Annotated in this window: 40 protein-coding genes (1 of these 40 cut by a window edge); 13 read left to right on the top strand and 27 right to left on the bottom strand. The window is 53.6% G+C overall.

Annotated features, from left to right (window positions below; all coding sequences use genetic code 11):
* Nucleotides 1–229: 229 nt before the first annotated feature.
* Complete coding sequence (gene gmhB, locus AB6731_RS14615; protein ID WP_371006502.1) at nt 230–796, bottom strand: D-glycero-beta-D-manno-heptose 1,7-bisphosphate 7-phosphatase; 567 nt, start codon at nt 794–796, stop codon at nt 230–232.
* A 188-nt stretch (nt 797–984) separates the two neighbouring features.
* Between gmhB and metN the strand changes: the two genes are divergently transcribed.
* From metN to proS, 6 genes are all read left to right on the top strand, one after another.
* Nucleotides 985–2,016, top strand: a complete 1,032-nt coding sequence (gene metN, locus AB6731_RS14610) for a methionine ABC transporter ATP-binding protein MetN (RefSeq protein ID WP_014168731.1) — start codon at nt 985–987, stop codon at nt 2,014–2,016.
* The gene (locus AB6731_RS14605) at nt 2,009–2,662 is read left to right on the top strand and encodes a methionine ABC transporter permease MetI (RefSeq protein WP_014168730.1); all 654 of its coding nucleotides are present in this window, start codon (nt 2,009–2,011) and stop codon (nt 2,660–2,662) included. The genes metN and AB6731_RS14605 overlap by 8 nt, the downstream gene beginning before the upstream one ends.
* Nucleotides 2,663–2,702: 40 nt before the next feature.
* Nucleotides 2,703–3,518, top strand: coding sequence for a methionine ABC transporter substrate-binding lipoprotein MetQ (gene metQ, locus AB6731_RS14600; RefSeq protein ID WP_014168729.1), 816 nt, complete (start codon nt 2,703–2,705; stop codon nt 3,516–3,518).
* 106 nt (nt 3,519–3,624) lie between these two features.
* On the top strand, nt 3,625–4,029 hold the full coding sequence (gene rcsF, locus AB6731_RS14595) for an Rcs stress response system protein RcsF (RefSeq protein ID WP_014168727.1): 405 nt from the start codon (nt 3,625–3,627) through the stop codon (nt 4,027–4,029).
* Nucleotides 4,026–4,730 (top strand): tRNA (N6-threonylcarbamoyladenosine(37)-N6)-methyltransferase TrmO, encoded by a 705-nt coding sequence (gene tsaA / locus AB6731_RS14590; protein ID WP_047743467.1) that lies wholly within the window; start codon nt 4,026–4,028, stop codon nt 4,728–4,730. Before rcsF ends, tsaA begins: the two co-directional genes overlap by 4 nt.
* Before the next feature lie 112 nt (nt 4,731–4,842).
* The gene (proS, locus tag AB6731_RS14585) at nt 4,843–6,561 is read left to right on the top strand and encodes a proline--tRNA ligase (RefSeq protein ID WP_371006500.1); all 1,719 of its coding nucleotides are present in this window, start codon (nt 4,843–4,845) and stop codon (nt 6,559–6,561) included.
* Nucleotides 6,562–6,614: 53 nt separating this feature from the next.
* Here proS and nlpE read toward each other — a convergent pair whose 3' ends face one another.
* Genes nlpE through AB6731_RS14570 form a run of 3 tightly spaced genes read right to left on the bottom strand, consistent with a single transcriptional unit; the run spans nt 6,615 to nt 8,311 of the window.
* Nucleotides 6,615–7,313 carry an envelope stress response activation lipoprotein NlpE gene (gene nlpE, locus AB6731_RS14580; RefSeq protein ID WP_014168724.1) on the bottom strand — a complete coding sequence of 233 codons (699 nt, stop codon included), beginning with the start codon at nt 7,311–7,313 and terminating at the stop codon, nt 6,615–6,617.
* A 33-nt stretch (nt 7,314–7,346) separates the two neighbouring features.
* Entirely contained in the window at nt 7,347–7,769 is a 423-nt protein-coding gene (gene arfB, locus AB6731_RS14575; RefSeq protein WP_020882624.1) for an alternative ribosome rescue aminoacyl-tRNA hydrolase ArfB, read from the bottom strand.
* A complete protein-coding gene (locus tag AB6731_RS14570) occupies nt 7,766–8,311 on the bottom strand; it encodes a YaeQ family protein (RefSeq protein ID WP_047955068.1) in 546 nt (181 codons plus the stop codon). Before AB6731_RS14570 ends, arfB begins: the two co-directional genes overlap by 4 nt.
* Before the next feature lie 196 nt (nt 8,312–8,507).
* Between AB6731_RS14570 and AB6731_RS14565 the strand changes: the two genes are divergently transcribed.
* Together AB6731_RS14565 and rof are read left to right on the top strand one after the other, a co-directional pair.
* Nucleotides 8,508–8,708, top strand: coding sequence for a YaeP family protein (locus tag AB6731_RS14565; RefSeq protein ID WP_014168721.1), 201 nt, complete (start codon nt 8,508–8,510; stop codon nt 8,706–8,708).
* Nucleotides 8,695–8,955, top strand: coding sequence for a Rho-binding antiterminator (gene rof, locus AB6731_RS14560; RefSeq protein WP_014168720.1), 261 nt, complete (start codon nt 8,695–8,697; stop codon nt 8,953–8,955). Before AB6731_RS14565 ends, rof begins: the two co-directional genes overlap by 14 nt.
* Nucleotides 8,956–8,983: 28 nt before the next feature.
* Here the strand turns inward: rof and tilS are convergent, their stop codons facing one another.
* From tilS to rpsB, 20 genes are all read right to left on the bottom strand, one after another.
* Complete coding sequence (tilS, locus tag AB6731_RS14555; protein ID WP_047955067.1) at nt 8,984–10,270, bottom strand: tRNA lysidine(34) synthetase TilS; 1,287 nt, start codon at nt 10,268–10,270, stop codon at nt 8,984–8,986.
* A gap of 57 nt (nt 10,271–10,327) precedes the next feature.
* Nucleotides 10,328–10,717, bottom strand: coding sequence for a VOC family protein (locus AB6731_RS14550; RefSeq protein ID WP_047955066.1), 390 nt, complete (start codon nt 10,715–10,717; stop codon nt 10,328–10,330).
* Nucleotides 10,718–10,782: 65 nt separating this feature from the next.
* Entirely contained in the window at nt 10,783–12,915 is a 2,133-nt protein-coding gene (locus AB6731_RS14545; RefSeq protein ID WP_014168717.1) for a lysine decarboxylase LdcC, read from the bottom strand.
* Nucleotides 12,916–13,015: 100 nt separating this feature from the next.
* Nucleotides 13,016–13,975: an acetyl-CoA carboxylase carboxyl transferase subunit alpha gene (gene accA / locus AB6731_RS14540; RefSeq protein ID WP_014168716.1), complete on the bottom strand. Its 960-nt coding sequence runs from the start codon at nt 13,973–13,975 to the stop codon at nt 13,016–13,018.
* A gap of 12 nt (nt 13,976–13,987) precedes the next feature.
* Nucleotides 13,988–17,470 (bottom strand): DNA polymerase III subunit alpha, encoded by a 3,483-nt coding sequence (dnaE, locus tag AB6731_RS14535; RefSeq protein WP_014168715.1) that lies wholly within the window; start codon nt 17,468–17,470, stop codon nt 13,988–13,990.
* 38 nt (nt 17,471–17,508) lie between these two features.
* A complete protein-coding gene (gene rnhB / locus AB6731_RS14530) occupies nt 17,509–18,105 on the bottom strand; it encodes a ribonuclease HII (protein ID WP_014168714.1) in 597 nt (198 codons plus the stop codon).
* Nucleotides 18,102–19,250 (bottom strand): lipid-A-disaccharide synthase, encoded by a 1,149-nt coding sequence (gene lpxB, locus AB6731_RS14525; RefSeq protein ID WP_032681631.1) that lies wholly within the window; start codon nt 19,248–19,250, stop codon nt 18,102–18,104. Before lpxB ends, rnhB begins: the two co-directional genes overlap by 4 nt.
* Nucleotides 19,250–20,038, bottom strand: coding sequence for an acyl-ACP--UDP-N-acetylglucosamine O-acyltransferase (lpxA, locus tag AB6731_RS14520; RefSeq protein ID WP_020882620.1), 789 nt, complete (start codon nt 20,036–20,038; stop codon nt 19,250–19,252). The genes lpxB and lpxA overlap by 1 nt, the downstream gene beginning before the upstream one ends.
* A 3-nt stretch (nt 20,039–20,041) precedes the next feature.
* Nucleotides 20,042–20,497 (bottom strand): 3-hydroxyacyl-ACP dehydratase FabZ, encoded by a 456-nt coding sequence (gene fabZ, locus AB6731_RS14515; protein WP_010426706.1) that lies wholly within the window; start codon nt 20,495–20,497, stop codon nt 20,042–20,044.
* Between the two features lie 103 nt (nt 20,498–20,600).
* Nucleotides 20,601–21,626, bottom strand: a complete 1,026-nt coding sequence (gene lpxD / locus AB6731_RS14510) for a UDP-3-O-(3-hydroxymyristoyl)glucosamine N-acyltransferase (protein WP_371006499.1) — start codon at nt 21,624–21,626, stop codon at nt 20,601–20,603.
* A gap of 3 nt (nt 21,627–21,629) precedes the next feature.
* Nucleotides 21,630–22,124, bottom strand: coding sequence for a molecular chaperone Skp (gene skp / locus AB6731_RS14505; RefSeq protein WP_020882619.1), 495 nt, complete (start codon nt 22,122–22,124; stop codon nt 21,630–21,632).
* Between the two features lie 122 nt (nt 22,125–22,246).
* Nucleotides 22,247–24,664 carry an outer membrane protein assembly factor BamA gene (bamA, locus tag AB6731_RS14500; protein ID WP_014168707.1) on the bottom strand — a complete coding sequence of 806 codons (2,418 nt, stop codon included), beginning with the start codon at nt 24,662–24,664 and terminating at the stop codon, nt 22,247–22,249.
* 31 nt (nt 24,665–24,695) lie between these two features.
* Nucleotides 24,696–26,048: a sigma E protease regulator RseP gene (gene rseP, locus AB6731_RS14495; RefSeq protein ID WP_020882618.1), complete on the bottom strand. Its 1,353-nt coding sequence runs from the start codon at nt 26,046–26,048 to the stop codon at nt 24,696–24,698.
* An 11-nt stretch (nt 26,049–26,059) separates the two neighbouring features.
* Nucleotides 26,060–26,917 (bottom strand): phosphatidate cytidylyltransferase, encoded by an 858-nt coding sequence (cdsA, locus tag AB6731_RS14490; protein WP_371006498.1) that lies wholly within the window; start codon nt 26,915–26,917, stop codon nt 26,060–26,062.
* Nucleotides 26,918–26,929: 12 nt separating this feature from the next.
* Entirely contained in the window at nt 26,930–27,688 is a 759-nt protein-coding gene (gene ispU, locus AB6731_RS14485; protein WP_014168704.1) for a (2E,6E)-farnesyl-diphosphate-specific ditrans,polycis-undecaprenyl-diphosphate synthase, read from the bottom strand.
* Nucleotides 27,689–27,874: 186 nt separating this feature from the next.
* Nucleotides 27,875–29,074, bottom strand: a complete 1,200-nt coding sequence (ispC, locus tag AB6731_RS14480) for a 1-deoxy-D-xylulose-5-phosphate reductoisomerase (protein ID WP_020882617.1) — start codon at nt 29,072–29,074, stop codon at nt 27,875–27,877.
* Between the two features lie 95 nt (nt 29,075–29,169).
* Nucleotides 29,170–29,727, bottom strand: a complete 558-nt coding sequence (gene frr / locus AB6731_RS14475) for a ribosome recycling factor (protein ID WP_014168702.1) — start codon at nt 29,725–29,727, stop codon at nt 29,170–29,172.
* A 166-nt stretch (nt 29,728–29,893) separates the two neighbouring features.
* Nucleotides 29,894–30,619: a UMP kinase gene (gene pyrH, locus AB6731_RS14470; protein ID WP_003856194.1), complete on the bottom strand. Its 726-nt coding sequence runs from the start codon at nt 30,617–30,619 to the stop codon at nt 29,894–29,896.
* A gap of 150 nt (nt 30,620–30,769) precedes the next feature.
* Nucleotides 30,770–31,621, bottom strand: a complete 852-nt coding sequence (tsf, locus tag AB6731_RS14465) for a translation elongation factor Ts (protein WP_008501911.1) — start codon at nt 31,619–31,621, stop codon at nt 30,770–30,772.
* A 117-nt stretch (nt 31,622–31,738) separates the two neighbouring features.
* Nucleotides 31,739–32,464: a 30S ribosomal protein S2 gene (gene rpsB, locus AB6731_RS14460; protein ID WP_003856207.1), complete on the bottom strand. Its 726-nt coding sequence runs from the start codon at nt 32,462–32,464 to the stop codon at nt 31,739–31,741.
* Nucleotides 32,465–32,785: 321 nt separating this feature from the next.
* Between rpsB and map the strand changes: the two genes are divergently transcribed.
* From map to AB6731_RS14440, 4 genes are all read left to right on the top strand, one after another.
* The gene (gene map, locus AB6731_RS14455) at nt 32,786–33,580 is read left to right on the top strand and encodes a type I methionyl aminopeptidase (protein WP_014168699.1); all 795 of its coding nucleotides are present in this window, start codon (nt 32,786–32,788) and stop codon (nt 33,578–33,580) included.
* A gap of 63 nt (nt 33,581–33,643) precedes the next feature.
* A complete protein-coding gene (glnD, locus tag AB6731_RS14450) occupies nt 33,644–36,319 on the top strand; it encodes a bifunctional uridylyltransferase/uridylyl-removing protein GlnD (protein ID WP_020882615.1) in 2,676 nt (891 codons plus the stop codon).
* A 32-nt stretch (nt 36,320–36,351) separates the two neighbouring features.
* A complete protein-coding gene (dapD, locus tag AB6731_RS14445; protein WP_371006497.1) occupies nt 36,352–37,176 on the top strand; it encodes a 2,3,4,5-tetrahydropyridine-2,6-dicarboxylate N-succinyltransferase in 825 nt (274 codons plus the stop codon).
* Between the two features lie 111 nt (nt 37,177–37,287).
* Nucleotides 37,288–37,674 carry a DUF3461 family protein gene (locus AB6731_RS14440; protein WP_014168696.1) on the top strand — a complete coding sequence of 129 codons (387 nt, stop codon included), beginning with the start codon at nt 37,288–37,290 and terminating at the stop codon, nt 37,672–37,674.
* A gap of 90 nt (nt 37,675–37,764) precedes the next feature.
* On the opposite strand, the gene cdaR is transcribed toward AB6731_RS14440, so the two are convergent.
* From cdaR to dgt, 3 genes are all read right to left on the bottom strand, one after another.
* Nucleotides 37,765–38,922 (bottom strand): DNA-binding transcriptional regulator CdaR, encoded by a 1,158-nt coding sequence (cdaR, locus tag AB6731_RS14435; RefSeq protein WP_020882613.1) that lies wholly within the window; start codon nt 38,920–38,922, stop codon nt 37,765–37,767.
* A 154-nt stretch (nt 38,923–39,076) separates the two neighbouring features.
* Nucleotides 39,077–40,513, bottom strand: coding sequence for a serine endoprotease DegP (degP, locus tag AB6731_RS14430; RefSeq protein WP_032679638.1), 1,437 nt, complete (start codon nt 40,511–40,513; stop codon nt 39,077–39,079).
* 131 nt (nt 40,514–40,644) lie between these two features.
* Nucleotides 40,645–42,159 carry a dGTPase gene (dgt, locus tag AB6731_RS14425; protein WP_032679637.1) on the bottom strand — a complete coding sequence of 505 codons (1,515 nt, stop codon included), beginning with the start codon at nt 42,157–42,159 and terminating at the stop codon, nt 40,645–40,647.
* Between the two features lie 82 nt (nt 42,160–42,241).
* Between dgt and mtnN the strand changes: the two genes are divergently transcribed.
* On the top strand, nt 42,242–42,558 hold the 5' portion of the coding sequence (gene mtnN, locus AB6731_RS14420; RefSeq protein ID WP_040018658.1) for a 5'-methylthioadenosine/S-adenosylhomocysteine nucleosidase. The gene runs 382 nt beyond the window's last position; the window shows 317 of its 699 coding nt (coding positions 1–317); it begins with the start codon at nt 42,242–42,244; its stop codon lies off the right edge, out of view.

Here is a 42,558-nt window from a genome sequence, read left to right as displayed (position 1 = left end):
GCAGTTGCGACGCGGCTTACAGCTCACCGTCGCGAGGTGGCGTATATTACGCTTTCCTCTTTCAGAGTCAACCCTGATGTTCAGGATTTTTTCTCTTCAACCGACCGGGTTAACTGTGAAGTGATTCACTTCCGCCGTGTCGATGGAGGCGCATTATAGGGTGCCGCCGAGGAATGACAAGCGGAAATATGCATTTTTATTTCGACCGCTCACCTTTTCACCAAAAAGGCTATTTTTGGTGCTTTTTAATCTCTTTTGGCAGTTCTACCAGGCTATTAATCACCCAATCCGCGGCACTCTCTGCTTCGGGCGTCACAGGTTTGCCGGTGCGCACAAGAATTTTAGTCCCCACACCTGCGGCGGTTGCTGCCTGCATATCTTCCAGTTTATCGCCCACCATATAAGAAGCAGCCATATCGATATGCAGGAATTCCTGCGCAGAGATAAACATTCCCGGATGCGGCTTGCGGCAATCACACGTCTGGCGAAACTCTTCTACAGTTCCCTGCGGGTGGTGCGGGCAATAGTAAATGCCATCAAGTTCGACACCGCGGTCAGCCAGCGACCAGTCCATCCATTCCGTCAGCGTCTCGAATTGCGCCTCGGTGAATTTTCCACGTGCGATGCCGGACTGGTTGGTCACGACCACCAGCGCATAGCCCATCTCTTTCAGCTGGCGCATGGCATCGATAACGCCCTCGATAAACTCGAACTCATCAATCTCGTGGACATAACCGTGATCCACATTAATAGTGCCATCACGATCGAGAAAAATTGCGGGTACTGATTTTGCCACCGGTTTGCTCCTGAAAAAGGCATGTACAGCTAGTATCTCATGAATCGCAGCGCAATAAAGTGCTCATCGTACAGAGTTGGATTGATTTAGACGTCTGGATGCCTTAACATCCGTTTTGTTTACGGTCATCACCCGTATCTGGCAGAAGAAAATGCCACGGCTAACTTACATACGATAAAAATAATCTAATGATTAAACTTTCCAATATCACCAAAGTGTTCCAGCAGGGGAACCGAACCATTCAGGCGCTGAACAATGTCAGCCTGCATGTTCCTGCTGGTCAAATTTATGGCGTCATTGGCGCATCGGGTGCAGGTAAAAGTACGCTGATCCGTTGTGTTAACCTGCTTGAGCGCCCAACCCAGGGTCGTGTAGAAGTAGGCGGGCAGGAACTGACCGCCCTTTCAGAGAAAGAACTGACGAAAGCACGCCGCCAGATTGGCATGATCTTCCAGCACTTTAACCTGCTGGCCTCCCGTACGGTGTTTGGCAACGTTGCCTTACCGCTGGAACTGGACAACACGCCAAAAGAAGAAGTTAAGCGTCGCGTAACCGAACTGCTGGATCTCGTTGGTCTGGGTGATAAACACGATAGCTACCCGGCAAACCTGTCCGGTGGACAAAAACAGCGTGTGGCCATTGCCCGCGCGCTGGCAAGTAACCCGAAAGTGCTGCTGTGCGATGAAGCCACCAGCGCATTAGATCCCGCCACTACGCGTTCCATTCTGGAGCTGCTGAAGGACATCAACCGTCGCCTCGGCCTGACCATTCTCCTTATTACACATGAAATGGACGTGGTGAAACGCATCTGTGATTGCGTCGCGGTAATCAGCAACGGTGAGTTGATTGAGCAAGACACGGTCAGCGAAGTGTTTTCCCATCCGAAAACCCCACTGGCACAACAGTTTATTCAGTCCACGCTGCACCTGGATATTCCGGAAGATTATCTGGAGCGTTTAAAAACAGAATCGACCGCGGACAGCGTCCCGATGCTGCGTATGGAGTTCACTGGCCAGTCCGTCGATGCGCCACTGCTGTCCGAAACCGCGCGCCGCTTTAATGTGAATAACAACATCATCAGCGCGCAAATGGATTACGCCGGTGGCGTGAAGTTCGGCATCATGCTGACGGAAATGCACGGCACACAAGCAGAAACCCAGGCGGCAATTGCCTGGCTGCAAGAACATCACGTAAAAGTAGAGGTACTGGGTTATGTCTGAGCCGATGATGTGGCTGCTGGTTCGCGGCGTTTGGGAAACGCTGGCAATGACCTTTGTATCAGGCTTCTTTGGTTTTGTGATTGGTCTGCCGGTCGGCGTGCTGCTGTATGTGACGCGCCCGGGACAAATCATTGAGAACGCGAAGCTGTATCGCACCCTGTCTGCACTGGTGAATATCTTCCGTTCTATCCCGTTCATTATTCTGCTGGTGTGGATGATTCCATTTACCCGTGTGATCGTGGGAACGTCTATCGGTTTGCAGGCAGCCATCGTTCCGCTGACCGTGGGAGCTGCGCCGTTTATCGCCCGTATGGTGGAAAACGCCCTGCTGGAAATCCCGACCGGTTTGATCGAGGCTTCCCGCGCGATGGGGGCAACGCCAATGCAGATCGTGCGTAAAGTCCTGCTGCCTGAAGCGCTGCCTGGGCTGGTTAACGCGGCAACCATTACGTTGATTACTCTGGTGGGTTATTCCGCGATGGGCGGTGCCGTTGGCGCCGGCGGTTTAGGCCAGATTGGCTACCAGTACGGCTATATTGGTTATAACGCTACCGTAATGAATACCGTTCTGGTATTGCTGGTTGTGCTGGTTTACTTAATCCAGTTCTCTGGCGATCGCATCGTCCGGACTGTTACTCACAAATAACGTTACACACAACACAAACTCGACGAGTTAAGGATATAACATGGCGTTTAAATTAAAGACCTTTGCAGCGGTAGGCGCGCTGATCGGCTCTCTGGCACTGGTGGGTTGCGGTCAGGACGAAAAAGATCCAAACCACATCAAAGTGGGCGTTATCGTGGGTGCAGAACAGCAGGTTGCTGAAGTCGCGCAGAAAGTCGCGAAAGAGAAGTATGGTCTGGACGTTGAGCTGGTGACCTTTAACGATTACGTTCTGCCGAACGAAGCGCTGAGCAAAGGTGATATCGACGCCAACGCCTTCCAGCACAAACCTTACCTTGATCAGCAGATCAAGGATCGCGGCTATAAACTGGTGGGTGTGGGTAACACCTTTGTTTACCCTATTGCCGGTTACTCCAAGAAAATTAAATCTCTGGATGAACTGCAGCCAGGCTCTCAGGTTGCCGTCCCTAACGACCCAACCAACCTTGGCCGTTCCCTGCTGCTGCTGCAGAAAGTGGGCCTGATTAAACTGAAAGACGGTGTTGGCCTGCTGCCAACCGTTCTGGATGTCACCGAGAACCCGAAAAATCTGAAAATTGTTGAGCTGGAAGCCCCACAGCTGCCACGTTCTCTCGACGACGCGCAGATTGCCCTGGCCGTTATCAACACCACGTACGCCAGCCAGATTGGCCTGACGCCAGCGAAAGACGGTATCTTCGTTGAAGACAAAGACTCCCCGTACGTAAACCTGATCGTGACTCGCGAAGACAACAAAGATGCGGAAAACGTGAAGAAGTTCGTACAGGCTTATCAGTCTGACGAAGTTTACCAGGAAGCCAACAAAGTGTTTAACGGCGGCGCTGTTAAGGGCTGGTAATCTCACCTCAGTGTAATATCATCAAGACGGGCTTATGCCCGTCTTGTCATTTGTGCAGTCAACTGATTCAATATCTGACGTTTTGATTATCCATTGAGGAATTATTATGCGTGCTTTACCGATCTGTCTTTTAGCACTCATGCTGAGCGGCTGTTCTATGCTAAGCAGATCTCCTGTTGAACCTGTCCAAAGCACGGCAACCCCGCCAAAAGCAGAACCCGTAAAACCGAAAGCGCCTCGCCCTGCGCCGGTTCGCATTATTACCAAAGCTGACGAACTCGTGGGTAAACCTTTCCGTGAACTGGGTGAAGTAAGCGGCGAATCCTGTCAGGCTACCAATCAGGACTCTCCACCGAATATCCCAACAGCGCGTAAACGCATGCAGATCAACGCGGCAAAAATGAAAGCCAACGCGGTTCTGCTGCATAGCTGCGAAGTGACCAGTGGAACACCGGGTTGCTACCGTCAGGCGGTTTGCATCGGCTCGGCGCTGAACATTACGGCGAAATGAGTTCATTTCAGTTCGAACAGATAGGCGTTATTCGCTCTCCCTATAAAGAGAAGTTCGCCGTGCCACGCCAGCCAGGTCTGGTCACCAGCGGTGGCGAGCTTCACTTGATCGCGCCCTACAATCAGGCCGATGCCGTACGCGGGCTCGAAGCATTCAGCCACTTATGGGTTGTGTTTGTGTTTCACCAGACGATGGAAGGTGGCTGGCGTCCGACCGTACGCCCTCCTCGTCTGGGAGGCAACGCCAGGATGGGCGTGTTTGCGACGCGCTCAACCTTCCGTCCAAACCCTGTCGGGATGTCGCTGGTCGAACTGAAAGGTATACGCTGTCAGAAGGATCAGGTCATACTGGAGTTAGGCAGCCTTGACCTGGTTGATGGCACGCCGGTTATCGATATCAAGCCGTATCTCCCCTTTGCCGAAGCGTTACCTGATGCCCGCGCAAGCTATGCACAGGAAGCACCGCAGGCAGATATGCCTGTTCACTTCACGGCTGAGATAACCACGCAGCTTGAGCAGCTGGAAACACGCTATCCCCGCCTTCGTGACTTTATCACCGAAGTGCTGGCTCAGGACCCCCGTCCGGCCTATCGTAAAGAAGAGGACGCCGGGAAAACCTACGCCGTCTGGCTGCTGGATTTTAACGTTCGCTGGCGCGTGACCGGGGCAGGTTTTGAAGTGTTTGCCCTTGAACCCAGGTAATTTTGTCCTCCTCTCTTTTGGCATCTTTGCCACACTGGTAAACTAAACCACTTTTTTTGTCTCAGGCTGGTGTTTCAGCCTGTTCCAATCGTCGAAATGGAACCGTAACAACATGCGTACTAGCCAATATCTGCTCTCCACTCTGAAGGAGACGCCTGCCGACGCCGAAGTGATCAGCCATCAGCTGATGCTGCGCGCCGGGATGATCCGCAAGCTGGCCTCCGGGTTATATACCTGGCTGCCGACCGGCGTGCGCGTCCTGAAAAAAGTCGAAAACATCGTGCGTGAAGAGATGAACAACGCCGGTGCTATCGAGGTGTCCATGCCTGTGGTTCAGCCCGCTGACCTGTGGCAGGAGAGCGGCCGTTGGGAGCAATATGGCCCTGAGCTGCTGCGTTTCGTTGATCGTGGCGAGCGTCCATTCGTCCTCGGCCCAACGCATGAAGAAGTCATTACCGACCTGATTCGTAATGAGCTGAGCTCTTACAAACAGCTGCCGCTAAACTTCTTCCAGATCCAGACCAAGTTCCGTGATGAAGTTCGCCCACGTTTCGGCGTCATGCGCTCACGCGAATTCCTGATGAAAGATGCTTACTCTTTCCATACGTCTCAGGAATCGCTGCAAGAGACCTACGACAAAATGTACGAGGCTTACAGCAAAATCTTCTCCCGTATGGGTCTGGATTTCCGTGCTGTGCAGGCTGATACCGGTTCTATCGGCGGAAGCGCGTCTCATGAGTTCCAGGTTCTGGCTCAGAGCGGTGAAGACGATGTGATCTTCTCTGACTCTTCTGATTACGCTGCGAACATCGAGTTTGCAGAAGCGCTGGCCCCTAAAGCGCCACGTGCTGCTGCAACGGAAGAGATGACGCTGGCTGATACACCTCACGCAAAAACCATTGCCGAGCTGGTTGAGCAGTTCAACCTGCCCGTCGAAAAAACGGTAAAAACCCTGCTGGTGAAATCCACCGAAGGTAGCGCGTACCCGCTGGTTGCCCTGCTGGTGCGTGGCGATCACGAACTAAATGAAGTGAAAGCTGAGAAGCTGCCTCAGGTTGCCAGCCCGCTGACGTTCGCAACGGAAGCGGAAATCCGTGCCGTCGTGAACGCAGGTCCTGGCTCTCTGGGCCCGGTGAATATGCCGGTTCCGGTGGTTATTGACCGTACGGTAGCCGCAATGAGCGACTTCGCCGCTGGCGCTAACATCGACGGTAAACATTACTTCGGTATCAACTGGGATCGCGATGTCGCGACGCCGGAAGTGGCTGATATCCGTAACGTGGTGGCAGGCGATCCAAGCCCGGACGGCCAGGGCACCCTGATGATCAAACGCGGTATCGAAGTGGGCCACATCTTCCAGCTGGGGGATAAATATTCCCGCGCGCTGAATGCCGCCGTTCAGGGGGAAGATGGCCGCAACCAGATCCTGACCATGGGTTGCTACGGTATCGGTGTGACGCGTGTGGTTGCAGCAGCCATTGAGCAAAACTACGATGAACGTGGCATCGTCTGGCCAGACAATATCGCCCCGTTCCAGGTGGCTATTCTGCCAATGAACATGCACAAGTCTTACCGTGTGCAGGAGCTGGCCGAAAAACTTTACTCCGAGCTGCGCGCTCAGGGTATCGAAGTGCTGATGGATGACCGTAAAGAGCGTCCAGGCGTGATGTTTGCCGATATGGAACTGATCGGTATCCCGCACACCGTAGTCATCGGCGACCGTAACCTCGACAGCGACGACATTGAATACAAATACCGTCGCAGTGGTGAAAAGCAGATGATCAAGACTGGCGACATTCTTGATTACCTGGTGAAAGCCATCAAAGGTTAACGTTCAACAAAAAACCCCGCTCAGGCGGGGTTTTTTAATGGGTCGATATCGGCTTATTTGCTGTTACAGTCTTTGCCCGCAACAAACTTCGCGTCTTTATCTGCCACCAGCGTTTTCACCAGCTCTCCGCTGTCCGGGTTCGGCTCCAGCGTAAAGTGACCATCTACCGTCAGCAGGACAGGCTTGCTGTCATTGCCACGCGCAACAGCGTAATCACGCTCCAGCTGCGCATTGTTCGCCACGCTGATTTTCTTGCCGGTGGCGCAGTCGGTAAAGATCGCCGCATCCGCCATATAGAAATACATCCCACGCATTGGCATTGGCGTTGCAGGCAGAGCAGCTTTCACCGGGGCCAGCGTATAGTTGAACTGGGACTCAATCGGATTGCCTTCGCGGTCGAGCATCTCCATCCCTTCACCTTTGGCGCGGAAATAGGTTTTCTCACCGGTGGTATCCGTCAGTACCAGCTTCTCAGCCGTACGCGCCCATGTCCCGTAGCTCGCAAAGGAAGATGGTTCTTTCGCCCCCTGATAACGCTGGTTCATAACCCAGGTACCGTCTTTCTGCAGGAACAGTGACGTTTCAATGCCCTCGCAGTCGGCACACGGTAAAACGCCGCGCCAGCTCTGCTGCATTGGCTTTAACTCTTCATTCTGCGCAGGCTGCACGACCTGCGTTTCAGAACGGTTGTTACACCCGAAAAGCGCAAACAGCGTACTCACTGCCAGCGCTGACAATAATGCTTTTTTCACAATGAATTCCTTATGAAATTGTGTTCCTTTTCGTCACTCCGTAGGGCGACGAACTTTACCGCGTAGTGCTTTCACTGTGGATTTTTGGGCCTTCGACGATAGCCGACGCTCTTTCGATGCGCGGGTCGGTCGCGTTGCCCGACGGCTTTTTTGCACTGCCGTTAATTCTTTAATCATCGACACCAGTCTGGCAATCGCCGCTTCGCGGTTCAACTCCTGGCTGCGGTACTCCTGCGCTTTAATCACAATCACGCCATCACTGGTGATCAGGTGATGGCTGGCAGCGAGCAGGCTTTCTTTGTAATACTCTGGCAGGCTGGAGGCCCGAATGTCAAAGCGCAAATGGATAGCCGTTGAAGCCTTGTTAACGTGCTGTCCACCCGCCCCCTGAGCACGGATGGCGGTGATCTCCAGCTCATTGTCAGGGATGCTAACGTTTCGGGACAAGACAATCATGGCGCTGGCTGCCACGCCGTCAAATGAATTTCCAGATTATTCTGAGAATCAGAAAGCCAGATAGCACCGTCCTGAATTGTGGCCTGCAGGACCATCGTCCGGCTGGCAAACTCGCTCAGCTTCGCCAGTTGATCATCGTCCAGATACCAGACGGTAAGGTTGGCAAACTGCCCGCACTTGCTCTTGCTTTGCTGCCACCAGATTTCCGCAGCACGTTGATTATACGCGAATAACGCCACGTTAGCGGACTGCGTGCAGGCCTTTTTAATGCGACGCTCATCCGGCAGACCGAGTTCAATCCATAAATCGATACCCAGATGATCGTTGTGCAGCCAGGCCTCTGGCTCGTCCTCAGCGCTTAAGCCACGGCTAAATTGCAGACGCTCGTCAGCATACTTTATCCACGCCAGCAGGCGCAGCATCATGCGCTCCTGGGTTTCAGAGGGGTGGCGTGCCAGAGTGAGTGACGCATCCAGGAACTGGTTGCGGTCAAGATCTGCCACATTGACCACAGCTTTATAAATTGTCGCTTTCAGCGCCATGAGAGAACTCCTTTCGAATCAGGCGCACATTGTAGCGAAAAAGGAATAAAAAGGCTGTTCCCGGGTGAACATTCACCGGCTATCAAGGCGCTGATATTGCTTAAATGAGTATGGTATAGTCACCTTGCTAAACCGAGTTTATCTTCGTAGGCTTAATGATATCTCACAGTAAGTCAGTGCGCTGGCGGGAGGGGATGTGAATAATTATTGTGAGTTAATTCGCAAACGGTATGCGGAAATCGCCAGCGGAGATCTGGGGTATGTCCCGGACGCGTTGGGCTGTGTATTGAAAGTGCTTAATGAAGTGGCCTCTGATGAGGGCCTTTCAGAATCGGTCAGGGAAAAAGCAGCGTATGCTGCGGCGAATTTACTGGTGAGCGATTATGTCAATGAATGAAACTTATCAACCCATCAATTGTGATGACTATGACAACCTCGAACTCGCCTGCCAGCATCATTTAATACTGACGCTGGAGCTAAAAGATGGCGAAGTGTTGAAGGCAAAAGCCAGCGACCTGGTTTCGCGAAAGAATGTGGAATATCTGATAGTGGAAGATGCCGGGGCGACGCGTGAGCTACGTCTGGACAAAATTGCCAGCTTCAGCCACCCGCAAATCGGCACCGTTGTGGTGAGCGAATCCTGATGACACTAACGGGCAGCCCGGCTGCCCGTTACGCTTTCCACTCAAACTGCACGCCCGTTTCTGCCCACCCCTCTTGCGTAATGAATACCCCTGCTGCTGCAATCAGCGTTTCACCGTAGAAAAGTAGCGGCGTGGTATCGCGTCGCCAGGGCGGCACATTGCTCTCCTGCCAGATTTTCTTCAGCTTCCGCCCTCCGTTGCGCCCGACAATATGCAGCAGTCCGCCCGCCTTAAAGCGCACAGTGACCGGCTCCCCGGGTTCAGGCAGACGCACATGGCCGGTTGGCACCAGAGACACACGACCGGCATCACAGGGCAACAGCAGCGGTTCCGCAAGCGACGGCCAGTCGAGCACCCTGTCGGCGAGCGAGGGAGATGATTTAACCCACCAGAGCGCCCCTTTATAGCGTCTGACGTCGAAACCGTTCAGGTGCACACACGGCGTAGCATCTTCCCGTGCCAGGGCGACTTCATCCCAGAGACGAGCCAGCATTGCCCGCGACGGCATAGCGGCACCGTGAGCGGCCAGCCAGCGTCGTAACAATGCGGCCCGACGCGCCGGGCTCATTGCTTCCAGCGGTGCGATGGTAAGCGATCCCTGCGCGGTAATCAGTTGCGCCAGCACTTCGCTCAGCAGCTCATCCAGCAGACTCTCCTGTTCAGCGCACAGCATGGCGCTGCGTGCTGCCGCTTCTGCAAAGTGCGGCCAGCGCTCGCTCAGAAGCGGTACGACACGCAGACGCAGGAAGTTACGGTCATAGCGGTCATCCTGGTTGCTTTCATCTTCAATCCAGCTCAGCCCGTGTTCCCGTGCCCACGTTTCCAGCGAGGCTCGCGTCTCGCCAAGCAGTGGACGAAGGAGGTGCGATCCGGCGAAATCAGCCCGTTCTGGCATCGCGGATAGCCCCGCCGGGCCGCTTCCTCGTTTGAGGGCCAGTAATAACGTCTCGCACTGGTCATCGAGATGCTGCGCCGTGACCAGCGCTTCGTCAGGCTGTAATTCAGCGGCAAAAGCGGCATAGCGTGCTTTACGCGCCTGCGCCTCAATGCCCAGCCCCTCATCCTGGAGATGTACACGTTCAACAGTCAGCGGGATCGCCCATGCTGCACACACCGCCTCGCAGTGTGCCACCCACGCATCCGCGTGCGGGCTTAACCCGTGATGAATGTGCATCGCCCGAAGCTGAATATCAGACTCGTTGTCACGCCAGAGTTTGAGACGGTGGAGCAGAACGGTGGAATCCAGGCCACCGCTAAACCCCACCAGCAGCTGGCGGTACGGTGAAACGGCTTGAGCAATCGCGGGTAGGGTCATAGAAAATCACACATAAAAATGCCCGAACTGAGCGGGCATTATCACACAGGGTGGAAATTACTGCTGGTAAAGCTCCAGCGGAAGGCCATCCGGATCGTTGAAAAAGGTAAAACGCTTGTCGGTGAACGGATCGATACGAATCGCTTCGCACTTCACGCCGTGGGTCTCCAGATGTTTTACGGCGCGATCAATGTCGTCGATGCTAAAGGCAAGGTGGCGCAGGCCGCAGGCTTCCGGGCGGGACGGACGTGCTGGCGGAAAAGGAAAAGAGAACAGCTCAATCACATATTGCCCGTTTAAAGCGAGATCGCCTTTCCAGGAGTCACGCTCCTCACGGTAAGCCTCGCTTAATAACGTAAAGCCCAGAATATCGCAGTAGAAGGCCTTACTTTTTGCGTAATCGGTGGCAATGATCGCAATATGATGAACCTGTTTTAAACCCAGCATAGCTTCTCCTTTTTATGATGCCTGAACGTTACAACCGACAACCCGGGCCTGGCAAGCTGTCGCCCTTATTTTAGGACTCGCACCCAGTAAACCCCTTGCTCATCGCGCTTCGCCCCGTGAATATCAGTCTCAAAGCCCGGATAGTGGCGCCCCACTGAGCAGAGCATCAGCAGAAAATCGAGCACCGCCCGACTCTCTTCGGTGATCATCTCCCCCGGCATCAACAACGGTACGCCCGGCGGATAAGGCAGGATCATGTTAGCCGACACGCGCCCGACCAGATTTTCCAGCTCAACGGTTTCAACCTCCCCTTTCACCTGACGTTGCCAGGCCTTGTGTGGGGTCAACTTCATCTCTGGTAGCACGTCAAACGCCTGCAGCATCAGGCGCGGCAGATCGTGCTGACGAATCAGCCGATGGATCCCCTGGGCCAGATCCTGAATGCGCATATTGCGGTAGAAGTCAGGATCTTCAGCATAAAGATCCGGCAGCATATTTTTCACCCGCAGGTTGAGATCGTAAGCGCGCTTAAACTCCATCAGTCCGCGCAATAAACCCATCGCACGGGTTTTATCAATCCCGATACTGAACAGGAACAAGAGGTTATACGGGCCGGTTTTCTCCACCACTACGCCACGTTCATCAAGGAATTTTGCCACCAGAGCAGCAGGAATGCCTTCGTCACTCATCGTGCCCTGTTCGTCCATCCCCGGCGTCAGGATCGTTACCTTCACCGGGTCGAGGAACATATGGTCGGCGTCGGCATCGCGAAAACCGTGCCAGCTCTCGCCGGGTGAGACAGGCCAGCACTCGGCCTCATCAATCTCTTCGGGTTGCCAGATATCGAAGAACCAGCCGTCCGCTTCATCTTTAAGCCGCTGGACTTCTTTACGGAAATGCAGCGCCCGCTCAACAGACCGATTGATCAGACGCTTGCCCGGATTCCCGCGCAGCATTGCCGCCGCCGTTTCAATAGAGGCCACCAGCGGATAGCTTGGCGAGGTGGTGGTGTGCATCATAAAGGCTTCGTTAAACGTCTCTTCGTCGTACTCGCCTTTGATGTGAATAAGCGAGGCCTGAGAAAACGCGGCCAGCATTTTGTGCGTCGACTGCGTTTCGAAAAACACTTTGCCCGGCACGCGCTCACCGCTCATGCCGCTTTTTCCCGCGTAAATCGGGTGAAAGTTGGTGTATGGCACCCACGCGGAGTCAAAGTGGATCGACGGCACATCCAGCGTCTGCTTAATCCAGTTGGTGTTATAGAGCAGACCGTCATAGGTGGAGTTAGTGATGACCGCATGGATCGGCCAGCTTGCCCCCGGGATCGCCGCGACCTTATGTTCAATCGCGGCGTGGCTAAATTCACGACGCGGGATCCCGCCGAGGATCCCAAGCGCGTTTCGCGTCGGGGAGAGCCATAACGGCACGACATCGCTCATCATCAACAGATGAGCCAGCGACTTGTGGCAGTTACGGTCAATCAGCAAGGTGCTGCCGGCGGGTGCGGCGTACATTCCGACGATTTTGTTTGATGTCGAGGTGCCGTTGGTCACCATATAACTCTGCTCGGCACCAAAAGTCCGGGCAATGTATTCTTCAGCTTCCAGGTGCGGTCCGGTGTGATCGAGCAGCGATCCGAGTTCAGTGACGGAAATCGACACGTCCGCTTTAAGCGTGTTGCCCCCGAAGAAATCATAGAACAAACAACCCACCGGGCTTTTTTGATAGGCCGTCCCTGCCATATGGCCTGGCGTGCAGAAGGTGTATTTGCCTTCTTTGACGTAAGTAAACAGCGCGCGGGTAAACGGTGGGGTGATGTTATCGAGATATTCACCGGTGTACTGTTGAATACGGGTCGCAATATCTTCCGCGACACCGAGTGAGTATTCAAAGAACCACAGCGCCATTCGCATATCATGAGCGCTCACGTCCATTGTCGAGTGGGTATTAATAAAAGCGTACAGCGGGAGATATTCGTTCAGCTTATTGATATCGCTGCACAACTCCATGTCGTACTCGTCCCAGTCGAAGATCACGCCACAGATGCGAGGGTTGTGCTCGATAAATTTCAGCAGGTCGGCGCTATTGTGCGGCCAAATCAGCTGGTACCCGCGGGACTGAAGGGCGTGCTCCAGCTCCTTAATGGGCTCGTCTTTATAAAAGACGCCGTGCGGCCCCATAATGGCGATGATGTTCACGGTTTACCTCCTTTAAAAACATTAGCTAAGCATAGTTAAGGTAAACGGCAGGCATAAAAAAAGCCGCAACAATGTGCGGCTTTTAGGATAATTGTGAAGCTTACGCGTAACCGTAGGTCATCAGACGCTGGTAACGACGGTTGAGCAGATCTTCTGTGCTCAGGACATCCAGGTCCGCCAGGTCTGCCAGCAGCTGCGCTTTCAGGGAAGCCGCCATCACTTCCGGCTTACGATGCGCGCCACCCAGAGGTTCAGGGATCACGGAGTCGATCAGCTTCAGCTCTTTCAGACGTGGGGCAATGATGCCCATCGCTTCTGCAGCCAGAGGCGCTTTATCGGCGCTCTTCCACAGAATAGAGGCACAACCTTCCGGGGAGATAACGGAATAGGTGCTGTACTGCAGCATATTCACTTTATCGCCCACGCCAATCGCCAGCGCACCACCGGAACCCCCTTCACCGATAACGGTACAGATGACCGGCACCTTCAGGCGAGACATCTCGCGAAGGTTACGCGCGATGGCTTCTGACTGGCCACGCTCTTCCGCGCCCACGCCAGGATACGCACCCGGGGTGTCGATGAAGGTGATGATTGGCATCTTGAAACGCTCAGCCATCTCCATCAGACGCAGGGCTTTACGATAGCCTTCTGGTGCCGGCATACCAAAGTTACGACGAATTTTCTCTTTGGTTTCACGGCCTTTCTGATGACCAATGATCATCACCGGGCGCCCGTCCAGACGTGCGATGCCGCCGACGATAGCTTTGTCGTCAGCGTAAGCGCGATCGCCTGCCAGTTCGTCAAATTCGTCAAACGCCAGGCGGACATAATCCAGGGTGTACGGACGCTGTGGATGACGCGCCAGCTGGGCGATCTGCCATGCGCCGAGATCGGCAAAGATTTTGCGCGTCAGTTCTACGCTTTTCTCACGCAGACGATGCACTTCTTCATCGATGTTAATATCCAGTTTTTCATCCTGACGGCTTACCGCTGTCAGAGAATCGATTTTCGCTTCCAGCTCAGCAATCGGCTGTTCGAAATCAAGGAAATTCAGACTCATAGTATTCCTGTATTAGTCAAACTCCAGTTCCACCTGCTCCGAACCAATGAGGCCACGGAGATCGTTAAGTAAACGATCGCTCGGAGAGACACGCCACGTTGCACCAAAGCGCAACCGCGCACGTGCATCCGCCCTCTGATAGTAGAGATGTACTGGAATTGTCCCCGAGCGGTGGGGTTCCAGAGACTGACGGAGTCGGTTTAAAAGCTGGTCATCAATTTGCCTGTCCGTCAGCGAGATAGCAAGCCCGCGAGCATATTTTTCCCGGGCTTCGTCAATGTCCATCACTTCGCGGGCGGTCATTTTAAGCCCCCCACTGAAGTCATCAAAGCTGACCTGTCCGCTGACGATAAGTATGCGGTCTTTTTCCAGCAAATGCTGGTATTTATCCAGCGCGTCGGTGAACAACATCACCTCCAGACGCCCGGAACGGTCATCCAACGTACAGATGCCGATACGATTGCCGCGCTTGGTGACCATAACCCTTGCAGCAATCACGAGCCCCGCAGCCGTGGTGATTTTACCACGTTCTGTCGGATGCATGTCTTTCAGCCTATAGCCTCCGACATAGCGCTCAATTTCTTTGATGTACTGGGTGATGGGGTGCCCCGTCAGGTATAAGCCTAACGTTTCACGCTCTCCATCCAGCACCACCTGTTCTGGCCACGGCTGGCAGCTGGCGTAAGACTGCTCTATCTGCTCTGGCTCTTCCGCCAGTACGCCAAACATATCCGCCTGACCGATCGCTTCCGCTTTGGCGTGCTGATCCGCCGCTTTCAGCGCATCGCCGAGAGAGTTCATCAGCGCGGCACGATGCGGCCCCAGCCTGTCGAACGCGCCGGACATGATCAGTTTTTCGAGCACGCGGCGGTTCAGTTTTTTGGTGTCCGTACGGGCGCAAAGATCGAACAACTCGCGGAAATAACCGCCGTTATTACGCGCTTCGAGGATCGCCTCAATCGGGCCTTCACCCACGCCTTTGATCGCGCCAATCCCGTAAACAATTTCCCCGTGCTCGTTGACGTGGAAATGATAGAGACCGGAGTTGATATCCGGCGGCAGGATCTTAAGCCCCATGCGCCAGCACTCATCCACCAGGCCAACCACCTTCTCGGTGTTGTCCATATCGGCAGTCATAACCGCCGCCATAAATTCAGCAGGATAGTGCGCTTTCAGCCACAGCGTCTGGTAAGAGACCAAAGCATAGGCAGCAGAGTGGGATTTGTTAAATCCGTACCCGGCGAATTTCTCTACCAGGTCAAAGATTTTGATCGCCAGCTCGCCATCAATACCGTTTTTTCTTGCGCCTTCTTCGAAGGTGCCGCGCTGCTTGGCCATCTCTTCCGGCTTTTTCTTACCCATCGCACGACGCAGCATGTCCGCGCCACCAAGGGTGTAGCCAGAGAGCACCTGGGCAATCTGCATAACCTGTTCCTGGTACAGGATAATGCCGTAGGTTGGCTCCAGAACGGGCTTCAGGCACTCGTGCTGCCACTGTACATCCGGATAGGAAATCTCTTCACGCCCGTGCTTACGGTCAATAAAGTTATCTACCATCCCTGACTGTAGCGGGCCCGGACGGAACAGGGCCACCAGTGCGATCATATCTTCGAAGCAGTCAGGCTGCAGGCGCTTAATCAAATCTTTCATGCCGCGGGATTCAAGCTGGAAGACGGCGGTGGTCTCCGAGCGCTGCAGCATGTCGAAACTTTTCTTATCATCAAGCGGGATGGCCGCGATATCCAGCGGCGGCTCGCCGTTCTTCTCGCGACGGGCGTTGATCATCTCCAGCGCCCAGTTGATGATGGTGAGCGTACGCAGACCGAGGAAGTCAAACTTCACCAGCCCGGCGTATTCGACGTCGTTCTTGTCAAACTGGGTGACCGGATGCTGGCCCGCTTCATCGCAGTATAGCGGCGCAAAATCGGTGATTTTGGTCGGCGCGATAACCACCCCACCCGCATGCTTACCGGCGTTACGCGTAACGCCTTCCAGCTTGCGGGCCATGTCGATCAGCGCTTTAACTTCTTCATCGGCTTCGTAGATTTCTGGCAGCTGTGGTTCAGCTTCAAACGCTTTTGCCAGCGTCATACCTGGGTCAGGTGGCACCAGTTTAGAGATACGATCGACAAAACCGTACGGATGCCCCAGTACACGGCCAACGTCGCGAATAACCGCTTTCGCTGCCATCGTACCGAAGGTAATAATCTGCGATACCGCGTCGCGGCCGTACATGTCCGCCACGTGTTCAATAACCTGGTCGCGTTTCTCCATGCAGAAGTCGACGTCAAAGTCGGGCATCGAGACACGTTCCGGGTTAAGGAAACGTTCGAACAGCAGGTCAAATTCCAGCGGGTCGAGGTCGGTAATTTTGAGTGCATAGGCCACCAGCGAGCCCGCACCGGAGCCACGCCCCGGTCCAACCGGTACGCCGTTATCCTTCGACCACTGGATAAACTCCATAACGATCAGGAAGTAGCCCGGGAAACCCATCTGGTTGATCACCTGGAGTTCAATATCCAGGCGCTCGTCATACTCCGGACGACGCTTTTTACGCTCTTCTTCATCCGGGAAGAGGAATTCCAGACGCTCTTCGAGGCCTTCTTTTGACTTCATGACCAGGAAGTCTTCCGTGGTCATGTCCCCGGTCGGGAACTGCGGCAGGAAGTATTCGCCAAGGCGCACGGTGACGTTACAGCGTTTGGCTATCTCTACGCTGTTCTCCAGCGCTTCCGGGATATCGGAGAAGAGTTCGCACATCTCCTCTTCATTGCGCATGTACTGCTGCGTCGAGTAGTTGCGCGGACGTTTCGGATCGTCAAGCGTGAAGCCATCATGGATCGCGACGCGAATCTCGTGCGCGTCAAAATCGCCAGGCTCAAGGAAACGCACGTCATTGGTTGCCACCACGGGCAGGCCGCGTTCTTCAGCCAGCGCAACCGCGGCGTGCAGGTAACTCTCTTCGTCCTGCCGACCGGTGCGGATCAGCTCAAGGTAGTAACGATCCGGGAAATGTTCTTCATAGAACGACACGCACTGATCCACCAGCGCACTGTTGCCACGCAGCAGACATTTGCCGACATCACCCATACGGCCGCCGGAGATCAGCAGCAGCCCGTCGTTCAGCTCAGCCAGCCAGTCCCGGTCGATCCACGGCCCCAGTGCGCCATAGCCGCGCTGATAGGCTTTGGAGATAAGCAGAGTAAGGTTTTGATACCCTACGTTATTCATCGCTAACACGGAGATTTGCGTCAATTCATCGCCGATAAGATCGCTTTGGACGTGAAAATCCGCGCCAACGATGGGTTTCATCCCCGCGCCATGTGCCGCTCCGTAGAACTTCACCAGGCCACACAGGTTGGTAAAATCGGTGATCGCCAGCGCAGGCATGCCAAGCGAGGCCGCCTTTTTTACCAGCGGCCCGGTCTTCGCCAGCCCATCGATCATGGAGTAGTCGCTATGCACCCGCAGGTGTACGAAACGTGGTTCAGCCATCTTCAGATTCCGCGTTACTTAATTGCTTGCGTATTGATTCAGGACACCAGTCCCAGCGCGCGTTTCACCGGGCCAAAGCTGCGTCGGTGATGTTCAGTTGCGCCATGTTCAGCCAGCCTTTCCAGATGAAAGGCCGTTGGATAACCCTTATGCTGGGCGAAGCCATACTGAGGGTAAGTGAGGTCCAGCGCGGCCATTTCGGCATCACGCGTCACTTTGGCAATGATAGAAGCCGCACTGATTTCTGCGACCCGGCTATCGCCTTTCACCACCGCCATTGACGGCATCGGCAATGCAGGGCAGCGGTTTCCGTCAATCAGGACATACTCCGGGGTAATTTTCAGACCCGCCACTGCACGCTGCATCGCCAGCATAGTGGCATGCAAAATATTGAGTTCGTCGATCTCATGCGGCTCTGCACGCCCCAGGCTCCAGGCCAGCGCCTTTTCCTGAATCTCACTAAACAGCGCCAGACGGCGCTTTTCAGACAATTTTTTAGAGTCGTTTAACCCGATAATCGGGCGAGCAGGATCGAGGATCACCGCAGCGGTCACCACTGCACCCACTAACGGGCCACGACCGACTTCGTCCACACCCGCCACGAGGTGGGTGTGAGGATAAATAAATTCCATCATTTTGCTAACTCCAGCACCGCTTCAGCCGCTTGTTCATCGGCATTACAGCGGATCTGCTGATGCAGTTCGCGGAACGTATCATGCATCTGGTGGCTGGTTTTGCCGTCGGCCAGTAGCGGTAACAACGCATCGGCCAGCGCCTGCGGCTCGCACTCATCCTGCAGAAGCTCTTTTACCAGCTCGCGCCCGGCAAGCAGGTTTGGCAGAGAGACATAGTCCGTTTTCACCAGACGTTTCGCCAGCCAGAAGGTGAACGGCTTCATGCGATAGCCAACCACCATCGGGCACTTCGCCAGCATACACTCCAGCGCAGCGGTGCCCGAGGCCAGCAGTGCGGCGTCGCTTGCGACCATCGCCTCACGGCCCTTCCCGTCCAGCAGATGAACATGGAGATCCGGAGCAACGTCCGCCTTGATGCGCTCAAACTGCTCGCGACGTTTTGCATTCACCAGCGGCACAACCACTTCGAGGTCAGGATAGGTCTTGCGAAGGATTTGCGCCGTTTTCAAGAAGTCCGCGCTGAGCATCTCGACTTCTGCACCACGGCTACCGGGCAGCAGTGCCAGACAGTGCGCATCATGGGGAATACCCAGCACATCGCGCGCCGCGTTTTTATCCGGGTCCAGCGGCATTGCATCCGCCATGGTATGACCGATAAAACGGCACGGGACATTAAATTTGTCGTAAAACGCTTTTTCGAAAGGCAGAAAAGCCAGCACCAGGTTGGTTGACCGTCCGATTTTGAAAACGCGTTTCTGTCGCCACGCCCAGACGGACGGACTGACATAATGAATGGTTTTGATGCCCTTCTGCTTCAGATTCCCTTCGAGGGTAATGTTGAAATCCGGTGCATCGATACCGACAAACACATCGGGTTTGAGTTCGGTAAAGCGACGGGTGAGATCGGCACGAATGTGCAGCAGACGACGCAGGCGACCCAGCACCTCAACGATGCCCATCACAGCCAGCTCTTCCATTTCATACCAGGCTTCACAGCCTTCGGCCTGCATCAGCGGGCCAGCAACGCCTACAAAGCGTGCATTGGGTACCCGGGCCTTAAGTGCGCGGATAAGACCTGCACCAAGAATATCGCCGGAGGTTTCTCCGGCGACCAGGGCTATCGTAAGCGGACGACTGTCGACCATTAACGAATCAGACCCCTTGTGGAACGGTCAAAGAACGTCATGAACTCGTTCACTTCAGGGTGCTTCTCCGCCAGCTCGGCAATTTCCGGCTTCGCCTCTTCCAGCGTTTTACCGCTACGGTACAACAGCTTGTACGCGTTGCGGATTGCAGTAATCGCTTCGCGGCTAAAGCCACGACGCTTGAGGCCTTCGATGTTCACGCCAAACGGCGTGGCATGGTTACCCTGCGCAATGACGAACGGTGGGACATCCTGCGCCACACCGGAGCATCCGCCGACCATCACGTGTGCACCAATGATGCAGAACTGATGGACTGCGGTCATGCCGCCAATAATTGCGAAATCATCTACCGATACGTGTCCTGCCAGCGTTGCGTTGTTGGCAAGAATACAGCGGTTACCTACCGTACAGTCGTGCGCGATATGCGCATTAACCATAAACAGGTTGTCGCTGCCCACCTTCGTCAATCCACCACCCTGTACTGTTCCACGATGAATGGTGACGCTTTCGCGAATGCGGTTACGATCGCCGATTTCCAGACGGGTCGACTCACCAGCATATTTAAGATCCTGGTTTACTTCGCCGATGGAAGCGAACTGATAGATCTCGTTATTGCAGCCAATAGTCGTATGACCATTCACGACAACGTGAGATTTCAGTACTGTACCCTCACCAATTTCGACATGGGGTCCAACAATACAAAATGGGCCAATATGGACGTTAGCACCAATAATGGCACCGACTTCCACAATGGCGGTAGGATGAATAAAGGCGGATTTATCAATCACGTATCAAGACTCCCGGCTACGAGCACACATCATAGTCGCTTCGCAAACAACTTTGCCGTCAACCAGGGCTACGCCTTTGAAGCGAGTCAGGCCGCGACGCGTTTTTTCAAAAGTGACTTCCATGATCATCTGATCACCAGGCACGACAGGACGCTTGAAGCGCGCTTCATCGATACCCGCGAAGTAGTACAGCTCACCCGGCTCCAGTTTGCCCACGCTTTTAAACGCAAGAATACCGGTAGCCTGTGCCATCGCTTCCAGAATCAACACACCCGGGAAGATAGGTTTACCCGGGAAGTGTCCCTGGAAGAACGGCTCGTTCACGGAAACATTTTTCACTGCGCGCAGAAAACGACCTTCTTCAAAATCCAGCACACGGTCTACCAGCAAAAACGGGTAGCGGTGCGGCAGAAGTTCTAAAATCTCTTCAATATGCAGAGTATGAGTGTCAGTAGTCAAAATACTCTTCCTGTCAAAATGTACTGATAAAAATAATAACACGGCCTGCCGGTTTATAAGAAAGCCGACAGGCCGGGGAATATAGCATTAAACGGATGAACGCTTAGTCTTGTTGATCGATTTTGCGCTCAAGAGACTTGAGTCGCTTGCTCATATCATCAATATTCATCACCAGAGCAGCTGTTTTACGCCATACCTTGTTGGGTTGCAGCGGGATGCCAGAGGAATAGACGCCAGGTTCGGTGATAGGACGCATTACCATGCCCATTCCTGTCACGGTCACCTTGTCGCATATTTCCATATGGCCATTAATCACGCTCGCACCGCCGATCATGCAGTAACGGCCAATTTTCAGGCTGCCCGCCATGATAACGCCACCCGCAACCGCGGTATTGTCGCCAATCACAACGTTATGCGCAATCTGGCACTGATTATCGATGATAACACCATTGCCAATAATCGTATCGTCAAGTGCACCACGGTCAATGGTGGTACAAGCACCGATCTCAACACGATCGCCGATAATCACGCGACCAAGCTGTGGGATCTTAACCCAATTACCACGATCGTTAGCGTAGCCAAAGCCATCAGAACCAATCACTGTGCTGGACTGAATGAGGCAATTTTCGCCAATTTCTACTTCATGGTAAACAGACACGTTGGCCCATAAACGGGTCCCGGGGCCGATTTTCGTATTTTTCCCAACGAAGCAACCTGGACCAATGACAACGTTATCGCCCAGCACCACGCCAGATTCGATAACGGCATTTGCGCCAACTGCCACGTTGTGACCAAGCTGAGCCGTTGGATCAATCGCTGCACTGGCAGCAATGTCCTGCGCCGGCTGCGGCGTGGAATCAAGAATTTGTGCCATGCGTGCATACGTCAGGTAGGGATTTTTCACTACCAACGCGCTTCCAGTGGCAAACGGAAGATCGTCCTGCGTCAGAACAACAGCTGACGCCTGGCATTGAGCCAGTTGCTCACGGTACTTAGGGCTTACCATGAAGGTAATAGTGCCGGCTTTAGCAGATTGCATGGACGCAACAGCGGTGATGACGAGATCGCCATCACCGTGTAATTCTGCATCCAACTGCTGAGCTAAATCAGCCAGTCGAATTGAAGGCATTACTTATTTAACCTGTTTCAGAACATCAGCGGTGATGTCTTTAACATCGCTGCTGTTGAAAGCAACGGCATTCGCATCAACAACCAGATCGATGCTCTGATCGGCAGCAACTGCTTTAACAGCAGTCTGAATGCGAGTCACCAGCTTGCCACGCTCTTCGTTAGAACGACGCTGACGATCCTGCTCGAAAGCCTGCGCTTTCTGGGAGAACGTCTGACGCTGAGCCATTACGTCTTTTTCCAGCTTGCTACGGTCGCTCGCTTTCATGGTAGAACCATCACGCTGCAGACGCTGCATTTTGGACTGAAGATCGTTTTCCATACCCTGCAGTTCGCTTGCACGGCCTTTGAATTCGTTTTCCAGCGTCGCAGAAACACCTGTTTTCTGTGCAACCTGCTGGAACAAATTACCCATGTTGACGATTGCAATTTTGTCTGCTGCCTGAGCAGAGGTTGCCATCGCTAAACCGAGACCTGCAGCTAATAACCACTTTTTCACAATTAACTCCTTACCATCCCATTGGCACCAGAAGGTACCGTTCTTTGCGTGGCAAGGCGATCGTGTTACCGATCGCCAGTTGTCAGCGCTACACTGCCAACGCATTCCATTGCAGCGGATTATTACCAGGTTTTACCAATGTTAAACTGGAATTGCTCCGCTTTGTCTCCATCGTATTTCTTAAACGGCTGGGCGTAAGAGAAGACCAACGGCCCCAGCGGTGACATCCATTGTAATGCGATACCTGCAGACATGCGAATATTGCTCGGATCGCTGTAGTCTGGTACGCCTGCCGCACGCATCTGGGCAGTATTCTCCCAGTTGGTATCCCATACAGTACCGGCATCCCAGAAGATGGATGTACGGACTGAGTTTGCGTATTTATCACTGATGAACGGCGTTGGTGTGATGAACTCCAGGCTGGCAACGGCCATGGCGTTACCGCCCACCGCATCATCAGAGCTACAGACTTCAGAAGACGACGATTTATTACAGTTATCGGTGTCGTTACCGCCGTAATAGACCGCTTTCGGACCAATGTTGTTGGACTGGAAGCCACGAACGGTGCTGGAACCACCGGCGTAGAAGTTCTCATAGAATGGCAGTTCTTTGCCACCTAAACCATCGCCATAGCCCCAACGGGTACGACCCAGGACTACCCACTTGTGGTCGTCATCAATTGGGAAGTAGGACGCGGTGTCCAGCGTTACCTTGTAGAACTCGTTATCAGACCCCGGAACGGTCACTTTACCGTTCAGGTTGACACGAGAACCTTCCGTCGGGAAATAACCACGGTCGAGACGGTTATAGGTCCAGCCATAGTTGAAGGTGAAGTCATCAGCAGCAAAGCCGTTGTTGTCCCCATTTTTACTGGTTGACTGGCCAATAGAGTCCAGATAACGCCACATCGCCACCTGCGGTTGCATGTTGGACAGGTCGTTATGCACATAACCTAAACCAGCGCGCAGCGAGTTGTATTCGTTAACCGGGAAGCCGAGCGTGCCATCTACACCGTAGCTCTTGTTGGTGTAAGAAGACAGATCCGCGTCATCTGCTTTAAAGTCGTTATAGAAGATACGACCGCCCAGGCTCACACCATCTACGGTGAAGTATGGGTTGGTAACAGAGAACTCAGAGTAGGTCTGGTAGTCGTTTTTGGTACCGTTGATACCTACGGAGTAACCCGTACCCAGCCAGTTATCCTGCTGTACGCCGACCTGGAAGCTGACGCCGCTTTCAGTACCGTAGCCCACACCGAAGTTAAAGCTACCGGTGTTACGCTCTTTGACTTTATAAACGACATCAACCTGATCCGGGCTGCCCGGAACACGCTGGGTATCGGTATCAACCGTTTCGAAATAGCCCAGACGGTTCAGACGCTCTTTACCCTGGTCAACAAGGTCGCTACCTAACCATGCGCCTTCCATCTGACGCATCTCGCGACGCAGGACAGAATCTTTAGAGGTGTCGTTACCTTCGAAGCGGATCTTACGCACGTAGAAACGGTTACCCGCATCAACGTTAACGTGAAGCTTCACAGTTTTATCCGCGTCGTTGATTTCAGGCTGAGTTTGTACACGCGGGTAAGCATAACCATAGCGGCCGAGCAGCTTCTTAATGCTGTCTTCCATTTTGGTCACTTTAGACCCGCTATACAGCTCGCCCGGCTGAATTTTGGTCAGCGATTCGATCTCAGCAGAATGGCCTGCCAGGTTACCACTTACGTCAACACCAGAAAGCTTGTACTGATCGCCTTCTGTGATGTTAATCGTAATGTAGATGCCTTTCTTGTCTGGCGTCAGACTGACCTGAGTCGAGTCGATGTTGAAACGGGCATAACCGCGATCCAGATAGTAGCTGCGCAGGGTTTCAAGGTCGCCCGCCAGTTTCTGCTTCTGGTATTTACGATCGCCCACCACGTTCCACCATGGCACTTCGTCGCGCAGCTGGAACGTAGAGATCAGTTCATCGGTGCTGAACGCGTGGTTACCCACGATGTTGATCTGTTGGATCTTCGCAGAAACACCCTCCTGGAAGACCAGTTTCAGGTCAACACGGTTACGTGGCAACGGCGTCACAACCGCTTTCACGCTGGCACTGTATTTACCCACGCTGTAATAGAAGTCTTCCAGACCTTTTTCTATGTCTGAAAGGGTTGTGCGATCCAGGGATTCCCCCACACGTACGCCAGATGCTTCAAGGTTCTGCTTGAGCATGTCATCTTTCACCGACTTGTTACCGGAGAAGGTGATACTGGCGATCGTCGGACGTTCTTTAACCTGAACCAGAAGCGTATCACCATCGCGCAGGACGCGGACATCCTCGAAGTTGCCAGTGGCAAACAGAGCACGGATGGTGTTACTGATGTCATCATCATTAACCGTATCGCCGGGGCGCACAGGCATACTGAGGAGGGCCGCACCAACGGCGACACGCTGAAGGCCTTCGAAATGAATGTCTTTCACTACGAACCCGTCAGCACCGTATACGGTGGCGCTGCTAAACAGCAGCGACGCTATGAGCAACTTTTTCATCGCCATCGTTATTATGCGTTCTTCCTAACTAACTCTCTTACAACCGAGAGAAATCATTGAAAAGTGCAAGCCCCATTAACAGCACCAGCAAAATCGAGCCAATGCGATAACTAAAGTCTTGAACTCGCTCGGATACCGGCCCGCCTTTTAGCTTTTCAATCGCCAAAAACAGCAGATGACCCCCGTCTAAAACGGGAAGCGGGAACAGGTTGATTATCCCAAGGTTCACGCTAATGAGCGCAAGAAACATGAGATAGTAAATCACCCCGAATTCCGCTGACATCCCAGCCCCCTGAGCTATTGAAATTGGCCCACTGAGGTTGTTCAGTTTCACATCACCGGTTATCAATTTCCCCAACATGTTTACCGTCAGCTTCATCAGTTGCCATGTTTTATCCGTGGCTTCAAGGATGGCGCTGAACGGCCCATACTGGCGTATTGTCTTGTACTCATCTGGCAGCGGGATGACTTTCGGCACAACGCCTGCAAACCCTTCTGCCTTTTTGCCGACCGACTTCGTATCCGGAGTCAGCGTCAGCGAAAGCGGACTGCCCTGCCTTTCAACTTCCAGCGCGAGCGACGTGCCCGGATTATCGCGCACCAGAGTAACAAAGGTCATCCACTCTGTTAATGGTTGACCATCGACTTTAACGATCCTGTCGCCCGCTTGCAAACCTGCTTTGCTGGCAGCCGAGTTTGCCTGTACTTCGGCTAATACCGGCTCAATCTGCGCACCGCGTGGACGAATGCCCAGCGCAGAGACGGGATCTTCTTTGTCTGGCTCGAAACGCCAGTGACGTAAATCGAGCACTTTGTCCTGCCGCTGGTCAGAACCAAACGGCGACACGCTGAATGTTGTCTGCCGATCGCCAATTTTGGCTACCAGCTGCAGACGCACGGCATCCCAATCAGGGGTTTCGATGCCATCAATCGCTTTAAGTTCCATCCCCGGCGTAATTTGCGCACTCGCCGCGATGGAATCAGGCGCAATTTCACCCACAACCGGACGCACGCCAGGCACGCCGATGATAAACACCAGCCAGTAGGCGAAAACAGCAAAGATGAAGTTGGCTACCGGCCCGGCAGCGATGATGGCGGCGCGTTGTCCAACGGTTTTGTTGTTGAATGCGCTGTGTCGTAGCTCAGGGGCGACAGGCTCAACGCGTTCGTCGAGCATCTTAACGTAGCCGCCAAGCGGGATAAGAGCGATGACAAATTCTGTGCCGTGGCGGTCAGTGCGCGTCCAGAGTGATTTACCAAAACCGATGGAAAACCGCTCTACCCGCACACCGCAACGGCGAGCAACCCAGAAATGGCCAAATTCATGCACGGTAATCAGTACACCCAGTGCAACAATGAACGCCGCCAGATTCCAGAGAATGCTCAGCATAAAACCTTCCGTTAAATCGTCCCGAATACCAGTAAAAGCAAGCACGCAAACACTGGAACAGCCGCTGTCAGGCTATCAATGCGATCCAGTATACCGCCATGTCCTGGAATCAGGTGTCCGCTGTCCTTAATCCCTGCTTCACGCTTAAACATACTTTCGGTTAAATCACCGAGTACCGAGGCCAGCGCAGCAAAAATAGAGCACACCAGCAGTATTGACGGTGCCACTTCCAGATTCGCCCAGACGCCATAGCCCCAGGAAATGATTGCTGCCGTAAACAGGCCGCCGATGAATCCTTGCCAGGTTTTGCCCGGAGACACTTTTGGCGCCAGTTTATGTTTGCCAAACAGTTTACCAAACATATAGGCCCCAGAGTCAGCCCCCCAGACGAGAATCATCACATAAAGCAGCCAGATCGCGCCGCTGTAGTGGTTTTCGTCATAGTGCCAGGCGCGCAGAGCGACCATACCCCAGAAAAAAGGAATAATTGTGAGCAGGCCAAAAATAAGACGCAACACTTTTGAATTACGCCAGAATGCCGCGGAACCTGGGTAAAAAAGCACCAGCAGCAGCGCGGCAACCCACCAGCCCAGCGATATCCAAAGGGAACCGGCAACCAGCGGTTGATGAATATCATGGTGATATTCAGGCAAGGTAAACAGCATCAGGGCCAGGATAAAGCCACAGAGTACCGCCAGCCATACCCGCTGAGTGCGCGAGGTAAAGCCGCTAAACTGACCCCATTCCCACGCGGCGAGCATGCAGACCACCAGCGTCAAAATAGCGAATCCCACCGGGGGCAGTAAAAACAGCGCCGCAATGACAATGGGTATTAATACAAAAGCGGAAATCAGGCGATACTTCAGCAAAAGCTACCCCCATCAGGCTTTGTCGCCACCTGGCTCGGTGCCGCCGAAACGACGCTCTCGATTGGCAAAGGCATGCAGCGCACCTTCAAAGTCTTGTTCATCAAAATCGGGCCAAAGAACATCAGTAAAGTAAAGTTCGGCGTAGGCAATTTGCCACAGCAAAAAGTTACTGATGCGATGTTCTCCCCCTGTCCTAATTACCAAATCCACAGGTGCCAGTTCATTCATGCAGATTTGCTTACTCAGCGCCTCTTCATCAATTTGGTCGGGTCTCAACAGCCCTTCCTGAACCTGTTCGGCCAGATGCCGAACGCCCTGGATAATATCCCAGCGTCCACCGTAATTCGCCGCGATATTGAGCGTCAGACCGGTATTATTTTCAGTCAGCGCTTCTGCTTTACGAATCCGTTCCTGCAAACGTGAGTTAAAACGACTGGTTTCGCCGATAATACGCAGACGGACGTTGTGGCGGTGCAGGCTTTTTACTTCGCTATCGAGCGCCCACACAAACAATTCCATCAACGCGGTCACTTCCTGCGGCGGTCGATTCCAGTTTTCACTGCTAAAAGCATAGAGCGTTAACGCATCAATGCCGTTATTGGCGGCAAAAGAAACGGCGCGGCGAACAGATTTCGCCCCAGCTTTATGCCCAAAGGCTCGTATCTTCCCTTGTCTTTTCGCCCAGCGGCCGTTGCCATCCATAATGATTGCTACATGACGGCAGCCATGAGCTGGCAAGTTTTCGCTTATTGGTTGATTCGCAGACAACATAACGCGTTTTTGGTCCCTGAAAAGGATTTAACGGTACTCAGGAATACTGAAGCCTATACATAAAAAAGCCGTGTCAAACCACGGCTTACCTGACCACGTAAAGTCAAATACCTGCGATCAGGTGGCGCAGACTATATCACTGAAGCCCAACGCTAACAAATAGCACAACCACTAGTGCTTGCTTTATCACCAGCTTGCGAGGCGTGTCACCTGCTTACGTGCAATAACGCGAGCCTGTGCATCCACCGCCAGCACCTCTTCCACGCTTTGTGGTTCGCGCAAATCCATCATCTCCAGTACCGATAAATTCAACGTCGCAATATCGGTAAATCGGATCTGCTGATTCAGAAATGCCTCAACGGTAATTTCATTAGCTGCATTAAGTGCCGTCGTCGCCGCCTGCCCCTGGTCAAAGGCTTTCATCGCAAGCTTTAGACACGGATAACGATCGTAGTCCGGTTCGCTAAAGGTCAGTGAACTCAGCTTGCAAAAATCGAGCGGTTTCGCCCCGGACTTCACCCGATTTGGCCACGCCATGGCATGCGCGATAGGCGTGCGCATGTCCGGTTCGCCCAGTTGCGCAAGGACGCTGCCATCCTGATAGCGCACCATCGAGTGAATCACCGATTGCGGGTGGATCAGCACTTCCATCTGTTTCGCCGACGCATTGAACAGCCAGCGCGCTTCAATGTATTCCAGACCTTTGTTCATCATGGTGGCGGAGTCAACGGAGATTTTACGCCCCATTGACCAGTTCGGATGACGGCACGCCTGCTCAGGCGTCATTGCGCTCAGTTCAGACAGTGGCGTTTCACGGAACGGGCCACCTGACCCGGTAAGCAAAATCGATACAACGCCATTCTGCTCCAGGTCAGCGTACCCCAGGTTCTGTTGAAAAGGTTGCGGTAAACTCTGAAAAATCGCGTTGTGCTCGCTGTCGACCGGTAAAAGACGCGCCCCGCGCTGCTTCACCGCCTCCATAAAGAGACGTCCGCAGGTCACCAGCGACTCTTTGTTAGCCAGCAGAACCTCTTTACCGGCATCAATAGCGGCAAGCGTCGGTAGCAGCCCTGCAGCCCCGACGATTGCCGCCATGACCTGATCAACCTCATCCAGCGCAGCCATGTCGCAGGCCGCCTGCTGGCCGCTCAGGACCTCGGTACGACAGCCTTTCTCACGCAACTGCGCGGTGAGCAGGCGGGCGCTCTCTTCGTCATCCATAACCGCATAGCGAGGCGTAAACTCCAGACACTGTTCGATCATACGCTGCACATTCTTACCGGCCACCAGCGCGGTCACGGTGTAATGTTCAGGATTATGGCGAACAACGTCGAGAGTGCTGCAACCGATAGAGCCGGTTGAGCCAAGGAGTGTTAAATGCTTCATGAGATGCCCGAAAAAAGTTAGACCAGATAAAAGCAAAACGCCGCCAGCAAGACCCGAAGTCCTTCTGAACGGCGTTTATCAGTGTACGACAGAAATCAGAACTGCATCAGTTCCGCTTCTTTATCTGCCAGCGCCGCATCAATTTTCTTGATTGCAGCATCCGTCATCTTCTGAATGTCGTCCTGAGAACGACGATCGTCATCTTCACTGATCTCTTTTTCTTTCAGCAGCGCTTTGAGTTTATCGTTCGCATCACGACGTACGTTACGCACGGATACGCGACCCTGCTCAGCTTCACCACGAACAACTTTGATCAGGTCTTTACGACGTTCTTCAGTCAGTGGAGGCAGTGGAACGCGAATGTCTGCGCCCGCAGAGCTTGGGTTCAGACCCAGGTCAGACGCCATGATCGCTTTCTCAACCGCTGGGCTCATAGAACGATCGAAGACGTTGATTTTCAGCGTACGGGTATCTTCAACGGTAACACTCGCCAGCTGACGCAGTGGCGTTGGCGTGCCGTAGTATTCTACGATGATGCCATCCAGCAGGCTTGGGGAAGCACGGCCAGTACGGATTTTGCTGATTTGGGTTTTGAACGCTTCTACGCATTTTTCCATGCGTACTTCAGCATCTTTTCTGATTTCGTTAATCACGTTACGAATCCTTGAAAACTTGTCTCAGGCAGACTATCCGCCAGCACAGCGCTACAGGTGTGCTAAGTATAGTCGCGTTTAATTCTGACAACGCCAAAGGCGCGCCCAGGTAAGATACCACTACAAAATAAAGCGGAATCTTACCTGTATTTATCGCCGACGGAAATTATTCCGTGATCAAAGTGCCTTCTTTTTCACCCATGACCACGCGACGCAGTGCGCCAGGTTTGTTCATGTTGAAGACACGGATCGGCAGTTTGTGGTCACGAGCCAGCGTAAAGGCGGCAAGATCCATCACTTTCAGCTCTTTTTCCAGCACTTCGCTGTAGCTCAGCTGATCGTACATGGTAGCAGACGGATCTTTTGCCGGGTCGGCAGTAAACACGCCATCCACTTTGGTCGCTTTCAGAACCACATCGGCTTCGATCTCGATACCGCGCAGGCAAGCAGCGGAATCGGTAGTAAAGAACGGGTTACCCGTACCGGCGGAGAGGATCACCACGCGGTTGTTGCGCAGCAGGCTAATCGCCTCTGCCCAGCTGTAGTTATCGCAGACGCCATTCAATGGGATTGCGGACATCAGGCGGGCGTTCACATAGGCGCGATGAAGCGCATCACGCATTGCCAGGCCATTCATCACGGTTGCCAGCATACCCATGTGGTCGCCCACAACGCGGTTCATCCCCGCTTTCGCCAGACCAGCACCACGGAAAAGGTTGCCACCGCCAATGACCACGCCAACCTGAATACCCAGTTCGACCAGTTCTTTGATTTCCTGTGCCATGCGGTCAAGGATGCTTGCGTCAATACCGAAGCCTTCCGATCCCTGCAGCGCTTCGCCACTCAGCTTAAGCAGAATGCGTTTGTACACGGGTTTTGCATTGGTAGCCATGTTTCTTTCCTGAGACTGTCAACGATTAAGATGGGGGTTAATTCTGGCGACATGATATGTCGCATATCAGCACAGGGATACTGGAGCCTGTCTGATTTCGTGTGACGGGTGACAAAAAGAAGCCGCCCTCAGGCGGCTCCTTTTCAATCATTAAGACTGCTTGGACATTGCAGCAACTTCTGCTGCGAAGTCAGTCTCAACTTTCTCGATGCCTTCGCCCACTTCGAAGCGGATGAAGCCAGTCACGTCAGCGTTGTGCTCTTTCAGCAGCTGAGCAACAGACTTGCTTGGATCCATAACGAATGGCTGGCCAGTCAGAGAAACTTCGCCGGTGAATTTCTTCATGCGGCCTTCAACCATTTTCTCTGCGATTTCTTTTGGCTTACCAGACTGCATCGCGATGTCCAGCTGAACCTGGTACTCTTTCTCTACCACTTCAGCAGACACGTCTTCTGGCTTAACGAATTCTGGTTTGCTTGCAGCGATGTGCATAGCCAGCTGTTTAACCAGCTCTTCATCAGCGCCTTTAGCCGCAACCAGAACACCGATACGTGCACCGTGCTGGTATGAACCCAGAACGTCGCCTTCCAGAGAAGCAACACGACGGATGTTGATGTTCTCACCGATTTTAGCAACCAGAGCAACACGTTCTTCTTCGAACTGTGCTTTCAGAACTTCAACGTCAGTGATTTTGCCCGCAACAGCTGCGTCCAGAACTTTGTTAGCAAATGCCTGGAAACCACCATCTTTAGCAACGAAGTCAGTCTGGCAGTTAACTTCCAGGATGATGCCGTAGTTGCCGTCGATCTTAGTGATGATCACGCCGTCAGCAGCAACGTTGCCTGCTTTTTTAGCTGCTTTGATCGCACCGGATTTACGCATGTTTTCGATTGCCAGCTCGATGTCGCCGTTCGCTTCAGTCAGCGCTTTTTTGCAATCCATCATGCCTGCGCCAGTACGCTCGCGCAGCTCTTTTACCAGGGATGCGGTAATTTCAGCCATTCTTAAATCCTCGGGAGATGTGAACTGCCCGGCCTGCGGCCAAACAGTGTAAATTGAAAAAAGGGGCCGATAATTGGCCCCTATTCATACACGGTACTAATAAGGGGTGAAACCTTATTATTCAGCTTCTACGAAGCTTTCTTCCGCCTGAGAAGCCAGATCCTGGGAACGGCCTTCACGAACGGTAGCAGCTACAGCGCTCAGGTACAGGCTAACAGCACGGATTGCGTCGTCGTTACCCGGGATAACGAAGTCAACACCGTCCGGATCGGAGTTGGTATCAACGATAGCGAATACCGGGATACCCAGGTTGTTAGCTTCTTTGATTGCGATGTGCTCGTGGTCTGCATCGATTACGAACAGCGCGTCTGGCAGGCCGCCCATATCTTTGATACCGCCCAGGCTGTTTTCCAGCTTGTCCAGTTCACGAGTGCGCATCAGCGCTTCTTTCTTAGTCAGCTTGTCGAAAGTACCGTCCTGAGACTGGGTTTCCAGATCTTTCAGGCGCTTGATGGACTGACGAACGGTTTTCCAGTTAGTCAGCATGCCGCCCAACCAGCGATGGTTCACGAAGAACTGATCGCAGCTGTTAGCAGCATCTTTCACAGCTTCGCTTGCAGCGCGCTTAGTACCAACGAACAGAATCTTACCTTTACGGGAAGAGATCTTGTTCAGCTCAGCCAGGGCTTCGTTGAACATTGGTACAGTTTTCTCAAGGTTGATGATGTGAACTTTGTTACGTGCGCCGAAGATGAAAGGCTTCATTTTCGGGTTCCAGTAACGGGTCTGGTGACCGAAGTGAACACCAGCCTTGAGCATGTCGCGCATGGAAACAGTTGCCATGTTTAAAACCTCTATATTAAAAGTTGGGGTTATGCCTCCACGTATCCCATATTACCGACCCCGAAGGGCACCCCGGAATATGTGCCGATACGTGTGTGTTGTTACACAAAGTGAGATTTGTCGCTTCCGTCCAGCCTGTGTATCTGAAATGGATCGGAAGTCCGGCGCGCTTTATACCACAAAACACGACCAGAAACCAACAGTTGTTGGCCGAGTGTGCTGTTAATGATTCTCAATTTGGCACGGGGTGCGCCTGACTGATACCATTAACGACACTTAGACTAGTATTGTCGAAAAAATCGACACTGATGGACAGATTACATGGCTATCTCTATTAAGACACCTGAAGAAATTGAAAAGATGCGCGTCGCCGGTCGTCTGGCCGCAGACGTGCTGGAAATGATCGAGCCGTACGTGAAGCCGGGCGTGAGCACGGGTGAACTGGACCGCATTTGTAACGACTATATTGTCAATGAGCAGCACGCGGTCTCCGCCTGCCTTGGCTACCATGGTTTCCCGAAATCCGTCTGCATTTCGATTAACGAAGTGGTTTGTCACGGTATTCCGGACAACGAAAAACTGCTCAAAGATGGCGACATCGTCAACATCGACGTGACGGTCATTAAAGATGACTACCACGGTGACACCTCTAAGATGTTCATCGTGGGCAAGCCGACGATTCTGGGCGAGCGTCTGTGCAAAGTGACGCAAGAAAGCCTCTACCTGGCGCTGAAAATGGTTAAACCCGGCATTCGCCTGCGCACCATCGGGGCCGCTATCCAGAAATTCGTTGAAGCGGAAGGTTTCTCCGTTGTGCGTGAATACTGCGGCCACGGCATTGGCCGTGTCTTCCACGAAGAGCCACAGGTTCTGCACTATGATGCAGATGACGGCGGCGTGGTACTGCAAAAAGGCATGACCTTCACCATCGAGCCGATGGTCAACGCCGGTGATTACCGTATCCGCACCATGAAAGATGGCTGGACGGTGAAAACCAAAGACAGAAGCTTGTCTGCGCAGTACGAGCATACTATTGTGGTAACAGACAACGGCTGCGAAATTATGACGTTGCGCAAGGATGACACCATCCCGGCGATACTCACGCACGATGAATGATAAAAAAGCCGGCAGATGCCGGCTTTTTTAATGGCTATAGCTTTTTCTTATGGGTGGCGCACGATGAGTAATCTTTTACCCGAACAGTATGCTAACACAGCACTTCCCACCCTACCCGACCAGCCCGATAACCCGGGCGTCTGGCCCCAGCAGGATCTGACCTGCGCCGGTATCAAGGCGCATATGGATGTCTTCCAGCGCTGGCTCGGAAGCGCATTTGATGCCGGTATCTCCGCGGAGCAGCTCATTGAAGCTCGCACCGAGTTTATCGACCAGCTCCTGCAGCGTCTGTGGATTGATTACGGGTTTGGGCAGATCAGTGACGTGGCACTGGTCGCCGTCGGGGGCTATGGCCGCGGTGAGCTTCATCCGCTTTCCGATATCGACTTACTGATTTTAAGCCGCAAAAAGCTGCCGGATGAACAGGCGCAGAAAATTGGCGAACTGCTGACGCTGCTGTGGGATGTAAAGCTTGAAGTGGGCCACAGCGTGCGCACGCTGGAAGAGTGCCTGCTCGAAGGATTATCTGACCTGACCGTCGCCACCAACCTGATTGAAACCCGCCTGTTGATTGGCGACGTCGCGTTGTTCCTGGAACTGCAAAAACACATTTTCAGCGACGGCTTCTGGCCTTCAGAAAAATTCTTCGCCGCGAAGGTCGAGGAGCAGAATCAGCGTCACCAGCGCTACCACGGCACCAGCTATAACCTGGAGCCGGATATTAAAAGCAGTCCGGGCGGACTGCGCGACATTCACACGCTGCAGTGGGTGGCCCGCCGCCACTTTGGCGCCACCTCAATGGACGAGATGGTTGGCTTCGGCTTTTTAACCGAGGCTGAGCGAAACGAGCTGAATGAGTGTCTGCACCTGCTCTGGCGGATCCGTTTTGCCCTGCATCTCGAGCTTAGCCGCTACGATAACCGTCTGCTGTTTGACCGTCAGCTCAGCGTGGCGCAGCGCCTCAACTACCGCGGTGAAGGTAACGAGCCGGTTGAGCACATGATGAAGGATTTCTTCCGCGTTACCCGTCGCGTCACTGAACTGAACCAGATGCTGCTGCAGCTGTTCGACGAAGCGATCCTGGCCCTGACGGCGGACGAAAAACCGCGGCCGATCGATGATGAATTCCAGCTGCGCGGCACGCTTATCGATCTGCGCGACGAAACGCTGTTTATCCGTGAGCCGGAAGCGATCCTGCGGATGTTCTACACCATGGTTCGCAACAGCACGATCACCGGGATCTACTCCACAACGCTGCGTCATCTGCGCCATGCGCGCCGTCATCTGACGCAGCCACTGTGCTATATCCCGGAAGCCCGATCCCTTTTTCTCAGTATGTTGCGCCATCCGGGTGCCGTCAGCCGTGGGCTTCTGCCGATGCATCGCCACAGCGTGCTGTGGGCCTATATGCCGCAGTGGTCACATATCGTCGGGCAGATGCAGTTCGATCTGTTCCACGCCTATACGGTGGATGAACACACGATCCGCGTCATGCTCAAGCTGGAGAGCTTTGCCAGAGAAGAGACACGCTCACGTCACCCACTGTGCGTCGAACTGTGGCCACGTCTTACCCACCCGGAACTGATCCTGATTGCCGCCCTGTTCCACGACATCGCCAAAGGTCGTGGCGGTGACCACTCGGTGCTCGGCGCGCAGGACGTGCTGAAATTTGCCGAACTGCATGGACTGAACTCTCGCGAGACGCAGCTGGTTGCCTGGCTGGTACGCCATCACCTGCTGATGTCCGTCACCGCGCAGCGTCGTGACATTCAGGATCCGGAGGTCATCAAGCAGTTTGCAGAAGAGGTTCAGACGGAAAACCGCCTGCGCTATCTGGTCTGCCTGACGGTAGCCGATATTTGTGCCACCAACGAAACGCTGTGGAACAGCTGGAAGCAAAGCCTGTTGCGCGAGTTGTACTTTGCCACCGAAAAACAGCTGCGCCGCGGGATGCAAAACACCCCGGACATGCGCGAGCGTGTACGCCATCATCAGCTGCAGGCGCTGGCGCTGTTGCGGATGGATAACATTGATGAAGAGGCGCTGCATCAGATTTGGGCGCGCTGTCGTGCCAACTATTTTGTCCGCCACAGCCCAAACCAGCTTGCCTGGCATGCGCGACATCTGCTTCAGCATGATTTGTCGCAGCCGATGATCCTCCTCAGTCCGCAGGCCACGCGCGGCGGTACCGAGATCTTTATCTGGAGCCCGGATCGGCCTTATCTGTTTGCTGCGGTTTGTGCCGAACTGGACAGGCGTAACCTGAGCGTTCACGACGCGCAGATTTTCACCACCCGGGACGGCATGGCGATGGACACCTTTATTGTGCTGGAGCCAGACGGAAGCCCGCTGTCGTCGGACCGCCATGAAGGGATACGTTTTGGCCTGGAACAGGCGATCACCCAGCGCAGCTGGCAGCCACCGCAGCCGCGTCGTCAGCCGTCGAAATTACGCCACTTTACCGTCGATACCGAGGTCAATTTCCTGCCGACCCACACCGATCGTAAATCGTTCCTGGAGCTGATCGCGCTCGACCAGCCAGGGCTGCTCGCCCGCGTCGGCCAGGTTTTTGCCGATCTGGGAATTTCGCTTCACGGCGCCAGAATTACAACCATTGGCGAACGAGTAGAAGATTTATTTATAATCGCCACCGCCGACCGGCGTGCCCTTAATAATGACCTGCAACTTGAAGTGCAACAACGGTTGACAGCAGCCCTCAATCCAAACGATAAAGGGTGACGTGTTTTTTAGTGAAATGGAAAGAGTAAACAATGCAGCAGTTACAGAACGTTATTGAGCCCGCTTTTGAGCGTCGCGCCGAGATTACTCCGGCAAATGTGGATACCGTTACCCGTGAAGCGGTTAATCAGGTTATTTCTCTGCTGGATTCCGGCGCGCTACGTGTAGCAGAAAAAATCGACGGTCAGTGGGTAACTCATCAATGGCTGAAGAAAGCCGTGCTGCTCTCTTTCCGTATCAATGATAACCAGGTTATCGACGGAGCAGAAAGCCGCTACTTCGATAAAGTCCCTATGAAATTCGCTGACTACGACGAAGCTCGCTTCCAGAAAGAAGGCTTCCGCGTAGTACCGCCAGCGGCCGTACGTCAGGGTGCGTTCATCGCGCGTAACACCGTGCTGATGCCCTCCTACGTGAACATCGGTGCTTACGTAGACGAAGGCTCCATGGTGGATACCTGGGCAACCGTCGGCTCCTGCGCGCAGATCGGTAAAAACGTTCACCTGTCCGGCGGCGTGGGTATCGGTGGTGTACTGGAGCCACTGCAGGCTAACCCAACCATCATCGAAGATAACTGCTTCATCGGCGCGCGCTCTGAAGTGGTGGAAGGCGTGATCGTTGAGGAAGGCTCCGTTATCTCGATGGGCGTTTACATCGGTCAGAGCACCCGTATTTACGATCGTGAGACCGGTGAAATTCACTACGGTCGCGTGCCGGCCGGTTCCGTTGTGGTCTCCGGCAACCTGCCGTCAAAAGATGGCAAGTACAGCCTGTACTGTGCGGTTATCGTGAAGAAAGTTGATGCGAAAACCCGCGGTAAGGTGGGCATCAATGAGTTGCTGCGCACCATCGATTAATCGGATATAACAAAAAGCGGGGGCCACCCCGCTTTTTTCATATCTGAGGGTGGCGAAAATAGATTTTTTCGTTAATTATTCAAAGGTTATGTTGAGATCAAGGGTACCGCTATGTACGATAATCTGAAAAGTCTGGGCATTACCAATCCTGATGAAATTGATCGTTACAGCCTTCGCCAGGAAGCTAATAACGACATTCTGAAAATCTATTTTCACAAGGACAAAGGAGAGTTTTTCGCCAAGAGCGTGAAGTTTAAATATCCACGCCAGCGTAAGACCGTCGTCGCTGACGGTGTAGGACAGGGATATAAAGAAGTTCAGGAAATCAGCCCTAATCTGCGCTATGTGATCGATGAACTCGATCAGATCTGTCAGCGCGACCGCACTGAAGTCGATCTCAAACGTAAGATCCTCGACGATCTGCGTCACCTTGAAAGCGTTGTCACCAACAAGATTAGCGAAATCGAAGCGGATCTTGAAAAGCTTACCCGGAAATAAACGCAAAACGGCAATCTTTGATTGCCGTTTTAGTGTTTGCGCCCTCTCCCGTGGAAAGGGATGGCGTAAGGGCATCAGGCCGTATTTCACTCATCTCTGCTCATCGAGCTGTAACGCCACATAAAGCAGCAGCCTGTCGTCAAAGCTCCCCAGATCCAGTCCTGTCAGCTCCGAAATCCGGTTCAGTCGATATTCCAGCGTATTGCGATGTATAAACAGCGCTTTCGACGTTGCCAGCGGCTGTACGTTATGACGGAACCACGCCTGCAGCGTCCGACGCAGCAGACCGTTGTTGTCCATCGCCTTGAGGCGCGCTAACGGACGTGCCAGCTCATTGGCCTGCCAGCCACCGCGCAGGCTGTCGAGCAGCACCGGCAGCATCAGATCCTGGTAGAAATAACTGCGGCTTTCCGGCATCCGCTGCTTACCCACCATCATGGTGGTGCGGGCAGTACGCCAGGAACGGGCAATACTGCCCGGACCGGTGAAGTAATTGCCCAGCGCGACGCGAAAACGAAGCTGACCATTCTCCTTCATGCGGGCTATCAACTGCTCCACGCGACGACGATGATCTTCTGCATCCCAGCGCCCGAACGCGTTCAGCGCGGGCTTGAGCACCACCATTTCCGTCAGAGAGACAATCGCCACCAGGTTATCGCGTTCCGGTGTCGCCAGCGCATTTTGCAGCTGCTGCAGCTCAGCCATCGCACTGTCGACACCAAGCTGGCCGCTGTCCACCTCAATTACCGCCACGACGCGCGGCTGATTCAGATCGATTCCCAGGCGCTGCGCCCATTCATTGAGTGCAGGGGTATGCTCATCCGCCTGAATCAGATTCATCACCAGCTCTTCACGCAGACGGCTGTCCTGGGCGAGCAGATGCATCAGGCGCGACTGCTCAAGCATCATCTCCGCCGTCATACAGACCAGTTCGCCATATTTTCGCAGCGACTCCGGCTCGCCGGTCAGGCCGATAACGCCGACAATTTCCCCCTCAAGACGCAGCGGTAAATTGATGCCCTGACGGACACCGTGCAGGTGTTTCGCCACTGCATCGTCGATGTCCACCACCCGCCCCTGGGAGAGCACCAGCAGCGCCCCTTCGTGCAATTCCCCAATACGCTCACGATCGCCACTGCCAATAATGCGCCCACGGGCATCCATTACGTTGATATTGGTATCAATGATGCGCATGGTGCGTGCCACAATATCCTGCGCCATTTTGGTATCGAGATGCCAGCCAGCCATGTAACCCTCCTGTGAGCAGAGCTCAAGCATAGGGAAGTTCAGCTACCGCTGCATTGTGCGAATGCACAAAGTGAAAGGGAGAAGTATGGAGTTGTGGAAAAGGTCACAGAAAGGTGAAAAGCCCCTGCTCATCTGAAACAGGGGCCTGAGAGGATTACTGCATCAGCAGGTAAATTGAGGTATCACCACGCTGAATATTCAACGCCAGCACGGAAGGTTTGCTGTCCAGAATTTTGCGCAGTTCAGCAATGTTTTTCACTGGCTGCTGGTTCGCACCCATGATCACATCGCCTTTTTTCAGGCCAATGCGCGCAGCCGGGCTGTTCGCTTTAACGTTGTTTACCACAACGCCTTTGTCCTGACCTTTATTGCTCATCTCGGCGCCTTCAATGCCGCTGAAGATGGTGCTGGAATCAACCTGATTCTGGCTGCTCTGCTGCAGTTCCAGGCTCACGTTAACCGGTTTACCGTCACGCAGCAGGCCGAGGGTGACTTTGCTGCCAATCGGCATGGAGCCCACTTCAGCACGCAGCGCGGCAAAGCTGCTGATCGGTTTCCCGTTCAGGGAGGTGATGACATCACCTGCTTTAATGCCCGCTTTCGCCGCGGAGGAGTTCGGCATCACCTGGCTGACAAATGCGCCGCGCTGGGCGTCAACTTTCATCGCCTTAGCCAGTTCGGAATTCAGTTCGGTACCCAGAATCCCCAGTTCACCGCGTTTCACCTGGCCATACTGCACCATCTGCGCGGTCAGGTTTTTCACCATGTTACTTGGGATAGCAAAGCCGATCCCGATATTGCCACCGTCTGGTGCAAGGATCGCGGTGTTGATACCAATCAGCTCACCGTTCAGGTTCACCAGCGCACCGCCGGAGTTACCCCGGTTGATGGCGGCATCCGTCTGGATGAAGTTTTCATAGTTTTCAGCGTTGAGGCCGCTACGACCCAGCGCGGAAACAATCCCCGAGGTTACGGTTTCACCCAGACCGAACGGGTTACCGATAGCGACGGTATAATCACCGACACGCAGCGCATCGGAGTCGGCAATTTTAATCGCCGTCAGGTTTTTCGGATCCTGAATCTGGATCAGCGCGATATCGGAGCGCGGGTCTTTCCCGACCACTTTGGCATCAAATTTACGCCCGTCGCTCAGCTGAACCTTAATGCTGTTGGCGTTATCAACAACGTGGTTGTTGGTCACGACGTAGCCTTTCGCCGCATCGATAATCACACCCGAGCCAAGCGCCATGAATTTCTGCTGCTGGCCACCCCCCTGGGTGTCATCCCCTGCACCACCGCCCTGACAGAACGGGGAGCTCTGGAATGGCGAACCGTCCTGGCAGAAAGGTGAGTTATCACCAAAGAACTGCTGGAAGTTACGCGGCATACGCGGCGTATTGACGGTTGTGCTGCCCTCAACGTTAATACTCACCACCGATGGCATCACTTTTTCGAGCATCGGTGCCAGGCTTGGCATCTGCTGCGCGGTCGCTGCCGACGATGCGGTCTCAGCTGCAGTAGCAGTCAGAGGAGACAGCGCTAAACCTAAACTCAGAGCCAGTGCACTCATTGCTAATGTGGTTTTTTTCATGTGTCTTAATCTCGATTTACAGATAACGCAAAATTGCTGTGTAACTCAGATTCATTTTATACCGCTTAGTTCCGGCCATAAGTTTATGGAAAAGGTAAAAATTTATTGGCCGTCTTTACAAAACTCCGTGCTTATTCCACCGCCATGAGCTTGCGGTATTCATCCCAGGCATACAAATCTGTCATCCCGCTGATATAGTCCTGGATAAGACGGCAGCGATAATAATATTCCAGCACCGGCCACTGGGGCGACTGACGATCCAGCTTGCCGATGGCTTCGACATAAGCCAGACGGTGGCGGGTTGAAAGTTTCTGATAAAGCCGGGATTCAATCGGTATTCGCCGCACGCGCTCTTTTTCCACCAGCTCGCTGAACTCGTCGACGGATAACTGCAGCAGAGGCCGATAGATTTCGAGTAACCCACTGATAACCCTGTATCCCTGCAGCTCAAGCTGTTCAACATCCGGATGGCTGAAAACATGACGCACGGCCACGTTTTTATAGAGCTCAAGAAGCTGGCTAAAGCTGCTGTCATCTTCCAGCAACGCATGGTTGAATTCGCCGCTATAAATTAACGGCAGGTTGTCTATAAAGCGCGAGGCGGCATAAGGCACCAGTTTATTTAATGTATTGACCCGTAAATACATAAAGAACTGATCTTCCGTGCTGCGGCTTAATGTATTTGAACGCGATTTCTCCCAGGCATTTTCGACAACCTGAGCAAACAGCGAGCCTTTTTCATGCGTTCCCCAGGCCTCATAAAGATGCTGATAAAGTTCTTCGACGCTGAATATTCTTTTCTCAACGGCGTCTTCCAGGTCGGCAACACAATATGAAATGTCGTCGGCAGCTTCCATAATCCAGGTTAAGGGGAAACGGCCGTTTGGTGTCAGAGAAAGTTCTTTACGCAGGCGCTCAATATAGGCTTCTTCAGAAAGATAATAGCCCGGCTTTTTCATCAAATAACTGTGCGACGCGGGCGTCTCGCCCATCCACCAGGCCGGTCGCGTATATTTCAGGATGCACCCCACCTGTGCCCAGGTCAGGTTCATACGCATCAGGGAGTGTACCAGCCGGATCCCCTGCGCATTGCCTTCGAAGTGACAGAGGTCGTGACGGACTTTACGCCGCAGGTCGTTCAGCGCATCTTCACCTTCGCGCAGGCGTAAATCCCGCACCAGGCAGCGGTCATCGCTCAGAGGCTGGCTTACCGCATCAGCAGGATAAAGCCGCTGTTTAAACCAGTCATTTATGGCGGCTTCACCAAAATGACCAAAGGGCGGGTTACCGATGTCATGCATCAGGCAGGCCATCTCAACGATGCTCTCAAACGGCCCGGTCAGCTCATTCAGCCCATAGGTTTCGAGAAGCTGCTGCTCTTTGAGACGGCTTAAAATCTCTTTGGCAATATAGCGGCCAACCTGCTGAACTTCCATAGAATGCGTTAAGCGCGTGCGCACCGCAGCGTTACGTTCAAGCGGAAACACCTGGGTTTTTTGCTGTAAACGACGGATTGCCGGCGAGTTTATGATCCGCCCGCGATCGCTTTCGAAGATACGCAGGATCTCATGCTCGCTCTTGTCGCCCTGCGGCGAACGGAAACGTCGGTGCCAGTTAATTTTGGTGCGAAAATCGATTGGTGACATGTGCTCCCCCGCGTGAGAATGCGTTTCCTCTTAACCGCATGATAGACTATGCATCTTAACAAGGCACATCGCGAGTAAATCTATGAAAATCGGCATTATTGGTGCAATGGAAGAAGAAGTTACGCTGCTGCGTGACAAAATTGAGAACCGTCAGACTCTCTCCCTCGGTGGCTGTGAGATCTATACCGGCCAGTTGAATGGCGTTGACGTCGCTCTGCTGAAATCAGGCATCGGTAAGGTTGCTGCTGCGCTGGGCGCGACCCTGCTTCTCGAACGCTGCAAGCCGGACGTTATCATTAACACCGGTTCTGCAGGCGGCCTGGCGTCGACGCTGAAAGTCGGTGATATCGTTGTTTCCGATGAAGCGCGTTACCACGATGCAGACGTTACCGCATTCGG

Source organism: Enterobacter sp. RCC_40 (genome assembly GCF_041360735.1).
In the GTDB taxonomy this organism is placed as follows: Bacteria; Pseudomonadota; Gammaproteobacteria; order Enterobacterales; family Enterobacteriaceae; genus Enterobacter; species Enterobacter ludwigii.
Note: the sequence above shows the minus strand (reverse complement) of the source record. Positions and strands in the feature narration are given on the sequence as shown.

Coding starts and splice junctions, on each gene's coding strand:
- metN (WP_014168731.1), top strand. CDS start 985: ATGATTAAACTTTCCAATATCACCAAAGTGTTCCAGCAGGGGAACCGA.
- AB6731_RS14605 (WP_014168730.1), top strand. CDS start 2,009: ATGTCTGAGCCGATGATGTGGCTGCTGGTTCGCGGCGTTTGGGAAACG.
- metQ (WP_014168729.1), top strand. CDS start 2,703: ATGGCGTTTAAATTAAAGACCTTTGCAGCGGTAGGCGCGCTGATCGGC.
- rcsF (WP_014168727.1), top strand. CDS start 3,625: ATGCGTGCTTTACCGATCTGTCTTTTAGCACTCATGCTGAGCGGCTGT.
- tsaA (WP_047743467.1), top strand. CDS start 4,026: ATGAGTTCATTTCAGTTCGAACAGATAGGCGTTATTCGCTCTCCCTAT.
- proS (WP_371006500.1), top strand. CDS start 4,843: ATGCGTACTAGCCAATATCTGCTCTCCACTCTGAAGGAGACGCCTGCC.
- arfB (WP_020882624.1), bottom strand. CDS start 7,769: ATGATTGTCTTGTCCCGAAACGTTAGCATCCCTGACAATGAGCTGGAG.
- AB6731_RS14570 (WP_047955068.1), bottom strand. CDS start 8,311: ATGGCGCTGAAAGCGACAATTTATAAAGCTGTGGTCAATGTGGCAGAT.
- rof (WP_014168720.1), top strand. CDS start 8,695: ATGTCAATGAATGAAACTTATCAACCCATCAATTGTGATGACTATGAC.
- tilS (WP_047955067.1), bottom strand. CDS start 10,270: ATGACCCTACCCGCGATTGCTCAAGCCGTTTCACCGTACCGCCAGCTG.
- AB6731_RS14550 (WP_047955066.1), bottom strand. CDS start 10,717: ATGCTGGGTTTAAAACAGGTTCATCATATTGCGATCATTGCCACCGAT.
- accA (WP_014168716.1), bottom strand. CDS start 13,975: ATGAGTCTGAATTTCCTTGATTTCGAACAGCCGATTGCTGAGCTGGAA.
- dnaE (WP_014168715.1), bottom strand. CDS start 17,470: ATGGCTGAACCACGTTTCGTACACCTGCGGGTGCATAGCGACTACTCC.
- rnhB (WP_014168714.1), bottom strand. CDS start 18,105: ATGATGGAATTTATTTATCCTCACACCCACCTCGTGGCGGGTGTGGAC.
- lpxB (WP_032681631.1), bottom strand. CDS start 19,250: ATGGTCGACAGTCGTCCGCTTACGATAGCCCTGGTCGCCGGAGAAACC.
- lpxD (WP_371006499.1), bottom strand. CDS start 21,626: ATGCCTTCAATTCGACTGGCTGATTTAGCTCAGCAGTTGGATGCAGAA.
- bamA (WP_014168707.1), bottom strand. CDS start 24,664: ATGGCGATGAAAAAGTTGCTCATAGCGTCGCTGCTGTTTAGCAGCGCC.
- rseP (WP_020882618.1), bottom strand. CDS start 26,048: ATGCTGAGCATTCTCTGGAATCTGGCGGCGTTCATTGTTGCACTGGGT.
- ispU (WP_014168704.1), bottom strand. CDS start 27,688: ATGTTGTCTGCGAATCAACCAATAAGCGAAAACTTGCCAGCTCATGGC.
- ispC (WP_020882617.1), bottom strand. CDS start 29,074: ATGAAGCATTTAACACTCCTTGGCTCAACCGGCTCTATCGGTTGCAGC.
- pyrH (WP_003856194.1), bottom strand. CDS start 30,619: ATGGCTACCAATGCAAAACCCGTGTACAAACGCATTCTGCTTAAGCTG.
- tsf (WP_008501911.1), bottom strand. CDS start 31,621: ATGGCTGAAATTACCGCATCCCTGGTAAAAGAGCTGCGCGAGCGTACT.
- rpsB (WP_003856207.1), bottom strand. CDS start 32,464: ATGGCAACTGTTTCCATGCGCGACATGCTCAAGGCTGGTGTTCACTTC.
- map (WP_014168699.1), top strand. CDS start 32,786: ATGGCTATCTCTATTAAGACACCTGAAGAAATTGAAAAGATGCGCGTC.
- glnD (WP_020882615.1), top strand. CDS start 33,644: ATGAGTAATCTTTTACCCGAACAGTATGCTAACACAGCACTTCCCACC.
- dapD (WP_371006497.1), top strand. CDS start 36,352: ATGCAGCAGTTACAGAACGTTATTGAGCCCGCTTTTGAGCGTCGCGCC.
- AB6731_RS14440 (WP_014168696.1), top strand. CDS start 37,288: ATGTACGATAATCTGAAAAGTCTGGGCATTACCAATCCTGATGAAATT.
- cdaR (WP_020882613.1), bottom strand. CDS start 38,922: ATGGCTGGCTGGCATCTCGATACCAAAATGGCGCAGGATATTGTGGCA.
- degP (WP_032679638.1), bottom strand. CDS start 40,513: ATGAAAAAAACCACATTAGCAATGAGTGCACTGGCTCTGAGTTTAGGT.
- dgt (WP_032679637.1), bottom strand. CDS start 42,159: ATGTCACCAATCGATTTTCGCACCAAAATTAACTGGCACCGACGTTTC.